This is a genomic window from Sulfitobacter dubius (assembly GCF_900113435.1).
GTDB lineage: Bacteria > Pseudomonadota > Alphaproteobacteria > Rhodobacterales > Rhodobacteraceae > Sulfitobacter > Sulfitobacter dubius.
This window is the reverse complement of sequence record NZ_FOPG01000004.1, coordinates 1-57671: the sequence shown is the minus strand read 5'-3', so window position 1 is coordinate 57671 and position 57671 is coordinate 1. Positions and strand designations below refer to the sequence as shown.

Annotated in this window: 48 protein-coding genes and 1 pseudogene (1 of these 49 running past the window's edge); 16 read left to right on the top strand and 33 right to left on the bottom strand. The window is 59.9% G+C overall.

What is annotated here, in order from left to right; translation table 11 throughout:
- The 6 genes in view from BM229_RS16165 to BM229_RS16140 are tightly spaced (at most 11 nt apart) and all read right to left on the bottom strand, a layout consistent with a single transcriptional unit that may run on beyond the window.
- Positions 1-931, bottom strand: partial view of a glycosyltransferase family protein gene (locus BM229_RS16165; protein WP_093928683.1) — the 5' portion only. 206 nt of this gene lie to the left of the window's left edge; only the first 931 of its 1137 coding nucleotides appear in the window; it begins with the start codon at positions 929-931; its stop codon lies off the left edge, out of view.
- The gene (locus BM229_RS16160) at positions 928-1512 is read right to left on the bottom strand and encodes a histidine phosphatase family protein (RefSeq protein WP_093928682.1); all 585 of its coding nucleotides are present in this window, start codon (positions 1510-1512) and stop codon (positions 928-930) included. Before BM229_RS16160 ends, BM229_RS16165 begins: the two co-directional genes overlap by 4 nt.
- Positions 1512-2588, bottom strand: coding sequence for a glycosyltransferase family 4 protein (locus BM229_RS16155; protein WP_244152242.1), 1077 nt, complete (start codon positions 2586-2588; stop codon positions 1512-1514). Before BM229_RS16155 ends, BM229_RS16160 begins: the two co-directional genes overlap by 1 nt.
- A complete protein-coding gene (locus BM229_RS16150; protein ID WP_093928681.1) occupies positions 2585-3829 on the bottom strand; it encodes a glycosyltransferase family 4 protein in 1245 nt (414 codons plus the stop codon). The genes BM229_RS16155 and BM229_RS16150 overlap by 4 nt, the downstream gene beginning before the upstream one ends.
- Positions 3829-5049 carry a glycosyltransferase family protein gene (locus BM229_RS16145; RefSeq protein WP_093928680.1) on the bottom strand — a complete coding sequence of 407 codons (1221 nt, stop codon included), beginning with the start codon at positions 5047-5049 and terminating at the stop codon, positions 3829-3831. The genes BM229_RS16150 and BM229_RS16145 overlap by 1 nt, the downstream gene beginning before the upstream one ends.
- 11 nt (positions 5050-5060) lie before the next feature.
- The gene (locus tag BM229_RS16140) at positions 5061-6341 is read right to left on the bottom strand and encodes a nucleotide sugar dehydrogenase (RefSeq protein ID WP_093928679.1); all 1281 of its coding nucleotides are present in this window, start codon (positions 6339-6341) and stop codon (positions 5061-5063) included.
- A 164-nt stretch (positions 6342-6505) separates the two neighbouring features.
- Here BM229_RS16140 and BM229_RS16135 point away from each other — a divergent pair, with 164 nt between their 5' ends.
- Positions 6506-8905 (top strand): mechanosensitive ion channel family protein, encoded by a 2400-nt coding sequence (locus BM229_RS16135; protein ID WP_093928678.1) that lies wholly within the window; start codon positions 6506-6508, stop codon positions 8903-8905.
- Between the two features lie 127 nt (positions 8906-9032).
- Here the strand turns inward: BM229_RS16135 and BM229_RS16130 are convergent, their stop codons facing one another.
- The 4 genes from BM229_RS16130 to BM229_RS16115 are packed head-to-tail and all read right to left on the bottom strand — an operon-like array spanning position 9033 to position 14881.
- Positions 9033-10187: an ABC transporter permease gene (locus BM229_RS16130; protein ID WP_093928677.1), complete on the bottom strand. Its 1155-nt coding sequence runs from the start codon at positions 10185-10187 to the stop codon at positions 9033-9035.
- Positions 10184-11212, bottom strand: coding sequence for an ABC transporter permease (locus tag BM229_RS16125; protein WP_093928676.1), 1029 nt, complete (start codon positions 11210-11212; stop codon positions 10184-10186). Before BM229_RS16125 ends, BM229_RS16130 begins: the two co-directional genes overlap by 4 nt.
- Entirely contained in the window at positions 11209-13119 is a 1911-nt protein-coding gene (locus BM229_RS16120; protein ID WP_093928675.1) for an ABC transporter substrate-binding protein, read from the bottom strand. The genes BM229_RS16125 and BM229_RS16120 overlap by 4 nt, the downstream gene beginning before the upstream one ends.
- A complete protein-coding gene (locus BM229_RS16115) occupies positions 13112-14881 on the bottom strand; it encodes an ABC transporter ATP-binding protein (RefSeq protein WP_093928674.1) in 1770 nt (589 codons plus the stop codon). The genes BM229_RS16120 and BM229_RS16115 overlap by 8 nt, the downstream gene beginning before the upstream one ends.
- A gap of 206 nt (positions 14882-15087) precedes the next feature.
- Here BM229_RS16115 and BM229_RS16110 point away from each other — a divergent pair, with 206 nt between their 5' ends.
- The gene (locus BM229_RS16110) at positions 15088-15846 is read left to right on the top strand and encodes a polysaccharide deacetylase family protein (RefSeq protein WP_093928673.1); all 759 of its coding nucleotides are present in this window, start codon (positions 15088-15090) and stop codon (positions 15844-15846) included.
- A gap of 7 nt (positions 15847-15853) precedes the next feature.
- Positions 15854-16708 (top strand): GNAT family N-acetyltransferase, encoded by an 855-nt coding sequence (locus BM229_RS16105; protein WP_093928672.1) that lies wholly within the window; start codon positions 15854-15856, stop codon positions 16706-16708.
- Between the two features lie 25 nt (positions 16709-16733).
- Here the strand turns inward: BM229_RS16105 and BM229_RS16100 are convergent, their stop codons facing one another.
- Entirely contained in the window at positions 16734-17735 is a 1002-nt protein-coding gene (locus tag BM229_RS16100) for an SDR family NAD(P)-dependent oxidoreductase (RefSeq protein ID WP_093928671.1), read from the bottom strand.
- Between the two features lie 289 nt (positions 17736-18024).
- Between BM229_RS16100 and ggt the strand changes: the two genes are divergently transcribed.
- The gene (gene ggt / locus BM229_RS16095; protein WP_208604107.1) at positions 18025-19749 is read left to right on the top strand and encodes a gamma-glutamyltransferase; all 1725 of its coding nucleotides are present in this window, start codon (positions 18025-18027) and stop codon (positions 19747-19749) included.
- Positions 19750-19938: 189 nt separating this feature from the next.
- On the opposite strand, the gene BM229_RS16090 is transcribed toward ggt, so the two are convergent.
- The gene (locus BM229_RS16090) at positions 19939-20940 is read right to left on the bottom strand and encodes an IS30 family transposase (protein WP_093928669.1); all 1002 of its coding nucleotides are present in this window, start codon (positions 20938-20940) and stop codon (positions 19939-19941) included.
- Between the two features lie 256 nt (positions 20941-21196).
- Between BM229_RS16090 and BM229_RS16085 the strand changes: the two genes are divergently transcribed.
- The 3 genes from BM229_RS16085 to BM229_RS16075 are packed head-to-tail and all read left to right on the top strand — an operon-like array spanning position 21197 to position 24872.
- Positions 21197-21703, top strand: a complete 507-nt coding sequence (locus BM229_RS16085; RefSeq protein ID WP_093928668.1) for a 2Fe-2S iron-sulfur cluster-binding protein — start codon at positions 21197-21199, stop codon at positions 21701-21703.
- Entirely contained in the window at positions 21700-22686 is a 987-nt protein-coding gene (locus BM229_RS16080) for an FAD binding domain-containing protein (RefSeq protein ID WP_093928667.1), read from the top strand. Before BM229_RS16085 ends, BM229_RS16080 begins: the two co-directional genes overlap by 4 nt.
- Positions 22683-24872 (top strand): xanthine dehydrogenase family protein molybdopterin-binding subunit, encoded by a 2190-nt coding sequence (locus tag BM229_RS16075; protein ID WP_093928666.1) that lies wholly within the window; start codon positions 22683-22685, stop codon positions 24870-24872. The genes BM229_RS16080 and BM229_RS16075 overlap by 4 nt, the downstream gene beginning before the upstream one ends.
- Before the next feature lie 15 nt (positions 24873-24887).
- Here the strand turns inward: BM229_RS16075 and BM229_RS16070 are convergent, their stop codons facing one another.
- Entirely contained in the window at positions 24888-26285 is a 1398-nt protein-coding gene (locus tag BM229_RS16070) for an amidohydrolase family protein (protein WP_093928665.1), read from the bottom strand.
- On the bottom strand, positions 26285-26980 hold the full coding sequence (locus BM229_RS16065; protein ID WP_244152240.1) for a GntR family transcriptional regulator: 696 nt from the start codon (positions 26978-26980) through the stop codon (positions 26285-26287). Before BM229_RS16065 ends, BM229_RS16070 begins: the two co-directional genes overlap by 1 nt.
- A gap of 200 nt (positions 26981-27180) precedes the next feature.
- On the opposite strand from BM229_RS16065, the gene BM229_RS16060 reads away from it, so the two are divergent.
- The 9 genes from BM229_RS16060 to BM229_RS16020 all read left to right on the top strand — a co-directional run bounded on the left by BM229_RS16060 (position 27181) and on the right by BM229_RS16020 (position 36789).
- Positions 27181-28746, top strand: coding sequence for an ABC transporter substrate-binding protein (locus BM229_RS16060; protein ID WP_093928664.1), 1566 nt, complete (start codon positions 27181-27183; stop codon positions 28744-28746).
- Between the two features lie 61 nt (positions 28747-28807).
- Positions 28808-29794: an ABC transporter permease gene (locus BM229_RS16055; RefSeq protein WP_093928663.1), complete on the top strand. Its 987-nt coding sequence runs from the start codon at positions 28808-28810 to the stop codon at positions 29792-29794.
- 10 nt (positions 29795-29804) lie between these two features.
- A complete protein-coding gene (locus BM229_RS16050) occupies positions 29805-30728 on the top strand; it encodes an ABC transporter permease (protein ID WP_093928662.1) in 924 nt (307 codons plus the stop codon).
- Between the two features lie 9 nt (positions 30729-30737).
- Positions 30738-31703 (top strand): ABC transporter ATP-binding protein, encoded by a 966-nt coding sequence (locus tag BM229_RS16045; protein WP_093928661.1) that lies wholly within the window; start codon positions 30738-30740, stop codon positions 31701-31703.
- Positions 31700-32737, top strand: coding sequence for an ABC transporter ATP-binding protein (locus tag BM229_RS16040; protein ID WP_093928660.1), 1038 nt, complete (start codon positions 31700-31702; stop codon positions 32735-32737). Before BM229_RS16045 ends, BM229_RS16040 begins: the two co-directional genes overlap by 4 nt.
- Positions 32738-32741: 4 nt before the next feature.
- Positions 32742-33377, top strand: coding sequence for a flavin reductase family protein (locus tag BM229_RS16035; protein ID WP_093928659.1), 636 nt, complete (start codon positions 32742-32744; stop codon positions 33375-33377).
- The gene (locus BM229_RS16030; RefSeq protein WP_093928658.1) at positions 33374-34114 is read left to right on the top strand and encodes an aspartate/glutamate racemase family protein; all 741 of its coding nucleotides are present in this window, start codon (positions 33374-33376) and stop codon (positions 34112-34114) included. The genes BM229_RS16035 and BM229_RS16030 overlap by 4 nt, the downstream gene beginning before the upstream one ends.
- Positions 34115-34126: 12 nt before the next feature.
- Entirely contained in the window at positions 34127-35332 is a 1206-nt protein-coding gene (locus BM229_RS16025) for an amidohydrolase family protein (protein WP_093928657.1), read from the top strand.
- Positions 35317-36789, top strand: a complete 1473-nt coding sequence (locus tag BM229_RS16020; RefSeq protein ID WP_093928656.1) for an amidohydrolase family protein — start codon at positions 35317-35319, stop codon at positions 36787-36789. Before BM229_RS16025 ends, BM229_RS16020 begins: the two co-directional genes overlap by 16 nt.
- On the opposite strand, the gene xylB is transcribed toward BM229_RS16020, so the two are convergent.
- The 19 genes and pseudogenes from xylB to BM229_RS15925 all read right to left on the bottom strand — a co-directional run.
- Positions 36781-38223, bottom strand: coding sequence for a xylulokinase (xylB, locus tag BM229_RS16015; protein ID WP_093928655.1), 1443 nt, complete (start codon positions 38221-38223; stop codon positions 36781-36783). The genes BM229_RS16020 and xylB overlap by 9 nt on opposite strands.
- A 60-nt stretch (positions 38224-38283) precedes the next feature.
- Positions 38284-39231 (bottom strand): ABC transporter substrate-binding protein, encoded by a 948-nt coding sequence (locus tag BM229_RS16010; RefSeq protein WP_093928654.1) that lies wholly within the window; start codon positions 39229-39231, stop codon positions 38284-38286.
- A 33-nt stretch (positions 39232-39264) separates the two neighbouring features.
- A complete protein-coding gene (locus BM229_RS16005) occupies positions 39265-40263 on the bottom strand; it encodes an ABC transporter permease (RefSeq protein ID WP_244152239.1) in 999 nt (332 codons plus the stop codon).
- 10 nt (positions 40264-40273) lie between these two features.
- A complete protein-coding gene (locus tag BM229_RS16000) occupies positions 40274-41791 on the bottom strand; it encodes a sugar ABC transporter ATP-binding protein (RefSeq protein WP_093928653.1) in 1518 nt (505 codons plus the stop codon).
- Positions 41788-42924, bottom strand: coding sequence for a Gfo/Idh/MocA family protein (locus BM229_RS15995; protein WP_093928652.1), 1137 nt, complete (start codon positions 42922-42924; stop codon positions 41788-41790). The genes BM229_RS16000 and BM229_RS15995 overlap by 4 nt, the downstream gene beginning before the upstream one ends.
- Complete coding sequence (locus BM229_RS15990; RefSeq protein WP_093928651.1) at positions 42924-43979, bottom strand: sugar phosphate isomerase/epimerase family protein; 1056 nt, start codon at positions 43977-43979, stop codon at positions 42924-42926. The genes BM229_RS15995 and BM229_RS15990 overlap by 1 nt, the downstream gene beginning before the upstream one ends.
- Before the next feature lie 22 nt (positions 43980-44001).
- The gene (xylA, locus tag BM229_RS15985) at positions 44002-45297 is read right to left on the bottom strand and encodes a xylose isomerase (protein WP_093928650.1); all 1296 of its coding nucleotides are present in this window, start codon (positions 45295-45297) and stop codon (positions 44002-44004) included.
- Positions 45294-46352, bottom strand: a complete 1059-nt coding sequence (locus BM229_RS15980) for a LacI family DNA-binding transcriptional regulator (protein ID WP_093928649.1) — start codon at positions 46350-46352, stop codon at positions 45294-45296. The genes xylA and BM229_RS15980 overlap by 4 nt, the downstream gene beginning before the upstream one ends.
- A gap of 186 nt (positions 46353-46538) precedes the next feature.
- A complete protein-coding gene (locus tag BM229_RS15975; protein WP_093928648.1) occupies positions 46539-47546 on the bottom strand; it encodes an oligopeptide/dipeptide ABC transporter ATP-binding protein in 1008 nt (335 codons plus the stop codon).
- A complete protein-coding gene (locus BM229_RS15970; RefSeq protein ID WP_093928647.1) occupies positions 47543-48511 on the bottom strand; it encodes an oligopeptide/dipeptide ABC transporter ATP-binding protein in 969 nt (322 codons plus the stop codon). The genes BM229_RS15975 and BM229_RS15970 overlap by 4 nt, the downstream gene beginning before the upstream one ends.
- Entirely contained in the window at positions 48511-49425 is a 915-nt protein-coding gene (locus tag BM229_RS15965) for an ABC transporter permease subunit (RefSeq protein ID WP_093928646.1), read from the bottom strand. Before BM229_RS15965 ends, BM229_RS15970 begins: the two co-directional genes overlap by 1 nt.
- Position 49426: 1 nt before the next feature.
- A complete protein-coding gene (gene oppB, locus BM229_RS15960; RefSeq protein WP_093928645.1) occupies positions 49427-50344 on the bottom strand; it encodes an oligopeptide ABC transporter permease OppB in 918 nt (305 codons plus the stop codon).
- A gap of 94 nt (positions 50345-50438) precedes the next feature.
- Positions 50439-52055: a peptide ABC transporter substrate-binding protein gene (locus tag BM229_RS15955; RefSeq protein ID WP_093928644.1), complete on the bottom strand. Its 1617-nt coding sequence runs from the start codon at positions 52053-52055 to the stop codon at positions 50439-50441.
- Between the two features lie 159 nt (positions 52056-52214).
- Positions 52215-53006: an ATP-binding cassette domain-containing protein gene (locus tag BM229_RS15950; RefSeq protein WP_093928643.1), complete on the bottom strand. Its 792-nt coding sequence runs from the start codon at positions 53004-53006 to the stop codon at positions 52215-52217.
- Positions 53006-53875, bottom strand: a complete 870-nt coding sequence (locus tag BM229_RS15945; protein ID WP_093928642.1) for an ABC transporter ATP-binding protein — start codon at positions 53873-53875, stop codon at positions 53006-53008. Before BM229_RS15945 ends, BM229_RS15950 begins: the two co-directional genes overlap by 1 nt.
- Positions 53872-54723, bottom strand: coding sequence for an ABC transporter permease (locus BM229_RS15940; protein ID WP_093928641.1), 852 nt, complete (start codon positions 54721-54723; stop codon positions 53872-53874). The genes BM229_RS15945 and BM229_RS15940 overlap by 4 nt, the downstream gene beginning before the upstream one ends.
- The gene (locus BM229_RS15935) at positions 54716-55726 is read right to left on the bottom strand and encodes an ABC transporter permease (protein ID WP_167360280.1); all 1011 of its coding nucleotides are present in this window, start codon (positions 55724-55726) and stop codon (positions 54716-54718) included. Before BM229_RS15935 ends, BM229_RS15940 begins: the two co-directional genes overlap by 8 nt.
- A gap of 61 nt (positions 55727-55787) precedes the next feature.
- Entirely contained in the window at positions 55788-57314 is a 1527-nt protein-coding gene (locus BM229_RS15930) for an ABC transporter substrate-binding protein (RefSeq protein WP_093928639.1), read from the bottom strand.
- A 42-nt stretch (positions 57315-57356) separates the two neighbouring features.
- Positions 57357-57671: pseudogene (locus tag BM229_RS15925) on the bottom strand (NAD(P)/FAD-dependent oxidoreductase); the annotation flags it as partial.

The following is a 57671-nucleotide window of genomic DNA, read 5'->3' as shown; positions in this document are numbered from 1 at the left end:
CTGCCCCTGCATCGAAGGGGATGAAAACCGACTTACACCCGGCCTGCAATACGTCGATCGCAGTGTTATATCCGCACATCGAAACCGAAGCGGCAGCATGAGGGAGCAGCGATCGAAAATCAGGCCGTGCGGCTTCAATGATGATGTTGGCAGGTGCGTCTGCGCGCCACTGCGCGATGCGCCGGTCTGCCTGTGCCCCGCCAATCAACAATCGCCATACCCGCCCATCGCTCAGGGCAGCCCGCAGAGCCATAGAAAAAATATGCGCGCCAACGTCACCGCCCCCCGCGCTGACGATGATCTCATCTTTGCCAACCTGTTCGCTGTGCGACGCCGCGGCGGTTGGGGCGATGAAACCTGTGTAATGCAGCTTTGAACGCAGGCCAGCGGAAACAGGCCAAGAAGCGTCAAGCTGCATGACCTGCGGGTCGGCATGAACCAAAACCGCATCATAAAACCGGTCCACAATGCTATGCGTCTTTTCAGCTTTTCCCAGTGATGAGGGCGGTGCCAAGATGTCGCGCACCGAAGCACAAATAAGCGGGCGGTCGGCCCGCGCATCGGCTGCCTCAAGCAAGGCGGAGAATTCGTGGCGTAGAGTGCGGCGACCGAAGGGGAAGAGCTCGGTAATCAGAACATCGGGGCATAGTTGCTCAAATTCGTCAAGTATCTGGGCCTTGCGGGCATTCAGCAACGCAGGATCCGCCGGAGTGCCATCAGCGTCCAACAGCCGGGAGAAATCCACGCCATCCGACCGCAGTGCGGGAAGTTGTACGAGGGGCACATCGCCGCGATCCAGCAAAGGGACCGGCATGCCGCCCGACACGACAGTAACCGTATGCCCCGCATCCTGAAACGCGCGGGCAAGGTTCAATGCGCGGGCCAGATGGCCCGTTCCTAACAGATGGGTGACAACGATCATAACGTTCATAAGCCACGCTCCACAAGGCGGGTGAAACCGTCTTCAAGCTGCCAGCGGCCCTCTGCAATGTGTATGATATAGAGCCGATTGCGCTTGATCTGAAACGGGGCCGAGCCGTGGAAATCCCAGCCCGTTGCCTGCGCCATCAAGACACGCATCACACCGATATGGCAGACCGCAAGCGCGTCTTCCGTCAGTGTTTCAGCCCAACGGTTCAGGCGGTTTTTTACGTCTGTTAGGCGTTCGCCCCCCGGCGGGGAAAACTGCCAGCCCCAATCCTCAATGTGACGAAAGCCGGACGTGGTGTCTGCAAATAGGTCATGGCTCTTGCGTCCTTCCCAGTCTCCGAAATCCATCTCAATAAGGGCTGGATCAGTCACTGGGTTTCGGTCACTGACAATCTGGGCCGTCTCAAAGGCACGGGCCAGCGGGCTGGACCAGACCTTTGCGGTGTCCCATGGCGCAGGCAGGCAAAACCCTTGCAATTGCGCGCGCGCCGCGTCGTCCAGCGGCACATCTGTCCGGCCTTGTATTCGCCCCTCCCGGTTCCAAGGGGTATGCCCGTGGCGCAAAAGTGCCAACCGGGGCATCAGGTGACCCCCACGCTGGCAAGACCGCGCGTCAAGGTTGCAACGGCTGCGGGCAGCAGGTGATTATCGGCTACGTGTTTTTGCGCGGCACGCCCTGCAATACGGCGGGTTTCAGGGTCATCTAGCAGACGCGCCAGATTGGCGGCGAGGGCAACGGGGCCATCTTCGGTGGATGGGTAATTTCCGCGCGCCAGCACCTCCCGCACGCCGGGACGATCCTGTGCCACAACCGGTAGCCCTGCGGCCTGAGCTTCAAGATAGACAAATCCAAAGGCTTCGTTCACCCCCGGCCAAAAAAGCAGCTCGGCACGGGCATAGGTAGCAGCGAGATCGGCAGCATTTAGGTTGCCAAGGAAGGTGACCTTCTCCCCAAAGGGGGCCATCAGGGCCTTCACCTCATCCCGCGCGGGGCCATCACCAGCAACCTCAAGCCGCCAAGTATCATCCGGCAGCAGCGCCAATGCCTCGGCGATGATGCGGTAAGAGGCGAGCTTGTCGCCATGACGCATCATGCCCACGCTCAGCATCGGGCCATCTGAGGCAAAGGGTGCGGCAGGCAGGGTGTCGTCTGTCAAAAAGGGGGCCAAGTGGATCAATTTTTGCGCGGGCGGCGCACCTTTCAGCAGGGCTTCGGCATCGCGGGCAGTCAGATAAAAGATAGCATCCGCCAGATCGCAGGCGCGCTCGGCGGCCGTTGCATACTGCGCCCACGGCCCGCTAAGCCGCTTGGCCGCGCGGGTGGCTTCGACAAGCACATAAGGGATGCCAAGCGCCTGCGCCACCGGCCCGCCGATCAGGTCGGGGGCTTTGTAATAGGTGTGGTAGGTGATCCACGCGCGCCAACCCTCGGCACGACCGCGTGCGATTAGGGCGGGTAGGGTGGCATCCGCCTCTGCCGTGATCTGCTGTTGTCGCGTCGCATCACCTTTGCCGTCGCGGCTGCGCAGTCGGCTGGCAAGGATGACTGTATGGCCCGCGCTTTCCAGCGCCCGGATCAGCGCGCGTGCCATAGAGCGATCACCAGACGGCACCGGATGGTCCGGTGGCTTCATCGGCGCATAAAAGGCGAGGGTCATTCGGCCGTTTGGCCGAGCATGGCCCGCAGACGGTGATCAAGCTGAGCGATGCCGGGCGCCATGGTGAAGTCTTGGATCAAGCGCCGATGCGCGGCCTCGGCCAGACGCGGCCCGGTGGAAGGGTCGGCGGCAAAGGCGGCGATGGTCTGTGCCAGCACGATCGGGTCGTCGCTGCGCAGTAACCCGTGGGTGCCATCCTCAATGAACTCTGGAATGGCGGAAACCGGCGTGCTTAGAATGGGGAGTTTCTGGCTTGCGGCCTCCATCAGGACATTCGGCAAACCATCCCGGTCACCATCCTCGGCCACCCGAGACGGAAGAACGAACAGGTCATTGGCGCGCATCGCTTCAATCACCTCAAGTTGGTCGCACGCGCCTCGCCAGGTGATACGTTCTGCGACTCCCCGGTCGGCGGCGCGGTCGCGCATCTGCGCATCCAGCGTGCCACCGCCGATATGGGTCCAATGCCAATCAAGGTTGTCCGGCAGCAGCGCAAGCGCATCGATCAGATTATCAAAGCCCTTCTTTTCCACCAGCCGCCCGACTGACATCAACCTGAGTGGGCTGCCATCCCCGCGCATCGCGCGATCTGGCGGGGCAGGAAAACGGGCAAGGTCCAACCCGTGATACACAAGGCTGACGCGGCTCGGGTTGTCGGCCAACCTTTGCAGGTGCTCTGCTCCGAAACCGGTACAGGTCGCGCCGAATGTCGCGCCATGGTGCTCCGGCGACAGTTTCTCGCGCAACTCCCATTCAGGAGAGGTCCAGATGTCTTTGGCATGAGCCGAAAAAGACCACGGCAAGCCACGTAGGATCGACACATAACGCGCCACGGATGCGGGTGTGTGCAGAAAATGAGCATAGAGGCCCCCGACATCCTGCGTCATCTCATGTGCCATGACGCAGGCCTGCCCCCAGCGTCGCCGCCGGTTTGCAGTGTCATCGCGGGAAACGTCGCGGGCATAGGCATCGGCGGCAGCGTCGAAACCGGGCAGGGACGCCGCGGCACCCATGGCCTCTGCCACCCGGCGCGGCTCATCTCGGAGATACTCAGGCAGATAGCGCACTGGCGCCTGCAACCGGGCATGAAGCGCATGGGTCTTCTTGTCAGTCGGGTGGCGCAGCGACCAGATGTCTAGATCAAGGCCCGCCTCCTCCAACGCCACGAGTTCTTGCGCGATGAAAGTTTCCGACAGGCGGGGCCATCCTTTCACGACGACGGCAAGACGGGGATTGATCATCATGTTTCCCTTCTGCTCATCAGCGCGTCGGCGCGTGCGACCACCATTTCAAGTCCGCCCAGCAGATCATTGGCTCCGGCCTCTGACGGTTTTTTCTGCTGCGGCAAATTGCGGATGGCGTCGATCATTGCCTGCGTGGTCATCCCGTCGCGGGTTTCCTCTAGCATGCGAACCAGACCCATCTCTTCGGCGCGGCTGGCGCGCAGCCATTGCTCTAACCGCGGAGTCGTGCGCGGTACGATTACGGCGCGTTTGTCAAAGGAGAGGACCTCGCAAAAGGTGTTGTAGCCGCCCATGCTGATGACGCCCTCCGCGCCGACGAAAAGGGCCTCGATCTGTCTGTCAAACCCAGTTGCCGTGACCCGTCCGCCCAGTTTGGCCACGCGCGCCTCGAAACGATCGCGCAGATCGCCCGACAGGAACGGCCCATAAACCAGCACCGCATTCGGCTTCAACGTCGGATCTTGCTCATAAGCCGAAAGCACAAGCGACACCATCGCCGCACCATCGCCGCCACCGCCCGGTGTGATTAGCACATAAGGGTTGTCGGGCACCTCTGCCTCATCCGCGATTTCGCGGCGCAAATACCCGGTCCAATGCATCCGCGCGCGGGCCTCTTGCGACAGCGGCAAACCTTGGGTCGGATCATACATCTCGCGCATGCCGTAGACCCAGATTTCATCATAAAGCTCTTCGGCGGCACGCAACGCGCCCTTACGCTCCCACTCGGCCGCAAGTGCCGCAGGCTCGTCCAGCACATCGCGTAGGCCAAGAACGGTGCGGGTGCGCCCATGCGTGCGCAGCCCCTGAAGGGTTGGCAGCAGTTCGCCCCGAAACCCTGTCGGTTCTTTGTCCACCACCAGCAGGTCAGGCTCATAGCGTTCGATCGCGGCCTGAATCAAACCGGCGCGCAGAGATGTCGTGTCTTCGATGCCCGTGCCGAGCGACTGGCTGACATAGCTGCCATCGGGCAATTTGGTCACGCCGGGCAGGCGTATGTGATCAACACGTTCGGGAAAGGTGAAACGCCCGGCCACCGGGGAACCTGTCAGAATGATCGCCGAGGCGCGTGGATCACTTTGCGTCAGCGCGGTCGCCAAGGTGCGAGAGCGGCGCAGATGGCCCAGCCCAAAAGTGTCGTGGCTGTAAAACATGATCCGGCGCGGCGGCAAGTCTTCACGGTGATGTTGGGCAGGCTCTTGGTCCGCGCGTTTATCCATCTCAACTGCCTTTAAAGCCGCAAGTCACTACCGGACTTTCCGAAAATACCCTTGATGTCAAACAATACCGCGCCGGGCTTACCTAATTTTCGCAGGGCGTCGCTGCCCAATTCGACAAATTCCGCGTGCCCTACTGCAACGATGACGGCGTCATAAACGCCAACTTCCGGGGCCTCTATCCCGTTTACGCGGTGCTCTGATTGCAGTTTCACTGCCCCGACCCACGGATCATGCACATCAACGCTGACAGAATAGGCCGCAAGTTCTGAGGCGATATCGGCGACCTTTGTGTTGCGGGTGTCGGCGCAGTTTTCCTTGAAGGTGTAGCCCATGATTAAAACCCGGGCGCCGCGCACGCCAATATCGCGGCCCAGCATCGCCTTTACCAGCGTCTGCGCCACATGTGCACCCATCTGGTCGTTTATGCGCCTTCCTGCAAGGATGACCTGCGGGTGATAGCCCATCTGCTCGGCCCGGTATGTCAGGTAATAGGGATCGACCCCAATGCAGTGCCCGCCGACAAGGCCGGGGCGGAACGGCAGAAAATTCCACTTGGTGCCTGCCGCCTCAAGAACCTCTAGCGTATCAAGGCCAAGCCGAGAGAAAATTAGCGAGAATTCGTTTACCAGCGCAATATTCAGATCGCGTTGCGTATTCTCGATCACCTTGGCTGCTTCGGCGGTCGCGATGGAGGGCGCGCGGTGCAGCCCGGCTTTTACCACCGGGGCATAGATCGCCTCGACACGGGTGAGAGTTTCCGCATCCTGCGCGGCGATAATCTTGACGACATTCTCCATGGAATGTTCGGCATCGCCGGGGTTTACCCGTTCTGGGCTATAGGCCAACTTGATCTGGCGTCCCGCTTCCAATCCGCTGCCAGCAGCAAGGGCCGGACCGCAGACTTCTTCGGTCACACCGGGGTAGACGGTGCTTTCCAAGATCACCACCGCACCGTCCGTGAGATAGGGGGCAATGGTGGCACAGGCGTTCAGGATCGGGTTTAGGTCGGGGGCTTTGGCGTCGGTGATCGGTGTCGGGACGGCGATGATGAAAACGCTACATCCTTTTAGATCGGCGGCGTCATATGTGTAGGTCGCAGTGCTTCCGCCAACAGCGTCGTCCGAGACTTCACCGTTCGGGTCACAGCCCTTGCGCAAGGCACCCACCGTTGCGGTGCAGGTATCAAAGCCGACAACGTCAAATTCGTTTCGCGCCAGCGCCAGCGCTAGGGGCAGACCAACGTAGCCAAGGCCCAAAACAGAAATTCGGTTATCAGAAGCAGGGCGTGGCAACGGTGTATCCTTGGGATTGTGTCAGTCCGGGCCGCGCGCAGTATGTCACGGCCAAATGGCAGGTCGCCGCGCGCATCTCAGATAGTTTGGCACCCGCAGAATTGCAATAGGTTGATTGCTGGCATAGCCTGCTAATGGTCAGGGTTGAGTTAACTGGGAACCACATGCGCGCCTTTTTCATTGTCGGCCTATTTTCTTTGATTTTTTCCTCGGTCCTACCAGTTGCTGGGCAATCGCAAGGTGTCGGCTCGTTGTTTACGGGCACGGGCACGGCGGAAGCCGCAGAGACCCCAGATATCGACTTGATCATGCGCAGAGCAGCCGAAAACGGTGTCGGCGTGGTGGTGATCGACAACTCTGGTCAAATTTTAGGCGACCTTCCCGCATCTGAGGCAGAATTGGCCGAGAGCGACGGCCCGTCATCAATGATGCGGATGCAGGACCGCGCCGCCAAATTTCGCGCCGTGCTGGTGGAGCGGCTGCTGACCCTTCCGGTCGCGTTTAATGAAGTCCTCTATATCTTGCGCGCAGCCAGCCCAGACGGAACACTTTGGGCCTTTGGCAAGGCATTGTTGTTGTGTCTGCTGATGTTTGGCGTTGGCGTCATCGTAGAACGGAAAATCTACGGTCAACGCCTGATGAAAAGGATCGTTACAAAACAGGTTCGCGAGAACCCTCAAGGCTATGTCGAGAAAATCCCTTTCCTTGTGCTTCGCTTTGTTGTCGGAGTGGGCGGCGTCCTTGTATCCATGGCGGTTGCCTATGTGATCGGTACCGTGCTCTTTGGCCCACTTACCGATACGGCGATGCAGTTCACTGTAACGCTCATCAATATCGGTTATTTCTCCTGTCGCTTTGTCGCCGGTCTATGGCGCATGATCTTGTCGCCCTTCCTTGGGCAATACCGTATTCCTGCGCTTAACGATCGGGATGCCAAACGGTTGCATCGTTGGCTTTGGATGCTGGCGTCCGCCGAGATCTGCGCAATTCTGTTTGGCATCTGGATCGCAGAGCTGGGCTTGAACTACGACGCCTATGCATTTTTGGCCTCTGTGATGTCTGCCGCGTTGGTGCTGTTGAACATACTGCTGGTGCTGGTCAATCGTAGCGCCATCAGCCGCGCGCTTCGCAACGGCAAACCGCCCGAGGAAACGTCGGTGATCGTGCGCTTTTTGTCGCGGGCATGGGCGCCCATCGTTTGTTTTTATGCAATTTTCGCATGGATTGATCTGACGGTTAACCTTGTTCTCGGCAACGCCAATGCGGCCCCGTTGATTGCGGGCGCCTACGGGATCTTGATCACGATCATCGTCGTCTATGGTCTGATCAATTACGGGATCGAACGCGGCTTTGCCCGGACCCGCGCATTGCGTCGGATGAACGCTGAAAGGGAAACCAAGGGCGCGCGCCAAAGCGAAGCGCTAGAAGAGGAAAGCGGTGCGGATGCGCTGCAACAAGAACCGCAGCATGAAACCGCAGCGGATACCGTCATGCCGCGGCAATCCCTAAGTACTTACGAGGAACTGGCACGCCGAGTGGCGGGCATTCTGTCCTTTGTCGCGGGGACCTATGCGTTTTTCTATATCTGGGACAATAACGGCGCTGAAATGGTCGAAGGCTTTGCCTCCCAACTTTTGGATATCATGGTCGTCATCTTCATCGGCTATGTCATTTATCATGCCTTCCGCATCTGGATCGACAGTAAGATCGAAGAAGAAACACCCGATCTGGACGCGGGCGAGCTGGGCGATGAAGGCGGCGGTTCTAGCGCCAGTCGGCTGGCCACGCTGCTTCCGTTGTTTCGCAATTTCACGCTGATCCTCGTTGTGGTCACGATCTTGCTGATTGTTTTGATGGAGGTCGGAATCAATGTCGGCCCATTGTTCGCCGGTGCCGGGATCATTGGCATCGCCATTGGTTTTGGCAGTCAGGCGCTAGTGCGGGATGTCTTTGCCGGAGCGTTTTTCCTTTTTGATGATGCATTCCGAAAGGGCGAATATCTGGATGTTGGCAACGTCAAAGGCACGGTTGAGAAGATCTCGGTCCGTTCCTTCCAACTGCGTCACCATCTGGGGGCGCTGCACACCATTCCGTTTGGTGAATTGCAGGTGATCACCAATTATTCGCGCGATTGGGTGATGATGAAGCTGCCATTACGGGTGACCTATGACACCGATATCGAAAAGGTCCGTAAGCTGATCAAAAGGTTGGGCCAAGACCTGCTCAGTGATCCAGAAATCGGAGAAGCCTTCATCCTGCCTTTGAAGTCCCAAGGCGTCATTGAGATGCAAGACAGCGCCATGATCATCCGGGTGAAGTTTATGACCAAGCCGGGGGACCAATGGCTCGCCCGAAAGAAGGTCTATCAAGAAATCCGAACCCTGTTTGAACGCGAAGGCATCAAATTCGCACATCGAGAAGTGACAGTGCGGTTGGCCGACGGCAACCCGGACGATCTCTCTGACGCGCAAAAGCGCAAAGTCGCGGCCGCAGCCCACGCTTCGCTTGATGAGGATATGTTGGAACGCGATGATCGCGGTGAAAGCAGCACCGATGATCGCTGAGGTGATGCCTCGGGTTTAATGGGCCTGCATCATCCTGCGTGTGGCGCTGATGATGTCAGTGACGTGCTTTCAGTGATTGCCAGCAGCACAGGGGGCTAGCCAAAACTGCTGTCGGCATTAAGCCGTATCAATTCTTGTAAGGGTCCAGAGAGGCGCGGAGCCCGTCCCCAAGGAAGTTGAACGCCAGTACCACCACGATGATCGGTAGCATCGGTATTGCGGTCCACCAATAGATCTCGATGCTGGCGAGGTTTTGGGCATCATTCAGCATCACCCCCCAACTAACGGCAGGCGCGCGCAGGCCCAACCCAAGGTAGCTGAGCGCTGTTTCTCCAAGGATCATGGCGGGTATCGAAAGGGTCGCACTGGCAATCAGGTGGGACATAAAGTTGGGCAGCAAATGGCGGCGGATGACACGGCCGGGCTTGGCGCCCATCATCTCGGCGGCCTTAACGTATTCCTCCTCGCGTAGAGACAGGAATTTGGCCCGCACGGAGCGCGCCAATCCGGGCCAATCAAGGATGCCTAGAATGATCGAGATCACAAAAAAGACCGCCACCGGCCCCCAATTGGACGGCACTGCCGCCGAAAGCGCAAGCCAAAGCGGCAATTCAGGAAGGCTGCGCAGTATCTCGATCACGCGGTTGAGAAACCAGTCGATCCTGCCACCGAAATAGCCCGCCATCGCGCCGAAGGTGATACCAAGCGCGAAGGACACAGTGATGCCGATAAGTCCTACGGTCAGCGACAGTTGCGCACCGTATAAGATCCTGCTGAAGACATCGCGGCCCAAACGGTCAGACCCCCAAAGGAACAGGCTTGCATCCTCTGGCGCACAGAAAAGATGCGTGTCTGATGGGATCAATCCAAAAAGCTTGTAGCCCTCCCCCTCGCAGAAAAACCGCAGCGGCAGGGGGGTGGTCTCATCGGTGGTGTAAGTCCAACGGTAATTCTCTAGATCGGCCTCGGCTGTGATCGGATAGACGTAGGGGCCGATGAAAGCACCTTCATGCCAAAGGTTGATACTTTGCGGTGGAGCATAGAGATAATCGGCACTGCGTTCGTTCGGCGTGTAAGGCGCGATAAAGCCAGCGATCGGCAAGATCAGGTAAGAGATCAACAAGAAGATGCCGCAGATGAGCGCGAGCTTATGCCGGCGGAAACTGCGCCACATCAGTCGCCACGCGGGTGCATCCATATCCGATCGCTCGGGCACTGAAATATCAGGGGTGTCCACCCAAGGTGTGGTGTCGACAAATCGGTTGGTAGGCTGGGTACTCATGCGCCGCGCCCACCATAGCGAATGCGCGGGTCTAGCAGCACCAGCAGCATGTCGGAAATCATTGTGCCGATCAGCGTGAGCAGAGCCACGAACATCAGGACGAAACCGGCCAGAAATTGATCTTGTGACTTTAGCGCGGTCAGCAGGTAAGGCCCGATTGTCTGCAAACCCAGCACCACGGACACCAGCACCGACCCCGAGACCATCGCGGGCAGCAGGTTGCCGATATCCGCAACGAAAGGATTGAACGCCATGCGCAGCGGATATTTTACCAGCAACCGTGCAGGGGCCATGCCCTTGGCTTTGGCGGTTTCAACATAGGGTTTGCTCAATTCGTCCAGCATATTGGCGCGCAAGCGTTGCATCATGGCGGCTGCCCCTGACGTGCCGATGACAAAGGTCGGGACGATCATATGCACGAGGATTGATTTAACTTTGGGCCATGACATCGGGGCGCCCTCGAATGCCGGATCCATCAGGCCGCCAATTGGCAGGTCAAAGTATTTGTGCCCGTAGTAGAACAAAATGAGCGCCAGCAGGAAATTCGGCGTCGCAAGGCCCAGATATCCAACAAAGCCCGCCGTATAATCGGCCCATGTCTCAGACTTGGCGGCGGCAATCACACCCAAGGGCAAAGCCACCGCATAGACGAACAGCACGGCGGCCAGATTGACCAATACCGTCAACCACAGGGCATCCCCGACGATCTCGCCCACGGGGCGGTCAAATTCGAAGGACCAACCGAAATCGCCTTGTATTAGGCCAGAGAAACCCTGCGGACCCGGGGCAAATCCCACCCAGATTAGATATTGCTCCCAGAGAGGCCGGTCGAGCGCGTATTCGGCGCGCAGAAATTCCGCTTTTGCCATGCCTTCCGCCTGGCCGGTTGCCCGCAATTCGGCGATCTGATTGGAAAGGTAATCGCCCGGCGGGAGGTTGATAATCACAAAGATTAGAACCGAGACGACCAACAAGGTCAGCAACATCGTGAAAAAGCGAAAAACTGCATAGCGGAGGAACATCATTGGACAACCTGCTGAAAAGGTTCCTCGAAATAGAACTCGTCAATCCGATGCACGCCGAAATGCGCACCCGGATCATAGGCCCAAAGTCCCTGTTCAGAGACATTGCGCAACCCTTTTGAGACGACCACGGGCTGCGGCGCTTCGGAAAGAATGCCGATTGCATAGACCTCTTGGGCATGAATCTTAAGCATTTCACGCCACAGGGTCGTTCTGGTTTCCGCATCTGTCGCGTGGTTCCAGCGGTCTGCCATCGCCAGCAATTCGTTCGGCGCAGGGCCTTGAGGTTGCTCGCCCAGTTCGCCCTTGGATTGGTAATATTGCCCCCACATCGGCCAAGCGAAAAATTCCTGATTGGTGGGGGCAAGGTACATCGGCGACGTCTGAGATGTGGGCAGCCCATTGTCCCAACCGAACCACACAGACGCCATGCTGAGCCCCGCATAGACCCGGTTGCGCAGAATGTCGCGATCCAGCGGGCGCATCACCAGCTTGATCCCCAATTCCCGCCAAGTGTCGGTAAGGATGGCCAGCGCATTTTCGACCTCTTGCCGCTCTCCCGCGGTTTCGACCACGAATTCCATCGGGCGGCCATCGGGCAGCTTACGAATGCCTGCTTGGGTTCTCTCTGTCAGGCCAATCTCATCCAGCAGGGCGTTTGCCTTGGCCGGAGAATAATTGGCATAGGCAGAGGCGTTTTGGGGGTCATACAGCGGGCTTTGGGGCAATGCGGTCATGCCGCCTTCTTGGGCTAATCCGAAATAGAGCGCGCGGTTGATCATATGCCGATCAACGCCGTGGCTAAGCGCGCGGCGAAACCGAACATCGCGCATCACCTCCTGCCAGACCGGATCGGCAAAGTTGAGGTTAGGGTAAATCGCGATCTGGCTTGCGGCCCCGTTCTCCCACAACAATGTGCGATAGTTGCCGCCATCCGCTTCGCCCTTCTTGAGGATCGAGATGTCAGGAAAATCGAGCCCACGTGCCTGCAAGTCCGCTTCTCCCGCGTTGACCTTTGCCGCGATAAGCCCGCCGGTCGCAATCGTCATCTCGACGACGTCAATGTAAGGCAGTTGCACGCCGCGCGCGTCGATGCGGTGATAGTAGGGGTTGCGGACAAACAGTTGCCGGGACGTGCCGGTGGTCGTGGCGTTTATCCAAGGTTGCAGTGTCGGTTGTTCTGGGTTGTCGAATTTGCTCATGCTGTCGCGTTTGTTGTGCAACGCCGCCCAGCTTTTCACGCGCGCCTTCGTGATGGCTGCATGAAGCGCGCCGGGGCCGGTGAACTTTTGATGGAACTGCTTGAGGTAATGTGAGGGGCGGTAGATGAACGGCGGACTGGCCTGTGCCAGCAAAGGTAGGAAATTCGGGTTTGCGGTGGGCCATTCGAAAATGACAGTATGCGGATCGGGAAAATTTACCGTACCCAATACACCATCCACAAACATGAAATCCGGCGGGCCAGAGGGCGTGATATCAGGGTCTTGCGCGACGTTTTCCCACCAATAGCGAAAATCTTCTGAGGTGAACGCAGCACCGTCTGACCAGCGATGGCCCGGGCGCAGGTGCAGCGTGAACTTCCGGTTCTCAGTGACTTCAACATCGCGCAGGATATCAGGCGAGAGCGTGTAATCAGAGGTGTATCCAACCAGCCGGGCATAGCCATAGGCCGACATCAGCCGCACATCTTTGGACCGGGTGCCAAAGGTGCGCAATGTGCCGCCTTGGGTGCCGTAACTGCGGCCCTTGGCCTCTAGTTCAACGATAAGGGGGACATCAGGCAGGCGCTCGGCGATCGGTGGAAGATTGCCTTTGTTCACTTCTGCCGCCCAAAAGATTGTTTCCTGCAATGGGGGCGCAGCCCACACCGGTCCCGCCAGACAGAGCAGCAGAGCGAACAGCCTAGACATGACAGCGAACCTTGTGACCGGCACCAACGCCCTGCAATGCCGGTGCGATCCCGCCTTCGATGCGGAACATCTCTGGCCACGTCGAGGGCGCGCCAGCCCCCTTGGCGACCAGTTCGAGGTCAATCGGTCTTGAGATATCGGGTTCAGGTTGGGCTGCGATGAGCGCCTTGGTATAGGGGTGGCGCGGGTCGTAAAACAGCGTTTCGGGGGGGGCCTGTTCCACAATTACGCCCGCTCGCATCACCACGACCTCATCAGCGATACGGGCCACAACAGCCAGATCGTGGCTGATGAACAGATAGCTCAACGCGGCGCGTTCACGGATGTCTTCCAGCAGCGTCAGGATCTGTTCCTGCACGGAAACATCCAATGCGGACGTGGGTTCGTCACAGATCAAAAGTTTGGGGTCCAGCGTCAAGGCGCGGGCGATGGAGAGACGCTGTCGCTGCCCGCCCGAAAACGCATGCGGATAGCGCGTCATCATGTCGGGGTTAAGGCCGACGAGCTCCAGCATCTCGGCGGCCTTGTCGCGCCGATCAGCACGCGACCCGATGCCGTGAATTTCCAGCGGTTCGGTCAATGCCGCGCCGATACGCATTCTTGGCGACAGCGAGGAATAGGGATCTTGGAACACCATCTGCGCTTGGCGTTGAAAGGCGGTACGTTGCGATACGGACATATCGTGTACCGGCATGGGCAAGGCACCCGGTTCAGGGTAAAATGAAACTTCGCCCCCGGGATCGGGCGTCTCGGCCCCAAGGGCCATGCGCGCGCATGTCGTTTTGCCCGAACCACTTTCGCCGACCACGGCCAATGTCTTGCCTCGTACCACCTGCAGATTGACGTCTTTGCAGGCGGTCACTGTGGTCTGCTTGCGCCATCCTCCGGTGCGCAGGGCGAAGGTTTTGCTTACGTTGCGCAGGTTCATGATCAGATCATCATGGGCGACCGCGCGGGCAGGGGCGGCGACCTCGGGGATCATTGTGGCCGCGGCAAAAAGCTTGCGTGTATAGCCGTGTTCCGGGCTGCCCAGTACCTCTGCTGCGGTGCCGCTTTCCATGACGCGGCCCCCGTTCATGACGACGACTTGCTGCGCCATATTCGCCACCACACCAAGATCATGCGTGACAAGGACCACCGCCATTCCGGTTTCCGATTGCAGCGTTTTGATCAGCCCCAGCACCTGTGCCTGTGTCGTCACATCCAGCGCCGTGGTGGGTTCGTCTGCAATCAACAAATCTGGTTTAGCCACCATCGCCATGGCAATCATAGCGCGTTGTCGCATGCCGCCTGACATCTCAAAGGGATAGCTGCGCCAGACCCGCTCCGGTTCGGCAAAGCCTACGCGCTCAAATTTTTCGAGCACAGTCCGCTTTGCCTCTGCGCGGCCCATGGAGCGGTGTAGGCGCAGCACTTCGGCCACTTGGTTGCCCAGTCGGTGCAGGGGCGAGAGAGAGCGCATCGGTTCTTGAAAGATCATCGAGATGCGGTTGCCCCTGATTTGGCGCATCGCTGGCTCGCTTAAGGACAGCATATCAACGGGCGCGTCATCACCCGCGAAAACGATCCGACCGCTACGGATTCTTGCGACGTCAGGCAGGATACGCAGAATGCTTCGGCAAGTCAGGGTTTTGCCAGAGCCGCTTTCGCCGACCAATGCGAGCGTTTCACCGGGTGCGACGGAAAAGCTGACGTCGCGCACCACCGGGTCAGCATTGCCAAACCCGATTGTCAGCCCGTCAACTTTCAACAGAGATGTCATCGGTATCCCATTCCATTTCCGCAAAAGCGCGGTCCGCAAAAGGAGTGAAGCCGATTTGCGGGGGGGCGTCCAGCCTCGCAAGGCCGCTTGGGCCACATATTCGCCATTGGCTGCGCCATCAGGCCCATGCGAGGAAAAGTGAGTGTACATTCAGGCACCCAAATGGTTCAATTAATAGGCAAATAACACCTGAAAGGGGTCCGCACGTGGCGACCTGGGCAGAATTAGACGAAGAGCTTGAAAAATGGGCCTCGCAGGGTGAAACGCCGACTTTCTGGTGGCGTGATGATGACACCGAAGCCTGTACGAATGACTTAGATAGGTTGATCGCGCTTTCGGAACGCTTTGATGCGCCTTTGCATCTGGCGGTCATCCCTGTTGCAATTGCCGACGACCTTGCCGACCGCCTGTCAATGTCGCCGCATGTATTTAGCTTGCAGCACGGGTTTGCACATAAGAACCACGAGCCCAAAGGCACTCGCGCGTCCGAAGTCGGCGTAATGCGCGATTTGACCCTGATCGAAACGGACCTGCGAGAAGGCTGGCGGCGGATGCAAGTGGCGAAGCTGCCGAATATATTGCCGGTGTTCGTGCCGCCGTGGAACCGCATTGGTGAACAGGTTCTACCATACTTGCCCCAATGGGGGTACACAGCACTTTCCAATTTCGACGCCCGGCCCCATCCCGAACCCGTACCGGGCTTGCAGCGGTTTAATGGTCACATTGATCCGATCCGCTGGAAGGAAGGGGCGAAATTTGCGGGGGAGGAGAAGACGTTGGAGCAATGTGTGCGCCACCTGCGAAAGCGTCGATTGGAAGACGCATACCGGGATGAGCCGACCGGCTTTGTCAGCCACCACCTGCAAACCGATGAAGACACTTGGAGCTTTACCGAAGCATTGATGTCACGACTGACACAGGGTGCAAAGACCCAGTGGATATCATTGGATTGCCTAATAAAATGAGCACGAAATGCTAGATATTGCCTATGCTTCCCCCGCCGAGCGGGAAGAGGTCGCCCAATTTATGAACGCCGTATTCGTGCGCGCAAAATGGGGCATTGATAGCTGGCGCAAGCTGCTGGCCGGAAGATGGTGCGGGCCCGAGGGGCGCTATGCCATAACGGTGCGGGATGATGGCAAGTTGATCGGCGTTTTGGGGTTGGTCTATGCCGAACGTCAAACGTCTAACGGCCCAAGAACCACCGCTGACATGACCTCTTGGTACGTGCTTAAGGAATATCGCGGGCAAGGTGTGGGCAAAAAGATGATCGCGCTGGCGACCTTGGACCCGGACGTGACGGTGACAAACTTTTCCAGCGCTAAGGCGGCGGTCAATGTTTTGGAAAAGGCAGGGCTGGCAGAGTTGGATCGGGAGCGTCTGGTCTGGCACCCTTCGAAAAGCGCAGGATTTGAAGTGCACGAAGATCCATTGGGATTGGGGGATCGTTTGCCCGCAAAGGACCGACGGATCATTGGGGATCATCAGGGGCTGCGGCTTAGGCATTTGTCGGTAGAGACGCCCGATGGGCTATGCACGATGGTCATCTACCCTCAGAAAAAGCACGACGATTACGTGACGCATGAAATCATGTATCTCTCGGATCAGCCGCTCTTTGCTGAATACGCAAAACGCATCGCGGCATCGGTCCTGCCTTCCGAGGCGGCGATCCTATCGCTGGACCGTCGCTTTGCACAGAGCGGGATCGCATGTGACGATGTGAGGGAGTTTGCAACACCCAGATATTGCCAGCATGGGCTTCTGAATCCTTCCGAGATCGATATGCTGTATTCTGAGTGTGTTCTGCTCAACATCAAAATACATTGATGCGCCACCGCCGGGGCTGTTCAGATCAAACTTTGTAGAAGTCGCGGTACCAGTCTACGAAATTCTGCAACCCAACGGTGACGGGGGTGGAATGTTGCTGACCGATGAGGTTTTGCAGCAAAGTCGTGTCGGCCCAAGTAGCGGGGACATCGCCGGGCTGGATCGGGTGATAGGTCTTGATCGCCTCCAGCCCGCAGGCGGCCTCGATCGCTGCGATGAAGTCCATCAACGTCACGGGTGACGCATTGCCAATGTTTACGACGCGAAACGGGGCGACAGGCGAAACGCTGTCGTTGGCCACCGGATTGGCGGGGTCGGGGGTGACGTCGATCAAGGCCACAATGGCGCGGACAAGATCGTCGACATAGGTAAAATCGCGCTGCATCTTGCCATGGTTGTAAACGTCTATCGGCTCTCCGTTCAGGATGGCCTTTGTAAACTTGAAATACGCCATGTCAGGGCGCCCCCATGGCCCGTATACGGTAAAGAAACGGAACATGGTCGTCGGCAGATCGTAAAGATGGGCATAGGAATGCGCCATGCTTTCGGTCGCTTTCTTGGTCGCCGCATAAAAGGACATCTGCGTATCGACCTTATCCGCTTCCTTGTATGGCATTTGGCTGTTTGCCCCAAAAATGGAAGAGCTAGAGGCCAGCAACATATGGGCGGGCGGGAATGCGCGCGCAGCTTCGAGCAGTTCAAAGGTGCCGATAATATTAGCATCCACATAGGCGCGGGGCACGTCGATGGAGTGCCGCACACCTGCCTGCGCAGCCAGATGGATCACCACCTCGGGGCGGTGTTCTTTGAAAAGAGACATCAGCGCTTGAGGCGTTTCCAGTTTTTCGTTCACGACAGTGAACTCGGCATACGCGCTAAGCTGCGATTGACGCTGCAGTTTTAGATTGGTGTCATAGTAGTCGGACAGGCTGTCGATGCCGATGACACGCCACCCGGATCTGAGAAGCGTCAGAGAAACAAAATACCCAATGAACCCGGACGACCCGGTGACAATTGCGGTCCTCATTCAAAGCCCCTTTCTGCGGAGAATTTGGAAGCTTTGGATATGTGATAGATGAAGGGCATGACCTGTGAGGACTTCCATGTCACGGGGGGTGGGCAGGGTGAGCAGGATACGGTGTGCACCCGATAGAGTGGTACTTATAGAGCGGCAGAAAGGCAACTGGCTGCGAACCCGTAAAAGCTTAGCCTTGATGTCCCGGCACGCGGGGTAGGTCAGGTCTGCCCTCCCCGTTGCACTTTTGAAGGGAAACAGCCAACCTCAGCTCACGCGAACGCAAATGGGAGGAATTTTGATGAGACAGATTATCACTGGCGCGGTATGCCTGACAATGTCGGCTGCCCCCGCGCTTCATGCCCAAGAAGCAGCGATTTTTTCTGGGAATGACCGTGTTCACCCCGTCTATGCCGAGAACGGGATGGTGTCGGCCCAAGAAGCCGTAGCGGCCCAGATCGGGCTCGATATTCTCAAAGCTGGCGGCAATGCTGTGGACGCGGGAGTCGCCGTGGCATTTGCGCTGGCTGTAACCTTGCCGCGCGCGGGCAATATCGGCGGTGGCGGTTTCATGATTGTCCGTGACGCGGAGAACGGCGAGACTAAGGCGATCGACTACCGCGAAATGGCGCCTGCTTCAGCTGAGAGGGATATGTACCTCGACGCCGAGGGCAATGCCGACAGCGAGCTTTCGCGGTTCACCGGGCTGGCCGTCGGCGTGCCGGGAACGGTGGCGGGCATGCAGATGGCGTTGGAGAATTACGGCAGCATGTCGCTTGCCGAAGTATTAGAGCCAGCCATTGCACTTGCTCGCGACGGTATCGCGGTCACGCCCGGCCTTGCTGACAGTCTGAAAGGCCTTGAGGATCGGTTAAAGAAATGGCCGACCTCTGAAAGCATCTTCTTTAAAGAGGGCGGCGGTTTTTATGAGCCGGGCGAAACTCTCGTTCAGGCGGACTTAGCCAATACACTGCAAAAGATTGCTGACGCAGGGACAGACGGCTTTTACAAAGGAGAAACGGCAACAAAAATTGCGGATGCGGTGCAAGCTGCCGGTGGCCGGATCACAGTCGACGATATGGCCAATTATAAGCCGGTTCTGCGTGATCCGGTGCGCGGTACCTACCGCGGTTATGAGATCGTTTCTATGCCGCCGCCCAGTTCGGGTGGTGCGCATATCATTCAAATCCTCAACGTTCTTGAAGATTACCCGATCTCTTTCCTCGGCCATAACACGGCCGACACGATCCACCTTATGGCCGAAGCGATGAAGCGGGCCTATGCGGATCGTTCGGAATATCTAGGCGATAGTGATTTTGTAGATGTGCCTTTGAGTGAGATTACTTCAAAAGCCTATGCCGAGGATATTCGGGGGGAAATCAGCCTGAACGCGGCAACCCCATCCAGCAGCATCAAGCCGGGGAAACTTGCGCCGTACGAGTCCGATCAGACGACGCATTTTTCGATCGTGGATAAGGATGGCAACGCCGTTTCCAACACCTATACGATCAACTTTTCCTATGGGTCCGGTATGGTTGCCGATGGCACCGGCATTCTTATGAACAATGAAATGGATGATTTCGCCGCTAAGCCCGGTGTCCCCAATGCCTATGGGTTGATTGGCGGCGATGCCAATGCTGTAGAGGGCGGAAAGCGACCGCTTTCTTCCATGTCACCTACAATTGTGATGAAGGACGGAGAGGTCTTCATGGTCACGGGTTCGCCCGGCGGATCGCGCATCATCACCACCACGTTGCAGGTCATCATGAATGTCATTGATCACGGGATGAACATCGCCGAAGCCTCTTTCGCACCGCGTATCCACCACCAGTGGTTGCCTGATGAGATCCGCATCGAAGAGGGGATCAACCTCGATACGGTGGGGTTGCTTGAGCAGCGCGGCCATAAGGTCAGCGAAAAGTCGGTCATGGGCTCTACCCAGTCGATCCTTGTAGACAAAGAAAGCGGCTATCTGTTCGGCGCGTCCGACCCCCGGCGCGTAGATGCGGCAACCTTGGGGCATTAACTTTAAAGAAGTAACTCCGGCGTTGTTGCCGGGGTTACTTTGTTTAAACTCGCTAAAGGCAGCCCAACGTATTACCGATCGACCCTCAGCGCGGGTAGGCCCACGCGTCAAATCTACCGTCAGAGGCGATCACCTGCCCCTGTGAGCGATACGTGAACCGCGACTCTTGTTGGGATCAGGGTAGGGATGTCATCGCATTTCCTCCAATATCTTTTCGCGGAAGACCTCGGCTGGGGTCTTCCATCCAAGACACTTTCGTGGCGTGTTGTTGAGGCGATCACAGATCACCTTCATATCGTGATCTGTGCATTGCCGGATGTCGCGTTTGCGGGGCAGCCACCTTCGAAGGCGTCGGTTAGTGTTCTCGACTGTGCCTTTCTGCCAAGGGCTGGAGGGGTCGCAAAACCACGTTTGGGTTCCGATCTCGGCTTGTAGGTGGGGCCAACTGACAAACTCGGTTCCGCGGTCAAAAGTGATGGACCGGCGGGCGACGAGGGGGAGATCTTTGATGGCGCTCATGATCTTTTCCATGACCGGCTTGGTGCGCTTGTTCGGGTTTTTCAGGATCACGGTGAAGCGGCTGACGCGCTCAACCAATGAGGTAACGTTGGACTGGCCAAGCTTTTGTTTGAACAGCATCAAATCAGCTTCCCAATGACCGAACTGACGGCGATGAGCGACATCATCGGGTCGGAACAGAATGCTGACATCGCGGTGGAATTTAGGTTCTCTGCGCCTTCTGGTGCGACGTGGTCTGCGGGCGACACGGTGGGTCGGTAGATACCACCACAGGTCTTCGCGCTGACCTTCCTTGGAATAGATGTAGCGATAGATGGTTTCTTGGCAGACCCTAAGAGGAGCACCCTCGTGGATCATGCGGTTACTGATCTGCTCGGGTGTCCAACCGTTCTTGATGCGCTCGATCACGCGTTTACACAGCTCAGGATGTTTGATCAGTTTGCGCTCTCGAGCACGACGTTCCGCTTGCATCAGGTGCGCGGCGGCACCGTAATAGCCATCGCATCCCGGCATGCTCTCGTCCGAGAAATGGTTACGCTTTAGCTCGCGAAATATCGTTGATCTGCAGCGCTTCTGAACGCGTGCCATCTCGTCAACTGGGACCTTCGCGTGTCTCCAGCGTTCTATCTTGCGTCGTTCTGTGATACTGAGTTGGTCGTAAACGGCTCCCATACCGATTCCTCTCATTAGATAAACTACTGTTTTCTAACAAGAGTCGCACTTGAGGGTAGCGCGCGTCCCGACAAGACTGTAACACCTATAGGGTTAATTATGTAACTTTATCTCCTTCGACCTTACAAACTTCCGACCTCGCCGCACTGCGCGATCGCACCCTGCGCTTGCCGCCTAAGGCCGCTGACCTAAGTCCGGTTTAGCCAATAGCCGGAGGGCTTCGTCCCCTGGCCCCATTTAGCCAGAGGAATTTGCCGTGGAAACCAATCTGACAATCAATGGCACCGAACAGCGGCTGGACCTTGATCCGCGCACCACGCTTTTGGATGCGCTGCGCCACCATCTTGGGCTGACCGGCAGCAAAAAGGGCTGCGATCATGGGCAATGCGGCGCTTGTACCGTCATGGTGAACGGCCGCCGGATCAATGCTTGTTTGACGCTGGTGTGTATGCATGACGGCGATGAAGTCACCACTATCGAAGGATTGGGCCAGCCCGGCAATCTAAGCCCCCTCCAAGAAGCTTTCGTCAACGAAGACGGTTTTCAATGCGGCTATTGCACCCCCGGTCAGATCTGTTCGGCCACTGCAATGCTCAAAGAGATCTCTGACGGGTGGCCCAGCCATGTGACCGATGATCTGGACGGCAAAGCCAAGCTGACGGCCGAGGAAATTTCAGAACGGATGAGCGGCAATCTCTGCCGTTGCTCGGCCTATCCAAATATCGTCGAAGCGATCCGTAAAGCGGCGGGAGAGAACACATGAGACCATTCGGTTATACCCGTGCCGACACCTCCGAATCCGCAGCGCGGCAGGCCGCCAGCGGAGGGACTTTCATCGCCGGAGGCACCAATCTGCTGGACCTGATGAAACTGGAGGTCATGGCACCCGAGGCGTTGATTGATATCAATCGCCTAGACTTGGGAGCGATTGAAGAGACGGATGATGGCGGGCTGCGTATCGGTGCGCTCGTCAGCAACAGTGATCTGGCAAATGACGCCCGTATTCGCAAAGACTGGCCAGTGCTGAGCCGTGCTTTGCTGGCCGGGGCCAGTGGGCAGCTTCGCAACAAGGCGACCACTGGCGGCAATCTACTACAACGAACGCGCTGCCTGTATTTCTATGATCGTGCCATGCCCTGCAACAAACGCGAGCCGGGCGCAGGGTGTTCGGCGAAAGACGGGTTCAACCGCATTCTGGCGGTGCTCGGCACGTCGGAACATTGTATTGCGGCCCATCCCAGTGACATGGCCGTGGCCATGCGTGCGCTTGGGGCCGAAGTGGAAACGTTAAAAGAAAACGGCAGCACGCGCCGCCTTACGCTTGATAACCTCTATCTGCTGCCGGGCGACCGACCAGATCAAGAGACCGTACTTGAACCGGGCGAGTTAATCACCGCCGTGGTATTGCCTGCGCCCGTTGATGGAAAACAAACCTACCGCAAGGTGCGCGATAGGGCGTCTTATGCCTTTGCTTTGGTGTCTGTCGCCGGGATCGCCAAACTTGAAAATGGGCGGATCGCCCGTGCCAATCTGGCTTTTGGCGGGCTTGCCCCGAAACCGTGGCGCAATGCCGAGGTTGAGGCCTTGTTGACCGGTGAAGCCCCATCCGAAGACCTGTTTAACAAAGCCGCCGATCTGCTGCTTGCCGAAGCCCAAGGCTATGGAGCGAATGATTTCAAAATCCCCCTCGCCCGTCGCACATTGGTGTCGGTGCTGAACGAACTGACACAGGAGGCACAGCAATGACCGAGCAGTTTAAAATGGACGCCCCTGCCACGGCACGCAGGCTTGATGACATGGCCCAGGGTCTTGTCGGTGCGCCGCTTGACCGGCCCGAAGGGCCGCTGAAAGTAACGGGTACCGCGACCTACGCTAATGAATGGCAAGTTAGGGGAATGGTGCATGGTGTCATGGTCCGCGCGCCCGACAACAGTGGGCGGGTGGTTTTGGCAAACTGCGATGCCGTAGAGAAAATGCCCGGCGTGCTGGCCGTGATCCAAGATGACCGCCTGCTGCGCAATCCCGCGCAGGGCACGGCGAACAAGGCACCTATACAGGGGCCTCAGCATGCAGCTTACCTTGGACAACTGATCGCCGTGGTGGTGGCCGAAGGCTTTGAGCAGGCCCGACACGCAGCACAGTCCTTGCAGGTGCAGCTAGAAAACGGCGAGGTCATGCCAGTCGACCCCGCCACCGCAGCGGTGGAGCCTCAAGAGGCGAAAACGCTGGATCAAGGCGATCTGGATGGCGCTATGAAAGACGCGGCATTCTCGGTCGATGTGACTTATACCACGCCGTCGCATTCCAGCTCCCCCATGGAGCCGCATGCCTCTATTGCGTCATGGCAAGGCGATGACCTGACCCTGCGTGGCAGCTATCAGATGTTGAAATACAACCGGAATGAGCTGTCGGACGCGCTTGGCATTCACCCCGACCGGCTGCGCATCCTGTCGCCCTATGTCGGCGGCGGCTTTGGCTCGAAACTCGGGATCGCGCCCGAGGCGGTCGCAGCGGCAATTGCAGCGAAAAAGGTGGGCCGCCCCGTATCGGTCGCTTTGCAGCGTCCGCAGGTCTATGAGGCCACTATGCGCCGTTCTGAAACCACACAGCGGGTACGCCTTGCCGCCGATGCAGAGGGGCGTTTGACTGGGCTCGGCCATGATGCGCGCGTCTCGAACCTGCCGGGAGAGACTTTTGCCGAACCGGTTTTGCAGGCGTCGTATTTTCTCTATGCTGGGGAGAACCGCAAAATGTCGATGGAACTGGCGCGGGTGCACCGCCTCTGCGCAGGGTCTGTCCGCGCGCCAGGCGAAGCGGTCGGCGTCACCGTTTTTGAGGGGGCGATGGACGAATTAGCTGTCCAGATCGGCATGGACCCGGTTGAGCTTCGCCGCCGCAACATTCCTGAAAAAGACCCCGAAAGCGGGAAGGAGTTTTCATCCCGCCGTTTCCTCGAAGCGCTCGACAGCGGTGCCGAAACCTTTGGCTGGGCCAACCGGCCCGGCGTCAAAGAACGGCGCGAGGGGGAATGGTTGATCGGCTATGGCATGGCTTCGGCGGCACGGGTCAACGTGCTGATGGAAAGCCAAGCGCGGGTGACCTTGACCCCAGAAGGCCGTGCGCGGGTTGAGACGGATATGACCGACATCGGCACGGGCACCTATGCGATCCTTGGCCAGATTGCCGGCGACATGCTGGGCCTGCCGCGTGATGCTGTGGACGTGGTGCTGGGCGATACCACCCTGCCCCCGGCCTCCGGTTCGGGCGGATCTTGGGGGGCCGCATCAAGCGGCACCTCCGTTTATCTGGCTTGCGAAGCGATCCGAAAACAGTTGGCAGAGCGGTTGGAGGTGGATGAAAATGACCTGACGCTGAAAGACGGCATGGCCACTTTCGACAATCAGGCCCGGAGCCTGAGCGATATCCTCAACGGGGATCAGATCGCCAAGCTTGGTCATGTGCTACCCGGGGACACTTCCGAGGCGGTGCGCCAAGCGACCTTTGGCGCCTATTTCGCCGAAGTCGCAGTGCATGCCGCCTCGGGCGAGACGCGGGTGCGGCGGATGCATGGCACCTTTGCCGCCGGTCGGATCCTGAATGCAAAGACGGCGCGGTCGCAATGTCTGGGCGGTATGACTTTTGGCATCGGCATCGCGCTGACCGAAGAGATGGCCTTTGACCCGCGCGACGGACATGTGGCCAACCACAACCTTGCCGAATACCACATCCCGGTGAACGCAGACGTACCGCAGCTGACCGTTGATCTGCTGGAAGAGCGCGACGATTGGGCCAATCCGCTTCAGGCGAAGGGGATCGGTGAATTGGGCATCTGCGGGGCCGCCGCAGCGATCACCAACGCGATCTATAATGCAACCGGCGTCCGGGTGCGCGATTATCCTGCCACTTTGGATAAGGTCATCGCGGGCATGTAAGTGGGATGGGGCCGCCTAACCCGCCGCCCCAGTCTCTGCCAGCAGATGTGTAAGATCACAGCGGGCCACGGCCTCCTGCAGCTCCTGCGCTGCTGCATCAAGGATCGCCCCCTCGTCCAGCGCCGTGCGGCGGTTTTGCATGCGGATCTCGCCATTCACGATCACCGTATCCACATCCGCCGCATTGGCAAATTGCGCCACCGTGGTCAGCGGCATCATCGGCGGATAGAGATGCGGCTTGCGTCGGTCCAGCATGACGATATCAGCCTTTTTGCCCACTTCAAGCGAGCCGAGTTCACCCTCCAGCCCAATCGCTTTGGCGGCATCGATCGTACACATTTCCAGCACGTCGAGCAGCATCATCACCTCGGGATCGCGGAAGTGACGGCGGTGATAGTGTAGGCATTGGGCCATGTGGCGGAACATGTCATAGCCCCGATCCGGTGCCGCCGCGTCAGAGCCAAGTGCAACGTTCACGCCCATCTCGCGCAGTTCCGGCGCGGGGCAGCGGCCCAACACCGACATGATAGACGACGGATTGTGCACAATAGACGCGCCACTGCGTTTTGCGGCCTCCATGTCTTCGGCAGTCAGGTCAACCGAATGCGATAGATAGGCCCAGGGACCGAGGATGCCAAAGCTTTCGGCAAGCGCAATCGAACCTTCGCGGTGCCCGTCTTGGGTAAAGCGCAGGCCGTGCTTTTCGCGCAAGGCCATGGCCGCGTCGCACATCTGGCGGATCTCGTCGGGGTCTTGCGTGGCCTCCGCGGGGGAGTAGACGGGCATGATCAGGCAGATGCCGGTCCGGCTGTCCAGAAGATCGTTGTGCTTTTGCGCCAACTCACCGCAAACCGCCATTTGATCCTCGAATGACAGCGTGATGTCACGCGCCAGATCAAGGCTTGTGTAAAGCTTTGGGAAAGGCCGCCGGTTCAGACCGACAGCAAGCATCGTTCTAATGCCAATCTCACGCGTGGCGGCGCAGTGCAGATCGCCCGCTTCGGTCGTATCGGTGCGGTAATGGTCCGCGCCGCCACCGAGCAGCATGGTGCAGGTGGTGATCCCGGCCTTCAACCGTTCCAGCCCCGACAGCCGCGCTTCGGCCTGCCAGAAACCGGGGGTGGAGCCGCGGGTATAAATGTCTTCGCAGGCCTGAAACCACGCATCGCCATCCCCGCCGCCAAGATTACGGGTCAGCCCGTGGCCCGCATGGGCATGACTGTCAATCAGTCCCGGCAGCGTTATCATATTCTCGCCCGCGATCCGTTCAGCCTCGATCGGCACACTGATCTCTGAGGCAGGGCCAACGGCGGTAATCCGGTCCGCCTCCATTAAGATTGTTGCGTTCTCGATGACGCGGCGGGCGGGGTCCATCGTGATTGCAGTGGTGTTAGTTATCGCGCGTGTGGTCATCACAGTTCCTTGCTCAATGCGGCGCCAAGCACATCGTCCTGCGGGCCGGTGCCATCGCCTGAAGCCTCAAGCTCCAGCAGTCGCTCAGCTTCTATTAGATGCGCGTCCATCGCGGTTTTGGCGGTATCAAAATCGCCTGCCGCCAGTGCTGCGACGATTGCAGCGTGTTCATCCGGGCCGCATTGTGCGTCGCATTTGGGTTGGAACACTGCTGTGACCAGCGTGCTTTTTGATACAAGGTCGCGCAGAATATCGGCCAAATGCGGAGAAGCGGCAAGTTCGGCCAAAAGCATGTGAAACGCCCCGGAAAGACGGATGATCCGCGCGGTGTCCCCCTCGGCCAACGCTTCGCGCTCTTCGGCGATATGCGTCTCTAGCGCCGCCAGTTTATCTTGGGCGCCGCGTTTTTGAAGGGCCTCAATCACGCCCCGCTCCACCACCCGGCGGGTAAAGAAAACATCGCGGGCCTCGTCAACCGAAGGTGTCGTGACAAAGGCGCCCCGGTTGGGGATGTGACTGACCAATCCATCATGGGTCAACTGATCCAGCGCCCGACGAATGCGCGGGCGACTGACGCCGAAAATCTCGCACAGGCGCTCTTCTTTCAGTCGCGTGCCGGGCGGCAAGCGGCGCTCGGCGATGGATTTCCAGATTCGTTCGTAAATCTGCTTTTCCGTAAGCTTTGCTTCCTTCACCTGCCGACCCCTTATAAATTGTTCTTTTCTGAATCTGCTGCAATTGTCGTCGAAATGCCCGATATTGTGCAAGCAATTTATGTGTTCAAACATTGTTAACAATAATTGTAGACAGAAAACCGGAATCGTGCCAGCCTGTCTTTAGTTGCTGTATTGCAGGCCCGCTATGCCCGCTTGGCAGCATGAACAGGGAGATAATAATGAAACCGCGCAACCTTCTATTAACCTCGGCACTGGCGCTGGCCTGCGCCGCCACCGTACAGGCCGAAACCTTCCGGCTCGGTACGAATGGTGACCTTTACGGCCTTGACCCGCATTCGATGACCGACAGCTTTACCGTGTCGTTCCTGAACCACGTCTATGAGGCGCTGGTGCGCTATGATGCGGACCTCAAGATTGAGCCGGCCTTGGCCACAAGCTGGGAGCAGATCGACGAGACCACCGTGCGCTACACCCTGCGTGAAGGGATCAAGTTCCACGACGGTCAGGACTTCTCCGCCGAGGATGTGGTGGCTTCGGTGAAACGCGCGTCACATGAAGACTCGCCCATTCGCGGCAATATCGCCGGTCTTGTCGACGCCAAGATGGTCGATGAAATGACGGTCGATCTGATGCTGGACGGGCCAAACCCGCTGCTTAACAACTTCCTGACCAACGTGCTGATCTTTGACAGCGGCTGGCTGGAAGAGCATGACGCGCTCGACCCGATCGACGCGCAGAAGGGCGAAGAGGGTTACACCACGTCGAACGCCAATGGCACCGGACCCTTCCGGTTTGAGTCCCGCACCCCCGACGCGCAGACTGTGCTGACCGTGAACGAAAACTGGTGGGACGAGCCGCAGCACAACCTGACCCGGATCGAGCTGAACCCGATCAACTCCGATGCGACCCGCGTGGCGGCGATGCTGTCTGGCGAACTCGACATGATCTTCCCCTCCCCCCTACAGGACGCCAAGCGGATCGAGTCCACCGACGGCATGCATGTGTTGGAAGCCCCCGGCCTGCGCGCGATCATGATGGGCATCAACATGTCCGACAAATCCAACAACCCCAACCAAGACGGCAACCCGCTGCAAAAGGTCGAGGTCCGTCAGGCGCTGGTCCACGCGATCAGCTATGACCTGCTGCGCGACAAGATCATGCGCGGCAAGTCCCGCAACCTTGGTGGGCTGGTCGCTCCGCAGGTGCCGGGCTTCGACGAAGGTGTCGATGCAATCCCCGCCTATGACCCTGAAAAGGCCAAGCAGATGCTGGCCGATGCGGGCTATCCCGAAGGCTTTAGCTTTAACATGAACTGCCCCAATGACCGCTACGTCAACGACGCGGCGATCTGTCAGGCGCTGGCCGCGATGTTCGCGCGTGTTGGTGTAAAGGCGGATCTCACGGCAGAGACCAAGGCGATCCACTTTGAGCGCGCCCGCGCCAATGAGACCGATATGTTCATGCTGGGCTGGGCGACGCTGCCAATGCTCGACGGCTACTCGGTCCTCTCGGCCATGCTGCACACCCCCGGCGGGCAGATGGGCACATGGAACCCCGGCGGCTATTCCAACGCCGAGGTCGACCGTTTGACCCAAGCTGTGGCCACCGAACTCGACGCCGAGAAACGGCACGAGATGATGGTCGAGGCCTTCCGCATCGCGGATGAGGAAGTGGCTTGGCTGCCCCTGCATGCACAGCCCCTCTCATGGGCCGCGCGGGATGCCGTGAAGATCCCCCAGACCGCGGATGACAAGCCGCGCCTCTGGCTCGCCCGGATCGAGTAACCTCCCCCGGCGGGCGACCTCCCCACGCCCGCCACCCTTTCCTTGCCAGCCGGAGGCCAGCATGTTTGCCTTTCTTATCCGCCGTATCATTCAGGCCGCGCTGGTGATGCTCGTCGTCGCCTCGATCGCCTTTTTGATGTTTCGCTTTCTGGGCGACCCGATTTCCAATCTTCTGCCCGAAGATGCCACCGTTCAGGACCGCGCCGAGATGCGCGAGAAGATGGGGCTGAACGATCCCGTTCTGGTGCAATACGGGCGCTTTATCGTCGATGCCGCCCAAGGTGACTTCGGCCAATCCTACCGCAACAACCGCCCCGTGTCGGACCTTCTGGCCGAACGCTTCCCTGCCACCGCCGAACTGGTGCTGGTCGCGGCAAGCCTCGCGCTGGCGCTTGGCATCCCCTTGGGCATCTATACCGCGCTGAACCCGCGCGGCTGGCTGAGCCAGGGGTTGCAGGTGGTCTCTCTCTTGGGCATCTCGGTGCCGACATTCGTGACCGGCATCCTGCTGATCCTTGTCTTCTCTGTCACCCTCGGCTGGCTGCCCAGCTTCGGGCGCGGCACGGTGGTTGATCTGGGCTGGTGGACGACGGGTTTCCTCACCACTTCGGGCCTCAAAGCGCTAATTCTGCCCGCGATCATGCTCGCCCTCTTCCAGATGACGCTGATCATGCGGCTGGTGCGCGCCGAGATGCTGGAGGTGCTGCGTGCCGATTACATCAAATTCGCCAAGGCGCGGGGCATTCCCAACCGGATGCTGCATTTCAAATACGCGCTGAAGAACACGCTGATCCCCGTGATGACCATCTTCGGTCTGCAACTGGGCGGGCTCATCGCCTTCGCCATCATCACCGAGACGGTCTTCCAATGGCCGGGCATGGGGTTCCTCTTTATCCAAGCGGTGAACTTCACCGACGTCCCCGTCATGGCCGCCTATCTGGTGCTGGTGTCTTTCATCTTTGTCGTCATCAACACGCTGGTTGACCTCTTGTACAATGTCGCCGACCCGCGCCTGCGGGCCGAGAGAACGCCCGCGCGCGGCGTCTGAGGAGCAGAATATGTCAAACTTCATGCCCATGCTGTACGCCTTCTGGGACAGCGATATCACCTACAGTTTCCGCAAATCGCGGGTGGCTGTCATCTCGGCGCTGGTGCTGCTGGCGATGTTCCTCACGGCGATCTTCGCCCCAAGCCTCGCGCCTCAGAACCCTTTCGACATTGCAGAGCTGGACCTTTTCGACAGCGAGTTGCCCCCGTTTTGGGTCGAGGGCGGCAGTACCGCTTACCTCCTCGGCACCGACACGCAGGCCCGTGATGTGCTGTCGTCGATCATGCACGGGATGCGGATTTCCCTGCTGGTGGGTTTCGCCAGTGTGATCCTCGCCGCTGTGATGGGGGTAACCCTCGGACTGCTTGGTGGCTTTCTCGGCGGGATCGTCGACGCGGTGCTGATGCGGATTGCCGACGTCCTGCTCAGCTTCCCGCCGATCCTCGTGGCGCTGCTCATCAACGGTGTGCTGCGCGGCGCTCTGCCCAGTTCGGCGCAGGCCGAGTCGGCGCTCATCGTGCTGATCCTATCGATCGGCCTGACCAACTGGGTGCAATACGCCCGCACCGTGCGCGGCTCGACCATGGTGGAGCGCCGCAAGGAATATATCGAGGCGGCGCGCACGCTCGGCACCGGTAAGGTGGCAATCATGATGAAGCATATCTTGCCCAACGTGCTTGGCCCGGTGCTGGTGATCGCCACCATCAACCTCGGCATGGCGGTGCTGACCGAAGCGACGCTGAGCTTTCTGGGTGTCGGCATGCCGCCCACCCAGCCCTCGCTCGGCACGCTGATCCAGATCGGCAATGAATTCTTGTTTTCGGGCATCTGGTGGGTCGTCGTCTTCCCTGCCGCGGCACTGGCGATCCTCGTGTTGGCGGTGAACCTGCTGGGCGACTGGCTGCGCGATGCGCTTAACCCCAAATTGCGGTGAGGTACCCCAATGTCACTTCTTGAACTGGACAATATCGTTGTCGAATTCCCCACCCGCCGCGGCCCGTTGGAGGCCGTCAAGGGGCTGAGCCTTGATCTCGACGAAGGCGAAATCCTCGGGCTGGTCGGTGAATCCGGCGCAGGCAAGTCGATCACCGGGGCGGCGATTACCGGGCTGATCGAACCGCCCGGCTTGATCCGCTCGGGCGAGGTGCGCCTGCGTGGCGCACGGATCGACAACCTGCCCCCCGAAAAGATGCGCCGCATCCGGGGCAAAGAAATCGGCGCGATCTTTCAGGACCCGCTGACCAGCCTCAACCCAGTCTATACCGTGGGCGAGCAACTCATCGACACGATGCGCGTGCATCTGGGGTTTGATCACAAGGCCGCCCGCCAGCGCGCCATCGACTGGCTGGCCGAAGTCGGCATCCCGGCCCCCGAGGCGCGGCTCGACCAATATCCGCACCAGTTCTCGGGCGGGATGCGGCAGCGTGTAGTGATCGCGCTGGCGCTTTGTGCCGAGCCGAAGCTGATCATCGCGGACGAGCCGACCACGGCGCTTGATGTCAGCGTGCAGGCGCAGATCCTTGCCCTGCTGAAACGGCTTTGCCGCGAGAATGGCACGGCGGTGGTTCTGGTCACCCACGACATGGGCGTGATCGCCGAGACCGCCGACCGCGTCGCGGTGATGTACGCCGGGCGGCTGGTCGAGATCGGCGACGTAAAACAGGTCATCGAAGAGCCGCTGCACCCCTATACGCGGGGCCTCATGGCCTCGATCCCGCAGATCGGCAACCGCGACCGCCGCCTCACGCAAATCGAGGGCGCGATGCCCGGCCTGCGCAACCCCGCCCCCGGCTGCGCCTTTGCCCCGCGCTGCCCGCGTGCGATGGAACACTGCCACAGCTTGCGCCCCGCGCCGCAGGACGCGGGCACCGGCCAAGTCGCCTGCCACCTTTATGGAGAGACAGCATGACCCCTCAAATCGCCCCCGACGACATCCTGAGCGTGCAGAATATCTCCAAGCGCTTCGACGTGTCCGAACCCTTTCTCAACCGGGTGCTGGAGCGCCGCCCGCGCCGCATCCTAACGGCGGTGAACGACATCAGCTTTGACGTGCCGCGTGGCAAAACCTTTGCCGTGGTGGGCGAGTCCGGCTGCGGCAAGTCCACCGTGGCGCGGCTGCTGATGGGGCTGCACACGCCAAGCGCGGGCGCCATCCGCTTTGAGGGGACAGACATCACCCATATGCCCCCCGGCAATCCCCCCGAACTGCGCCGCCGGATGCAGATGATCTTTCAAGACCCCTATGCCTCGCTCAACCCGCGCTGGCGGGTGCGCGACATCATTGGCGAGCCGCTTAAAAACTTCGGCATCTGCAAGACCCGCGCCGAAGTGACCCGCGAAGTGGAAAAACTGCTGAGCCAAGTGGGCCTGATCCCCGCCGACGCCAAGAAGTTTCCGCACGAGTTTTCGGGCGGCCAGCGCCAGCGCCTGTCGATTGCCCGTGCGCTTACCACACGGCCCGAACTGCTGATCTGCGACGAGCCGACCTCGGCGCTGGACGTGAGTGTGCAGAGCCAGATCCTCAACCTGATGAAAGACCTGCAGGATGAGTTCAACATGAGCTACATCTTCATCAGCCACGATCTGGCGGTGGTCTGGTACATGGCCGATGTGCTGGCGGTGATGTATCTGGGCAAGATCGTCGAGGTCGGCCCCAAAGAGCAAATCTTTGAGAACCCGCAGCACCCCTACACACGCCTGCTGATGGAAACCGTGCCCAAGCTCACCGTTGGCGGGACCGAGCGTGCCCCGGTGGCGGGCGAGGTGCCGAACCCGATCTCGCCCCCGCCCGGTTGTTCGTTCCACCCGCGCTGCCCGCTGGCGAATGACACCTGCCGCAGCGTGGCACCGGCGTTGAACCTGCGCGCGGGCGGTCAGAAATCGGCCTGTCACGCGGCGGACGAAGGGCGGCTGCCGGCATGGCTTCGGCTGGCGGCGGAGTAGCGGGATGGAATTTGACTTCACCACCCTGCCCGAGCGCGACCGCTACCGCCTGCTGTCGAGCTTCGTCGCCCCGCGCCCCATCGCGCTGGTCACGACGTTCTGCCCCGATGGGGTGGCCAACGCGGCCCCCATGAGCTTTTTCAACGTCTTCTCGCAGGAACCACCCATCGTGATCCTTGGCATCCAGACCCGGCCAGATGGCACGGTCAAAGACACGGTGAACAACATCAACGCCCGGCAGAGTTTCTGCATCAACATGGTCGACATGGCGCTGGCCGAAGCGATGATCACCTGCGGCATCAGCTATGAGCCGGACGTGGACGAAATCGCCACCGCCGGGCTGACCATGACGCCCGCCAGCCAGATCGAAGGCGGTTGGATCGCGGAAAGCCCCTGCGCCATGGAATGTGTCGTGGTCGAAACCATCAGATACGAGCGGCGCGAGATCATTCTGGGCCGGGTCGTACAGATGCATATCCGCGACAACTGTCTTGATGACGCAGGCCGCTATGTGCGCCCCGAGAACTACCAGCCCATCGCGCGGCTGCATGCCGACAATTACATCACCTCTGACCGACAGTTCGAGCTGAAGGCACCCGCCCAGCCTCCCGCTGGCGTGACACGGAAAGCCGCACCATGAAAATCCATCTGATTAATCCAAACTCGACGCCGGGCATGACCGACGCCGTCGCCCGTACCGCTCGCGCCCATGCCGGGCCGGGCGTCGAGATCATGGCCGCCACAGCACGCGGCACGCCGCCTAGCATCGAAGGCTACGCTGACGAGGCCCGCGCCGTGCCTGCCATGCTCGACGCCATTATCGCCGCCGAAGCACAGGGTGCTGTGGCCCATGTAATCGCCTGTTTCGATGATCCCGGCCTTGATGCCGCACGCGCCGTGGCGATGGGGCCGGTGATCGGCCTGTGCGAAGCCGCGCTGATCGCGGCCGGAAGGATCGCCAAGCGCTTTTCCGTGGTCACAACCCTGCCCTGCGCCGTGCCGATTATCGAAGACCTCGGGGATCGCTATGGCTGTGGCCGGGCGCTCTGCGCGGTCCACGCCGCCGACATTCCGGTGCTCGACCTAGAATTTGCGCCCGTGCAAACTCTGCCCCTTATTGCCCGCAAGATCCGCCAGTCGGTCGAAGAAGACCGCGCCGAAGCGGTCGTGCTGGGCTGCGCAGGCATGAGCGCGCATCTGGAGCAACTGGGGCGCGACGCCGGGGTGCCAGTGATCGATGGCGTGGGCTTTGCCATCCGCATGGCCGCTGGCTTGGCCGCCACAGGCCTGCTGACCAGCAAGGCTGGTGCCTATGCCCTACCCCGCATCAAAGAGATCGCCGCGCCTACCCCTCGCGTCGCGCCTCTTACACGATAGACAGGACCACACATGACCAAGCCACTGCTGCTGAAAAACCTGCGCCTGATGGGTGCCGCGAAAACCGACGTATTGATCGAGGACGGGCGCATTGCCCGCATCGCCCCTGAGGTCACGCCAACTGGCGATGTCACCGTCGAAGACTGCGGCGGTGACATCGTCCTGCCCGGCCTTATCGACGCCCACGCGCATCTCGACAAGACGCTTTGGGGCATGCCATGGCATCCACATCAGCAGGGCAAAAGCCTCCAGCAGATGATCGACACCGAGCGTCGTCTGCGCCACGAGCTGGACATGGACGCGGAGCGCCAATCGTCGCGGCAGGTGGCACTGGCGCTGTCCAAAGGTACGACGGCGATCCGCAGTCATGTCGATATCGACACTGACCACGGGCTGAGCCTGTTTGAGGGGGTCGCGGCAACACGAGCGCGTTACGCCGAGGTGATGCAGATCGAGATCGTCGCCTTCCCGCAATCGGGCATGATGATCCGCCCCGGCACGGTAGAGCTAATGGATCAAGCTCTGCGCGACGGGGCCGAGATTGTCGGCGGATTAGACCCCTGCGGCATCGACCGGGATCCCAAAGGGCAGCTCGATGCGGTCTTTGGACTGGCCGAGAAACACGGCAAGCAGATCGACATTCACCTGCACGAGCCGGGTGAAATGGGCGCATTCAGCTTTGAGATGATCCTCGACCGGACTGAGGCGCTGGCGATGCAGGGTAAGGTGACCGTGAGCCACGCCTTCTGCCTTGGCATGAACGATCAGGCGCGGGTGGCGGGATTGCTTGACCGGATCGCGGCGTTGGACGTGTCGCTGGCCACCACCGCGCCTGCCTCGCGCCCAGTGCCTTCGGTCGCGGCCTGCCGTGAACGGGGCATCGCGATCTGCGCGGGTAATGATGGCATCCGCGATACGTGGACGCCTTACGGCAACGCCTGCATGTTGGAACGCGCAATGCTCGTCGGCCTGCGCAACAATTTCCGCGCCGATGTTGAGGTCGCTTGGGCGCTCGACACCTGCAGCACCGACGGGGCGCGGGTGATGGGGCTTGCGGGCTACGGCCTCACCGAAGGCAGCCGCGCCGATCTGGTGCTGGTGGATGTTGAGGCAGTCTCGGAAGCGATCACTCTGCGCCCGCCGCGCCGGTTGGTCATTTCCGGCGGGCAGATCGTGGCGCGTGATGGCGTGACGGAGGCGGCATGGCAAACGGCATGAAGCGCACGGCTCTGACCGCCGCTTGGGTCGTCGGCCACGCAGACGGTCAGCACTGTCTCTACCGCAACGGTACCGTCGTCGTTGAAGGTGAGAAAGTACTGTACGTCGGCCATGACTTCGACGGCGAGGTGGCAGAAACCATAGACTTTGGAGAGGCAGTGATCGGGCCGGGGTTCATCGACCTAGACGCGCTGGCCGACCTCGACACCACCGTGCTGGGCTATGACAACCATCCGCCAGAGTTGAAGGGCCGGGTCTGGCCAGAAAGCTACATGCGGGCCGGGCCGCGCGAGATGTATTCGCCCGAGGAACTGGCATTTCAAAAACGCTACGCCTTCACCCGCCTTATTCGCAACGGCATCACCACCGCATTGCCAATCGCTTCGCTGTTCTACCGCGCTTGGGGAGAGACTGCGGAAGAGTTTGACGCCGCGGCGGATGCAGCAGCGGACCTCGGGCTGCGGGTTTACCTCGGCCCCGCCTATCGCAGCGGCAATCTGGTGGTGAATGCGGAGCGGCAGATCGGTTTTCACTATGACGAAGCGCGCGGTTTTCAGGGGCTTGCAGATGCCGAAGCCTTCATCACCCGCCATGAGAACACCCACGGCGGGCTGATCCGCACGATGCTGACGCCCGACCGGATCGAGACCTGTACGCCCGACCTACTGGCCCGAAGCGGTGCCGCCGCACGCGCCCATGACGTGCCGATCCGGTTGCATTGCTGCCAGTCCCGGTTGGAATACGATCTGGTGTTGCAACAGCACGGCAAAAGCCCGCTGGAATTGCTGCGGGACACCGCCTTCTTCGCCCCTGCGACGATCCTGCCGCATGGGCTGTTCCTATCGGACGTCAACGGGATCACCCATGACGCGCCGGACCATGACATTCTGTGCCAATCAGGCGCGGCCTTGGTGCATTGCCCGCTGGTAATGGCGCGGGGCGGTAAGGTGATGCAGTCCTTTCCACGCTTCCGCGACCTTGGGGTGACCATTGGCATGGGCACCGATACGCATCCGGCGGATATGATCCAGAATATGGCGCTTGGCGTGATGACGGCCCGGATTGCCGAAGGGAACGCGACCTGTGTGAGCGCCGTCGATTTCTACAATGCCGCCACTTTGGGTGGAGCGGAGGCGTTGAACAGGCCCGATCTGGGGCGGCTCGTCCCCGGTGCGGCAGCGGATCTGAATGTGATCCGGCTTGATAACCCCGACATCGGCCAGCGCATCGACCCGATCCAAACCCTGCTGTTGAACGGCTCGGGCCGTGATGTGTCTGACGTGATGATTGCCGGGCGGTTCGTCATGCGCAATGGCATCATCCCCGGCGTCGATGAGGGGGAGTATCACCGCCGCGCGCAGGCGCAGTTCGATGGCATGGTGGCGCAATATCCTGATCGGACACTGTTTCATCCGCCGGTCGAGGAGATCTTCCCCACAAGCTATCCGCTAGGTTGACGCCCCATTCCAAGCGGCACGGTAGGCTGGGTAGCTTCTTGCATAGGCTGGTTCGAGTGCGGGATTGGGGGCGATACTCTTGCGGATTTTCGGGGGCACAATCACTTCTGGTTGCGTCACATCACCGCTGCCCAGCATCGCCAGCCGCGCCGCCCCAAGCGCTGCCCCCTGGGCGCCACTTTCGGGCACATCGAGGGTCAGGCCAGTGATATCGGCGATCATCTGAAGCCAGGTTTCCGACTGGCTGCCCCCGCCCGCCACGCAGACACGCTCAGGCAGGGAGCCACTTTGCCCAAGCGCACGACAGCAATCGGCAAAGGCGAAGCCGACCCCTTCCATCACCGCTTGCACCATATCGGGTAACCCATGCGCGCGGCGCAGACCGTGGAAGGATCCGGTGGCATCGGGTGCGTTATGCGGGGTCCGTTCGCCTGAAAGATAGGGCAGGAAAGTGATTGGTGAGGGCTGCGTCACGTCCCCTACCATGCTCGCCAGCGCTGCCGGGTTCTGCCCGGTGATCTGCCCCAACCAAGCCAGAGCATCCGTCGCCGATAGGATCACGCCCATCTGATGCCATGTCTCGGGCACCGCATGGCAGAAACTATGCACTGCACTCTCGGTGTTACTGGCAAAACAATCCGTGACCGAGAACAGCACGCCCGAGGTGCCGAGCGACAAAAACCCCTGCCCCGGCTGCACCAGCCCCAGCCCCACGGCGGTGGCCGCGTTGTCGCCTGCACCGCCCGCAACGGCGACGCTGCTGACACCCCAGTCGGCCGCCAGTTCCGCCCGAAGCCCGCCCGCCCGCGCGCTGCCTTCGACCAAGCGCGGCATGTGATCGCGGGTTAGGTCCGTGGCGGCGAGCAATTCATCAGACCAATCGCGCTTTGCCACATCGAGCCACAGCGTGCCTGCCGCGTCAGACATTTCCGAGACATGTTCGCCCGTCAGCCAAAGACCAACGTAGTCCTTGGGCAGCAAAACTTTGCGAACCTGCGTGAAAACCTCAGGCTCATGTTTTTGCACCCATCTCAACTTGGGCGCAGTGAAGCCCGCCATGACGATATTGCCGCCGATACCGCGAAAGTCGGCCAGTTTTTCCAACTCAGCACATTCGGCATGGGCGCGTCCATCGTTCCATAGGATTGCCGGACGCAGGGGCCGGTCATTTGCGTCAAGCAAGGTAGCTCCGTGCATCTGCCCTGAAACAGCAATGCCACGTAGGGCTGCGAATTCGGCGGGGGCGGCGGCGCGGACCTGCGCAATCGCACTCTCGCAGGCGGTGATCCATGAACGGGGGTCTTGCTCGCTCCACATCGGGTGCGGGCGCTGAACCTCCAACGGGGCATGACCCTCGGCCAAGGCCCTTTGGCCTTCGTCGATCAAAAGCGCTTTGACGCCCGAGGTGCCTAGGTCCAAGCCAAGATAGGTCATGCGGTACTCGTTACTTCACAGAAGGAAAGGCCACCGGCAGAGTGCCGGTGGCGGCATTAATCAGAACGGGCTGTCAGGATAGTAGAAATCCATCGCGTTCTCTTGCGTCACCAGCACCGAGCCGATCACGAATGTGCCCGAGACCGGTGCGTTGGAGGTAAGGCCCACGGCGGTCAGCTCAATCGCGGTAGCGATCATCGACGGCGGGTAGGTGACATTGGCCGGGATCATCGCATCGCCATCGGCTGTGCGCTTGATCATTTCTTTCATGCCGGCACCGCCGAGCACGAATTTCACGTCGTCACGCCCTGCGGCTTCGATCGCGGCCAGCACGCCAATCGCCATGTCATCGTCAGACGCCCAAACCGCGTCGATGTTAGGATACTTCGACAGGAAATCCTGCATCACGGTAAAGCTGTCGTCACGGTTCCAGTTGCCATGCTCCATGTCGAGCACATTGATGCCGGAGCCTTCGATGGCTGTGTTGAAGCCCTCGACACGCTCGTTGTCGATGGTGGTGGGGATGCCGCGCAGCACGACGATATCGCCGCCATCGGGCATTTGCTGGGCCATGAATTCACCCGAGACCTTGCCAAAGCCGCTGTTGTCGCCCGCGACATAGAGGTCTTGAATGCCCTCAACGGAAAGGCCACGGTCGACCACCGTCACCCATGCACCGCCTTCGGCCACGGCTTGCACCGGTGGGGTCAGCGGGTCGGATTCAAAGGGCAGGACCACCAGCGCGTCGATGTTGCGCGTCGCGACCATGTCTTCGATATCATTCACCTGCTTGCCGGGGTCCGACGCGGTAGCCAGGACGAAATCGAGGTCGGGATAGACCTCTTCCAAACGTTCGACGGTTTCCTTGGCGTGGTAGTTCATGCCCCCCGCCCATCCGTGGGTCGCCGCCGGGATCGACACGCCGATGACTTTGGTCTCTTGGGCAAAGGCGCCCGTACCGACAGCCGTGGCCAGCGCTGTGGCAATGAATGTTTTGGTAAATGTCATTTTTGCTCCTCCCATGAAGCGTTCAACTACGGCTTAAAGCGCCGTCTTCCTTTCGCGCTGTAGGATCACAGCGAGAATGATGATAATCCCTTGGATCGCACCGTTCAGATAGGGCGACACGAAATCGGTGAGGTTGAGGATATTGCCGATCAGGCTGAGGATCAGCACGCCGATGACGGTGCCCCAAACCCGGCCAAAACCGCCCTTCAATACTGTGCCGCCGATGATCACCGCGGCGATGGCCTCCAACTCCCACAATACCCCGGTCGAGGCCGAAGCCGAGCCGAGGCGCGGCACATACATGATCGTGGCGATGCCCACCAAGATGCCCAAAGCGGCATAGGAGATCAGCCGCGTGCGGTTGACGTTCACATTGGAATAATGCGCGACATGTTCGTTGGAGCCCGTGGCGGCGCAGTGGCGGCCATAGACAGTGCGCGACATGATGATCTCACCAATGACGACCACCAGCGCAAAGACGATGATCGGCCAGCTGACCCCGAGGATCCCGTCAAAGTAAACGGGCCGGTAGAAACTGCGCAGGCCAAAATCGAGCGACAGGGTGCCACCATCGGCCAGCCACGTCACCAGCGAGCGGTAGATGCCCATGGACCCGAGCGTGACGATGAACGCCTCAATGCCAAGTGCGGTGATCAAAAAGCCGTTCAACAGGCCAGCCAGTAGCCCCGCGACGATGGCCGTGAACATCCCCAACAGGATGATCGGCACGCCGACACCAAGGCTCGGCAAGGCGGCGTTCATCACCAAGATCATCAGCCCCGCGATAAAGGCCGCCATCGACCCGACAGAGAGGTCAAGCCCCCCGGCGGTAATGACAAAGGTCATGCCCACCGCGATAATCCCGATAAAGGCCGAGCGGGCGAGGACGTTGGTGATATTCGCCGCACTTAGAAAGTTTGAGTTCATCAGCGCGCCGATGACCAAAAGGACGATCAGCGCGATGATTGGCCCGAGGACGGACATCGACGGCATCCGGAAGCTTTTGGTGTGAGGTGTGGTTACATCTGTCATCTTCGTTTCCTTAGGCCGTCATCGGCATTTGTTCGGCGCGCAGCCCCATCGAGAGGCGGACAATCGCGTCTTCCGTGATCTCACCTGCGTTCAGCGTGCCGCTGACCTCGCCTAACCGCATGACCATCACGCGGTCGGCAAGGCCGATGAGTTCGGGCATTTCAGAGGTGATCACGATAATGGCGTGGCCCTGATCGGCCAGTTTACGCAGAAAGGCATAGATTTGCTGCTTGGTGCCGATGTCGATGCCTCGCGTCGGCTCATCGACGATCAGGATGCGCGGCTCGGAGAGCATGATCTTGGCCAGCAGCAGTTTCTGTTGGTTGCCGCCCGACATATTGCCCACACGCACGTCACGGCTGCCCGCGCGAATGTCGAACTCGCTGATCGCATGGGTCAGCGCCGTTTCCTCGGCGCCTCGGTCGATCAGGAAGCCGCCGAACTTATGGAGGTTCTGCAGCGTCAGGTTCTCGCGCATACCGCGTTCCAGCAGCAGCCCGCGCAGCTTGCGGTCTTCGGTGAGGTAGCACAGCCCGGCCTGCTGCGCGTCGCTGGGTTGTTTGAATTGCAGCGGCTGGCCGAAAAGCGTGACACGATCGGACGTCGCCGGTCGCAGCCCCGCCAGCCCTTCCATCACCTCTGTCCGGCCCGAGCCGATGAGCCCGCCCAGCCCCAAGATCTCGCCCTGTCGCAGCGAAAATGAGACGTTGCTGGCAAAGCCCGGCACGCTGAGGTTTTCAACCGAGAGCACCTCCGGCGCGCCCCGCTCCACGCCGGGTTTGGCGGGGTAGAGGTCGGATACATCGCGGCCCACCATGGCGGTGGCCATTTCGTCTTCGCTGATGTCCGAGCTTGGCCCCGAATGCACAACTGCCCCGTCGCGCATGATGGTGACATGGTCCGAGATCTCGGCCACTTCATCGAGTTTATGCGAGGTGAACAGAACTGCCGTGCCCGCCGCGCGCAGCGCCGCGACCTGTTTGAACAGCACATCGGTTTCGCGTTTGGTCAGTACCGCCGTCGGCTCGTCCATGATCAACACCCGCGCATCGCGCGACAGGGCTTTGGCGATTTCGACCATCTGTTTGTCGGAGTTCGACAGGCTTGACACCAGCGCATCCGGGGACACGTTGCAGGCTACCCGGTCAAGATAGTCCCGCGTGCGCCGCCGCATCTCAGCTTTGTCGAGCAGCGGCCCGCGTTTCAACTCGCGTCCCAGAAAGATATTTTGCTCAACCGTCAACTGCTCGGCCAAATTGAACTCTTGATGGATCATCACGATCCCGGCCATCTCGCCCTCGTGCAGACTGTTGAACCGCACCGGCGCGCCGTCGAGTTGCACATCGCCCTTGCTGGGCAGTTGATAGCCCGCCATGATCTTCATCGTCGTCGATTTGCCCGCCCCGTTCTCACCGATCAGCGCATGAACGGTCCCCGGCTCCAGCGCGAGGGTCACGCCGTGCAGCACTTCGATCGAGCCGAAGCTTTTGCTCACGTCGCGCAGGGCAAGAACGGGGGTGGCACTCATAGCTTGGTCCACGCCGCATCATTGGCCGAGGAGGTGACGCAGGCGTTGATGAAACGCATTCCGTCCATCCCCTCCGCGATGCCCGGGAGCACGCCCATGGCGCTTTCGCGGCTGGCACCGCCCTGCACCGCGCGGATCGCATCGGCGGCTTCGTTATAGATTGTGGCGAACCCTTCGAGGTAACCTTCGGGGTGGCCGCCGGGAATGCGGCTCACGGATTGCGAGGCCTCCGACGCCCCTGCTCCGTTGCGGGTGATCAGACGCTTCGGCTCTCCCAATGGCGTGAACCAGAGATAGTTCGGGTCCTCCTGCGACCACTCCAGACCTCCTTTTTCCCCATAGACCCGCAGCTTCAGCGCGTTTTCGTTGCCGGGGGCGACTTGGCTTGACCACAGCATGCCGCGCGCGCCGCCAGCAAAACGCAGCATCATATGGGCGTTGTCATCCAGCTTGCGCCCCTTGCCCCAGCTTTGCAGATCGGCGGCGATGCTTTCGACCTGCAAGCCGCTTACAAAGCACGCAAGGTTATGCGCATGAGTGCCGATGTCGCCCACAGAGCCGCCCGCGCCGGAGCGTGCGGGATCGGTCCGCCATTCGGCCTGTTTGACGCCTTCGTTCTCCATCGGAGCGGTCAGCCAATCCTGCGGGTACTCTGCCTGAACGATGCGGATATCGCCCAGATCACCCGACGCCACCATGGCCCGCGCTTGGCGGATCATCGGATAGCCGGTGTAATTGTGGGTGAGGATGAAAAGCGCCTCGGCCTCCGCGACGCTGGCCGCCAACGCCTCCGCATCCTCCAATGTGGAGGTCAGGGGCTTGTCGCAGATCACATGGATGCCCTTGGCCAAGAAAGCCTTCGCGGCAGCGGCATGAACGTGGTTGGGCGTGACGATCGAGACCGCATCGATCCCGTCTTCGCGGGCGGCTTCGGCCTCGGCCATCTCTTCGAAACTGCCGTAGGAGCGCGGGATGCCCAAAGCCTCCGCACTCGCGGCGGATTTCTCGGGGGTCGAAGACAGCGCGCCTGCGACCAGTTCAAACCGGTCGTCGATGCGTGAGGCGATGCGGTGCACCCCGCCGATAAAGGCGTCATTGCCGCCGCCCACCATGCCAAGTCGAATACGTGCCATCAGTCGATCCCCAGCATCTTGCGGTTTGCCGCCTCATCGGTGCCGCCATCGGCGAAGTCGTCAAAGGCTTTGTCGGTCACGCGGATGATGTGATCGGAGACGAATTGCGCCCCTTCGCGCGCGCCGTCTTCGGGATGCTTGAGGCAGCATTCCCATTCCACCACGGCCCAGCCATCGAAATCATTGGCGGCCATTTTGGAAAAGACCGCGCCGAAATCAACCTGCCCGTCGCCCAGCGACCGGAACCGCCCGGCGCGGTCTGTCCAGCTTTGATAGCCAGAATAGACCCCCTGACGCCCTGTCGGATTGAACTCAGCATCCTTGACGTGGAACATCTTGATCCGGTCTTTGTAGATGTCGATGTTATCAATATAATCAAGGCATTGCAGGACGTAGTGACTGGGGTCATAGAGCATGTTGGCCCGCGCGTGATTGCCCGTGCGTTCCAAGAACATCTCATAGGTGATGCCGTCATGCAGGTCTTCGCCGGGGTGGATTTCATAACAGACATCGACACCGCAGTCTTCGGCGTGGTTCAAGATCGGCAGCCAACGCGCGGCCAACTCATCAAAGGCCGTCTCGATCAACCCTGCTGGTCGCTGTGGCCATGGGTAGACATAGGGCCAAGCCAGCGCGCCCGAGAAGGTCGCATGTGCGCCGATGCCCATGTTCTTTGACGCCGAAAGCGCCATCTTCACCTGCTCGACCGCCCATTCCTGACGCGCCTTCGGATTGCCGCGCACTTCCTCTGCGGCGAAGCCATCGAATGCGGTGTCATAGGCCGGGTGCACCGCGACCAATTGGCCCTGAAGGTGGGTCGAAAGTTCGGTGACCTCTACGCCGTTCTCGACTGCCTTGCCCTTGAACTCATCGCAGTAATCCTTGCTCGACGCCGCTTTGGCCAAGTCGATCAGCCGCGCGTCCCAACTGGGCACCTGCACGCCTTTGTAGCCACAATCGGCGGCCCATTTGGTGATGCTGTCCCAAGAGTTGAAGGGCGCTTCGTCGCCTGCAAACTGCGCCAGAAACAGCGCTGGTCCCTTGATCGTTTTCATGGTGGTCCTCCCTTTCCCCGGCTCAAACGAACCGGTTCACGATATTCTCTAGAATTTCCTGCCGGCCCGAGCGGGGCTGCGGATTGATGCCGTCTTTGGCAACCTGCGCCGCGATGCTGGCCAGATCACCCTCCAGCATCGCCTTGGCGTCGGGGCTCTCCCACCCCGCGTAGCGTTCATCGCGCATGGCCTCGAGCGTGCCATCCTCCAACATCGCGACGGCGGCTTTGAAGCCCCGCGCGCAGACATCCATCGCGCCTGCATGGGCCGCGACCAGATCGACCGGGTCAAGCGATTGCCGCCGCAGCTTGGCGTCGAAATTGGTGCCGCCGGTAGTGAAACCGCCCGCTTTCAGCACCTCGTAATAGGCCAGCGCGACCTCGGGGACGTTGTTGGGGAACTGGTCGGTGTCCCAGCCCGACTGGTAGTCATTGCGGTTCATGTCGATGGAGCCGAAAATGCCCAGAGAGGACGCCAGCGCCAATTCATGTTCGAACGAATGGCCCGCAAGGATCGCGTGGCCTTGTTCGATATTCATCTGAACCTCGCTCTCAAGCCCGAACTCCTTAAGGAAACCGTAAACGGTGGCGACGTCGAAATCATACTGGTGTTTGGTCGGCTCTTGCGGCTTCGGCTCCACCAGAATGGCGCCTTTGAAGCCGATCTTGTGTTTGTACTCCACCGCCATCTGCAAGAACCGCCCGGCCTGCTGGCGTTCGCGTTTCAGGTCGGTGTTCAGCAGGGTTTCATAGCCCTCGCGCCCGCCCCAAAGCACATAGTTCTGGCCGTCCAGCTTGTGGGTCGCATCCATGCAGGCTTTGACCGTGGCGGCGGACCAAGCGAAAATCTCCGGGTCGGGGTTTGTGGCCGCGCCCGACATGAAGCGGCGGTGACCAAAGAGGTTCGCCGTGCCCCAAAGCAGCTTGGTCTTGGAGCTTTCCATCTTGGTGCCGAGGTAGTCGATGATCTCTTCGAAATTACGCAGGCTCTCGGCGAATGTATCGCCTTCGGGGCGGATATCGGCATCGTGCCAGCAGAAAAAAGGCGCGTTCAAAAGGTCGAACATCTCAAACGCCACATCGGCCTTGAGGCGTGCCATGTCCATCGTCTCGCCAAACCACGGGCGGTCGAATGTCTGGCCGCCGAAGGGATCGCCGCCGGGCCACGCAAAGGAATGCCAATAGGCCACGGCAAAACGCAGGTGGTCTTCCATCCGCTTGCCCATAAACACTTCGTCGGGGTTGTAGTGGCGAAAGCCCAGATCAGACCCGTCTGGATCATAGGAAAGTGGCTTAATATCTTTGAAGAAATCACTCATGTGTCTTGGGCTTTCATCTTATCGGTCAATGTGTCGGCGGGCAGATTGTCCCGCACATAAACTGTCGGAACGAGGTCCGGCATCGGTGGCAAATCTTTCGCGTCAATCAGGGCGCGCAGGACGGTAAAGGCGCGGTTGATTTCAACGTCTGGGCGCTGGTCAATGACCAGGTCAATCTGTCGCGCCATCAGTGCTTGGCGGGAATGGGCGACAAGTTCATGCACCACACAAAAGGGGCGTGTTCCCTGATCGCCATCAAGCGCTGCGATTAGGCCACTGTTACCCGCGCCGACGTTATAAATCGCTGTCAGCCCTTGCTGGCTTAGCACCTTTTGCATCTGCGCTTGAAGGACCTGCGCTTCGTCCTTGGTCATGATCGGATCAAGCACCGTAATCTGCGGGAAATCGGCGCTGAGCACTTCGCGAAAACCAGCAAGGCGCTCTGCGTGGTCGCGCGCGTTGAGCGAACCTGCAAAAGTTTGCACCTTCCCACCCTGCCCGCCGTGGGCAAGGCCTACCATCCGGCCAGCGGTGCGCCCGGCGGCGATGTTGTCGATGCCGATATAGGCCGCGCGGGCGGCGTGTGGCAGGTCGGAGACAAGGCCCACCACGGCCACCCCTTTGGCGCGCAATTCGGCCAAAGGCGCCTCGAGCGCAGCGCTTTGCAGCCCGACGATGGCAACACCGTCGAAATCGCGCTCAAGCAGGGCCAAGATACTGTCTTGCAGCCCTTCTACCGCGAAGGCTGCAACCTCGATCACCTCGGCGGTCACACGCTCGCTGGCCTGATGGGCGGCGGCGTGGTCGATGTGCTGGCGGATACGGTTGAAGAAAGCGTTGGAACCGCGGGGGATCAAAAATGCGAGCCGGTAGATGCGACCCCGCGACAGGTTGGCCGCCGCAACATTGCGCACATAGCCAAGAGAGGTGACCGCTTCGCGCACCTTAGCGATGGACTTCTCAGCCACATTGCCGCGATTATTGATCACCCGGTCTGCGGTGGCATAGCTCACCCCGGCAGCACGTGCGACATCGCTCAGCGTTGGACTTGTCATGATCCCTCCCCCATCGCGCCAACCCTCCCAAGCGGCGCGTCTTGACCCTATCTATGAGGATATTTTGATATACGTCAATCATTTTTGATAGACGTATATCATTTTCTTAGGATGAGAAGTCGCTGCCCGATTGCAAGAGTGTGGGTAGCACGTTGTTATAAAGGGGTTTAAATCAACAGAAGGGCGTTAGTTCCCTGCTGTCATTTCTTTTTCCCGCATCGGGCCGGGATGGATGCAAGCCACCTGATGCTCATCGCTGCCCGCCTCTGGTATCACCTCGGCGCAATCTGCCTGTGCGCGGGGGCAGCGGCCACGAAAGACACAGCCCGAAGGCGGGTTCATCGGTGACGGCATATCGCCAGTCATCGGCACGATCTTTTTGGCGCGTTCAGCCACCGGATCGGGGATCGGCACGGCGGACAGCAAGGCCTGCGTATAGGGGTGCTGCGGATTGTCGTAGAGTTCCGCCTTGGGGGCCTTTTCCATGATTCGTCCGAGATAGAGCACCATGACCTCGTCCGAAATGTTCTTCACCACGCTGAGGTCATGGGCGATAAAGATCATCGCCAGCCCCAGATCGCGCTGCAACTCTTTGAGCAGTTCAATCACCTGCGCCTGAATCGATACATCAAGGGCTGAAACCGGCTCGTCGCAGATCAGGAGTTTTGGCTCAACGATCAGAGCACGGGCGATGCCGATACGCTGACACTGCCCGCCCGAGAATTCATGCGGGTAGCGATTGATCATTTGCGGCAGCAGGCCCACACGCTCCATCATCTGTGCCACGCGGGCGCGGCGCTCCTTCGCCGAAACGTCTGGCCGGTGGGTCCGAAGCGGTTCTGCGATGATCTGCCCCAGCGTCATGCGCGGGTTGAGAGAGGCGAGCGGGTCTTGGAACACCATCTGAATCTCAGAGCGGTAGGGCTTCATCTGCCGTGGGCTCAGCGACAACAAATCGGTCTCTCCGCGCCAGTTCACCTGCCCCGTCGCCGGGACCATTTGGATCAAACCCCGCGCGAGGGTGGATTTACCACAGCCGGATTCACCGACCACGCCAAGCGTCTTGCCGGGCTCCAGATCAAAGCTCACCCCGTTGACCGCGTGCAGATAGCGCGGTTTCGTCCAAGGCATGTCGCCAGCGCGGGTGATGGGGAAACGAACGTGCAGATCGCACACTGAGAGAAGCGGGCTCATGCGGTGACCTCCGCAATCGGGCGGTGGCAGGCACGGGCGCGGCCTGCGGCAAAAGGCGCAAGGGGTGGCATCACGCGGCAATCTTCGCCTGCGTAGGTGCAGCGTGGGCGGAACGGGCAGCCTTGGGGCGGCGCGGCCATGTTCGGCGGGTTGCCGGGGATCGCCTTCATGGTGGCGTCTTCGTCATCGACCCGCGGCACGGCGGCCAGCAGGCCACGAGTGTAGGGATGCGTCGGCTCGGCAAAGAGCGGCTCGGTCGGGCCTTGCTCCATCACGCGACCACCGTACATCACCAGCACCCGCTCGCAGAATCCAGCAACGACGCCAAGGTCATGGGTAATAAGGATCGTGGCCATGCCGAAATCCTGTTGCAAATCGCCCAAAAGGTCCATGATCTGCGCCTGCACAGTCACATCAAGCGCGGTGGTCGGCTCATCCGCGATCAGCAGGTCGGGCTTGCACAGCAGCGACATGGCGATCATTACCCGCTGGCGCATCCCGCCGGAAAACTCATGGGGGAAGAGGCGGATGCGTTCCTTGGCAGCCGGGATCTTCACCGCGTCGAGCATCCGTACCGATTCAGCCAATGCTGCGCGTTTGGACAGGCCGTGGTGCAGGGTAAGCACCTCGGTCATCTGGTCCGCGATGCGCATGTAAGGATTGAGCGAAGTCATCGGATCTTGAAAGATCATCGCAATCCGCTCAGCCCTGATCTTGTTCAAAACTTTCGGCTTCGCGCCCAAAATCTCCTGCCCGTCAAAGCGCACCGACCCGCCCGTGCGCCCATTTGGCGCGAGCAGCCCCATGATCGAGAAGGCGGTCTGGCTCTTGCCCGAGCCGCTTTCGCCGACAATGCCGAGGGTCTCGCCTCGGTTGATCGAGAGCGACAGGTCGTTGACCGCGTGAACGGGGCCGTCGTCGCCCTCGAAAGTGACTTTGAGCTTGTCGATTTCCAGCAGAGACATCAGCGATCCTTGGGGTCGAGGGCGTCACGCAATCCGTCGCCGATGAAGAACAGGCCAAAGAGCGTGAGACAAAAGAACAGCAGCGGAAAACCCAACTGCCAAGTGGTGCCATAGGCGATGGTGCCCGCCCCTTCGGAGATCAGCGCCCCCAGCGAGGTCAACGGTTCCTGAATGCCAAGCCCGAGAAAAGAGATGAAGCTTTCCGTCAGGATCATCAGCGGGACCAGCAGCGTGGCGTAAACCGCGATCACGCCCAAGAGGTTGGGCACGATATGGCGCAGGATGATGACCGGGGCCGAAACGCCGGTGGCGCGGGCAGCTTCGACAAACTCGCGGCCCTTGATGGTCAGGGTCTGGCCCCGCACGATGCGGGCCATCTCCATCCATGAAATCAGCCCGACACCGGCGAAGAGGATGGTGATCGAGCGGCCATACATCACCAAGAGCAGGATCAGCACGAACATATAGGGTACGGCCATGAAGATATCGACAAGCCGCATCATGATGCTGTCGGTGCGCCCGCCGAAATAGCCCGCCACCGCGCCGTAGAGCGTGCCGACGACGCAGGCGATCAACGCGCCGACGAGGCCCACGGCGAGGCTGATCTGGGTGCCCTGCACGGTGCGCGCAAAGAGGTCGCGGCCCAAATCGTCGGTGCCGAAGTAATGGCCACTCTCGAAGGACGGTCCGCCCAGTTCGACGATCTGGCCCATGACGTTGTAGTCGAGTTCCTCGTTCGACCATTGCGCGAGGCTGTTGCCAAAAAGTGCGAAGGCCACGACGAAGCCGAGGATCACCAGACCCATCAGCGCCGCCTTGTTGCGGAAGAACCGCCGCCGCGCGTCGGCCCAAGGGGAACGCCCCTTGCCCGCAAGCTCGCTGGCTTCGACCCGTTGTTCGGATGTCATCACCATGTCAGTACCGGATCTTGGGGTCGATCCATCCGTAGAGGATATCGACCACGAGGTTAAAGAAGATGGTCAGCGCGCCGACGAGGATCGTCACCCCCATCATCACCGCGTAGTCGCGGTTCAGCGCAGAATCGACAAAGGCTTTGCCGATGCCACCTGTCGAAAAATAGATGTCGACCACGACGGAGCCCGTGATCATCGCCACGAAAGCGGGCCCCAGATAGGAAATCACTGGCAGCATCGCGGGTTTCAGCGCATGGCGCAGGATCACCCGGCGCTCGGGCAGGCCCTTGGCGCGGGCGGTGCGGATGTGGTTCGAGGTCAGCACCTCCAACATCGACGAGCGCGTGATCCGCGCGATGGAGGCCATGAAAGACGTCGACAGCGCGATCACCGGCATGATCCAATATTCCGGCCCCTGCCAGCCACCACCGGGCAACCAGCCGAGCCAGAGCGTGAAGACCAGCACGAGGATCGGTGCCATGACGAAGTTCGGCAGCACCTGCGCCCCGATGGAAACCCCAACCGCGACATAATCGAGCAGCGAGTTGTGCCGCACGGCGGCGGCCACGCCAAGGCCAACGCCAACAATCACCGCCACGGCAAAGGACAACAGCCCATAGGTCAGTGTGATCGGGAAACCTTGGGCAATGATCTCATTCACGGAACGGTCTTTGTAGACAAAGCTTGGCCCGAAATCGAAGTCAGAGACGATGCCCCAGACATAACTGCCGATCTGCTTCCACAACGGATCATCCAACCCGTATTTCGCATTGAGGTTCGCCAGCACCTGCGGCGGCAGTTCCCGCTCGGATGTGAACGGCCCGCCGGGGGCGGAATGCATCAGCAGGAAGGAAATCACGATCAACACCAAAAGTGTCGGGATCGCAATCGCAAGGCGCTTGAGAATGTAACTGAGCAAGAGGCGTGCGCTCCGGATACGGGGGGTTGTGGGGGTGTAGAATAGAATCGGGCAGCCCGTGCCTTAACCGCCGGGCTGCCCGAATGTCGAGAGGTTACTCCGCGGTACGATAGAGGTCTTTGCCGTACCACGTGTTGTTTACGTTGTTCTCTGGCAGACCTTCGATGTCTTCCGCGATCATGTCGACGTTGGCGTAGTGGTAGATCGGGATGATCGGCATTTCCTCGGCCAAGATCTTCTCGGCCTCTTGATAAAGCGGCTGCGGATCCTCGGCGGTTTTGCTGTCCTTCATGAGCTTGTCATAGGCATCATTATAGAACTCGCCGTTGTTGTGACCCGAGTAGGAGGTCAGCAGATCAAGGTAAGTCGAGGCCTCGTTGTAGTCCCCGCACCACGCATAGCGCGCCATATCGTAGTCTTGGTTCTGCATCCGGTCGGTGTGGACCTTCCACTCGTAGTTATCCAGCGTGAGGTTCACGCCGATCTGCTTGAGCATCTGCGAGGCCGCGATGGCGATCTTTTTGTGATCTTCCGACGTGTTATATTGCAGCGTCAGATCAAGTGGGTTGTCGGGGCCATAGCCTGCTTCGGCCAGCAATTCCTTAGCCTTTTCCACACGCTGCGCCTGATCCATGTTGTCGGCCCAATCCAACTCGGGACGCTCAAAATCAGCAATCGCCCAGTGGGTCCAGTTGTAGGACGGCTTCTGCCCGCCTTGCAGGATACGTTCCACGATGATGTCGCGGTCGATGGCATAAGCCAAGGCTTTGCGCACATTGACGTTTTTCAACGCCTCCGGTCCCTTCTCACCCACGTTCAGCATGTAGATGTAGGAGCAGTTATAAGGGGTTGAGACCGCCTGTTCGGGGTATTCTTTCTTCAGACGCGGGTACTGCCCGGCGGGGATATCCACGCGGTCCAGCTCACCGGCAAGATAGCGGGTCAGCGCTTGGTTCACGTCATTGATCGTGAGCGCGGTGATCGTTTCCATCACGACGTTGTCGGCATCCCAATAGGTGTCGTTCTTCTCCATCACGACACGTTCGCCCAACTGATGCTCGACCAGTTTATAAGCGCCGTTGCCGACGAGCGTGCCCGCATCGGTCCAGTCATCGCCATGCTCTTCGACAGCACTTTGCAGCACGGGGAAGGTTGAGCCATGCACCAACATTTGCGGGAAATAGGGCAGCGGCGTGGTGATCTTGACCTCAAGAGTGTGATCGTCGACCGCGCGGATCCCCAGCTCTTCGGGGGATGTGTCGCCTGCGATGATCTCAGGCGCGTTTTCGACCTGCATCAGCTCCATGTACCAGGCGTATTCCGACGCGGTCGCCGGGTCAGCCAGACGACGCCAAGAATAGACGAAGTCGTTGGCGGTGACCGGCTCATCGTTCGACCACTTGGCATCCTTGCGCAGGTTGAACGTATAGGTCTTGCCGTCTTCCGAGACCTCATGGTCGAGCGCGACCCCGGGGACCAGCTCCCCGTTGCCGTCTTCGTTGTAGAGCCCCTCAAAGAGGTTGCGCAGCACGTCAGAACCTTCGACGTCGGTGTTGATTTGCGGGTCCATCGACTTGATCGCGTCGAGCAGCCAGAAGGTGTAGTTTTGATCTTCGGCAAGGTTCACGCCCTCAGGCACATCGGCGGCCTGCGCCTGAAAGGCAAGGCCGAGCGCCAGTGCAGAGGATGCAAGTGTGGTGCGAAATTTCATGGTGACTCTCCGTTGTTTGGAAGTTCGTGTTCTGATTGAAAAGTAATCAATCGAAAACAGAGAGTACATGCAAGACGTTGCCTCGCGTAAGCCAAAGACGGCGGCATAGCGCCGAGCAAGAAACTCGGCCCCAGCCTTTTCGTCAATGATTTCTACATGTCAGGCCCAGACTTGATCCGGGTCAGGCAACGGAATCGCATCTAGCAGCGTGCGGGTGTATTCCGCCTGTGGCGCGGCAAAGAGGTCTGCGGTTTGCGCCTGCTCCACAATCTCCCCCTGATAGAGCACGATGATCTGATCACAAAGCCGCCGGATCACCGACATATCATGGCTGATAAAGGCCAAGGTCAGCCCCAATTCGCGCACCAGTTCCTGCAAGAGGTTCAGCACCTGCGCTTGAGAGGACACATCAAGCCCTGAGACGATCTCATCCGCGAGGATAAATTCGGGCCTAAGCGCAATGGCGCGCGCAATGCCGACCCGCTGGCGCTGCCCGCCTGAGAGTTCATGGGGATAGCGATTGGCGAAACTGCGCGGCAGCCCCACCATGTCCAGCGCCTCGGTCACTTTGGCGGGAATGCCGTCATGCCCCTGCACCCGCAGCGGACCGGCGATGATGCCCCCCACCTGCCGACGCGGGTTGAGCGAGGACATCGGGTCTTGAAAGATCATCTGCATCTGCGCACGCATCGGGCGCAAGGCGTCCTCCTCCAAATGGGTAATGTCGCGCCCATTGAAGGTGATGCTGCCGCCCGTCGGCTCCAACAGCCGCAGCATGGTGCGGCCCAATGTGGATTTGCCCGAACCCGAACCACCGACGATGCCGAGCACAGCACCTTTCGACACATCGAAGCTGAGCCCGCGCAGGATTTCGATCCGTGGGGCCGCGCCGAACAGCGGTTTGCGGGTCATGTCTGGGAAAGACAGTCGCAGGTCTCTTACTTGGTACATCAAAGGCCCGCCCTCCGGTCATGGTCCGTCACTTCGCGCTCGACCTGATCGATCACCGATTGCGGCACCGGGGTCAGCGACCCTTCGGGGTCTTTGTAACTTGGTGTCGCCGCCAAGAGTGCCGCCGAATAGGGATGTATAGGATGCATGAAAAACCGCCGCATCTGCGCCTCTTCCACGACCTTGCCCGCATAAAGCACGCTGAGCGTGTCGCAGACCTTGGACACGACGCCAAGGTCGTGGGTCACGAACAAAAGCGCCGTCCCATGGCGCGTCTGCATGTCGGCTATCAGTCGCAGGATCTGCTTTTGCACCGTCACATCGAGCGCCGTCGTCGGTTCATCTGCGATGATAAGTTTCGGCTCGGCAGCAAAGGCGGCAGCAATCAGGATGCGCTGGCGCATACCGCCCGACAGCTCATGCGGGTAGCTGCGCATCACGCGCGCCGGGTCGGGGATCTGGACCTCAGCCAACAGCTCCAGTGCACGGGCTTCAGCATCGGCGCGGGACCAGCCGAGGATATCCACCAGCCGCCGGGTGATCTGCGGCCCGATGCGCCGGGCGGGGTTGAGTGCGGTCAGCGGGTCTTGTGGGATCAGCGCCGCCGATGCGCCGATACGGCGGCGACGTTCAGCCGGGCGCAGGGTTTGCAGATCGACCCCATCAAGCCAGATCTCGCCCCGCGTCACCGCAAGCGCACGCGGCAGAGTGCCCAGCACCGCCTTGCCGATCATCGACTTGCCCGCGCCGCTTTCGCCTACCAGCCCATGCACCTGCCCCGCCGACACGCTGAGCGAGACATTGCGCAGGATCGGCGCGCCGCCTTTCAGCGTAACGCAGAGGTTGCGGATTTCCAGAAAGGCATTCATCGCAGCACCGGATCAAAGCGGTCTTTCAACCCTTCGCCTAGTTGAGAGAAGCTGAGCACCGTCAGAAACAATGTGATCAGCGGAAAGACCAGCACCCACCACGCCTGATGGACCGAGGTGCGCCCTTCAGAGATCATGCCCCCCCACGTGGGGCTATCGGTCGAGATCGACAGGTTCACGAAGCTCAGGATCGCTTCGACGATCACGGCAATCCCCATCTCTAGCGTCAGCAGCGCAATGATCGTGGGCAGCACATTCGGCAAGATCTCGGTTAGCATCGTTCCCATCCGTTTGCGCCCCGCCACTTGGGCAGAGGCGACATAATCCATCGCGCCTTGGGTCATCGCTTCGGCCCGGATCACGCGGGCAAAACGGGTCCAGTCGATCACCACGATGGCGATGATGATAGAAGTAAGGCCGGTGCCCAGAACCGCGATCAGCAGAATGGCAAACAGCACCGGCGGGAAGGCCATCCAGATGTCGACAAAGCGGCTGATGATCCGATCCGGCCAGCCGCGATAGTAGCCCGCGATCAACCCCAACGCCGTGCCGATCACGCAGGTTAGCGTGCCCGCCACCAGCGCCACAATCAGCGCCAGACGCGCGCCGTGGATGATACGGCTCAGCACATCGCGGCCCAGCGAATCCGACCCCAGCCAATAGCCCGGCTCGGCCCCTGCCTCCCAAAATGGCGGCAGGCGTGACGTGAAGAGATCCTGCGCCAGCGGATCCTGCGGGGCGATCCACGGTGCGAGCAAAGCGGCCAGCACCAGCAGGATCAGCCACCCGCCCGACAGCCAAAGCCGCAGCCCGATGGGGCGTTTTACATCACCTCTCGCATCACGCATGGCGCAACCTTGGGTTCAACACCACATAGAGCATATCGACAGCTAGGTTCACGAGGGTGAAAATCAGCGCGAACAAGATCACGATCCCTTGGATCAACGGCAGGTCGCGGTTGATCACAGCGTCGATGGCCATATTGCCCAAACCTTCGTAGCTGAACAGCCGCTCGATGATGACAGTGCCGCCGATCAGAAAGGTGAACTGCACGCCCACCAGCGTGAGCGTTGGCAAGATCGCATTGGGCAACGCGTCCCGGGTAATGACATGGTGTTCGCCATAGCCATGGGTGCGCGACAGGGTAACGTAATCAAGATGCATGGTTTCTTTCAGGCTTTGCTTGAGCAGCTGCGCAATGATCGCCGACAGCGGGATTGCTAGCGCCAGCGCGGGCATGAACATATGGCCGATCAGATCGCCCAACACGTCAAAACGCAGCCGCAGCAGGGCTTCGAAAAGGTAAAAGTTGGTGGTGAAATCAATGTCGAGCGCGGGGGAAATGCGTCCCGAGATATGAAACACCGGCCAAAGCACGCCAAAGAGCAGGATCAACACCAACCCCCAAAGGAAATCCGGGATCGACAGGGCCATGCCAGTTGAGACATCAATGGCACCCTCCTTGCGGGTATTGCGCCAGCGCGTGCCTGTCAGCGCCATGGTGCCGCCGATCACCACCGCAATCAGCAAGGCGACGATGCTTAGCTCCAGCGTTGCGGGCAGACGGTTTAATACTAACGAACTGACCGGCTGGCGCAGCGAGATCGATGTGCCGAAGTCACCCTGAACCACCCCACGCAGCCAGATCATGAACTGTTCAAAGATCGACTTATCAAACCCATATTGCGCCTGAAGCCGGGCGATATCGGCCTCTGTCGCGCCGGGGGGGAGCATCATGGCGATGGGGTTGCCCGGCACGACACGGATCACCACAAAGATGATCACGGCCACACCAAAGAGCGTGATGGCGGTGCTAAGAAGCCGCATCAATATATTACGCAATAGGGTCATTTTACCTCTGAAGGTTGGGGTGACGGGGCGACAAACGCCGCCCCGTCAAATCCGGCTTGCGTTAGGCGCGCGTCATCAGATGCGGCAGCAGCGCGCCTGAACGGTGCGGCACCACATTGACGCCCGAGACATGCAGGATCGGCTGGACATATTGCAGCAGCGGGATCACCTCAGCGTTCTCGGCGATATGACGGTCAACGGCTTTCCAACCTTCGATGCGCTTGGCCTCGTCCTTCTCGCCCCAAAGCGGCAGGATCATGTTGAAGGTTTCTTCCCCGTCCCAGACCGAATGCGGCGAGGGGCCGAACATGGCAAAGCCGGTCGAGGTCGTCGGATCGCCCACCGAATTGCCCCAGTTGTAGAAGGCCGCCGGTGCCAGCGTATCCGCCGCGCGCAACTCGTAGTGTTTGGCGATCTCATAGACCTCGATCTCGGCCTCGATCCCGACCTTGCGCCAAAGCCCGACGATGGCCTGCACCATCTCGTAATCCTTAGGCTTGAAGCCCTTAGTGGTCTGGATTTTGAACTTCACTGGATTATCGACGCTATAGCCCGACTCTGCCAATAGTTCTTTCGCCTTTTCCATGTCATGACCGACGGTGATGGTCTCATCATAGGCGGCATAGTCTGGGGTCTGCATCGTGTCGATTGCCACGCCGTAGCCCGACAGCAGCCGTTCGATGATAAGACCCTTGTCGATCGCCAGCGCTGCGGCTTTACGCACGTTCGGGTCTGTCATCACATCGATGTCGTTAAGAAAGATCATCCCGATGTCGGAAATCGGCTCGGCCACGCCTTCGATACCGTCTTTGGCTTTCAGGCGGTCGAACTCTTCGTATGGCACTTCGAGCGTGACATGGCTGTTGCCCGATTCAATCTCCGCCACGCGAGAGGCCGCGTCGGTCACGAATTTGATCGTCACACTTTTGAATGCGGGTGCGCCGCCCCAGTAATTCTCGTTCGCTTTCAACCGCACGAAAGCGTTGCGTTCAAACTTCTCGACCATATAGGGGCCGGTGCCAATGGGCGCGGCCTCAAACCCGTCTGCGCCGACTTCCTCGTAGTACTTCTTGGGCAGCACATAGCCGGTAAGAAATGACATCCACTTAAAGAACGTCGGCTCATATTCCTTAACATCCGCCGTGACACGGTTGCCCTCGGCGGTGATGTTTTCGACCTTGCCCCAGATAAATTGGATCGGGTTGCCTGTCTCGGCATTCGCGGCACGTTCAAGCGACCATGCAATATCTTCGGCGGTGAAAGGATCGCCGTTGTGCCATGTCACCCCGTCGCGGACCTCCATCCAAATTTTGGTCTGATCGTCATTCCAACCGTAGTCGGTGATCAAGCCTTGGCCGAAGGACAGGTCAGGGTTCTGCGGGATATAGAGATCAAAGATCGACTGATAGAACCCTTGGATTGTTGGGTTCACCGCCGAAGGACCCACTGTCGGATCCCAACTGGGCAGGTTGACGTTATAGGCGATGACCAATTCATCGATTTCTTGGGCAAAGCTGGGCAGGCCGACAGTGGCAAAGGTTGCCGCCGCGGCGCTGGTCTTGAGTAGGCTACGTCTGGATAGTTTCATTATCTTTCTCTCCCTGAGAAATGGTTATTTTGGTTTTTATTGTTATTTTCCGGCGAGTTTTTGGGCGAGCAAGGTGCCGGGCCCTGCCCCTGTGCCACCTCCGGGCCAAACAGCGGCACCGGTGTGGTAAAGCCCTCTGATCGGCGTGCTGCCATCGGCAAAGCCGCGGGCGGGGCGGTTCAGGAAATGCTGGTGCAGGTGGTGGCTGCCGCAGACCTGATCGCCGCCAATGAGGTTGGGGTTGTCGGCTTCCAGCATCGCGGGTGTCACCACATGGCGGTCGAGGATACGGGCGCGGGTGCCGGGGGCGTAGCGTTCTAGCAGATCAAGCGCGCGCTCAGCCATCGGCGTGGCGGC

Bases quoted from the DNA above. Each gene is read 5' to 3' on its own strand.
- BM229_RS16160 (WP_093928682.1), bottom strand. From the start codon at position 1,512: ATGCCCCGGTTGGCACTTTTGCGCCACGGGCATACCCCTTGGAACCGG.
- BM229_RS16155 (WP_244152242.1), bottom strand. From the start codon at position 2,588: ATGACCCTCGCCTTTTATGCGCCGATGAAGCCACCGGACCATCCGGTG.
- BM229_RS16150 (WP_093928681.1), bottom strand. From the start codon at position 3,829: ATGATCAATCCCCGTCTTGCCGTCGTCGTGAAAGGATGGCCCCGCCTG.
- BM229_RS16145 (WP_093928680.1), bottom strand. From the start codon at position 5,049: ATGGATAAACGCGCGGACCAAGAGCCTGCCCAACATCACCGTGAAGAC.
- BM229_RS16135 (WP_093928678.1), top strand. From the start codon at position 6,506: ATGCGCGCCTTTTTCATTGTCGGCCTATTTTCTTTGATTTTTTCCTCG.
- BM229_RS16130 (WP_093928677.1), bottom strand. From the start codon at position 10,187: ATGAGTACCCAGCCTACCAACCGATTTGTCGACACCACACCTTGGGTG.
- BM229_RS16125 (WP_093928676.1), bottom strand. From the start codon at position 11,212: ATGATGTTCCTCCGCTATGCAGTTTTTCGCTTTTTCACGATGTTGCTG.
- BM229_RS16120 (WP_093928675.1), bottom strand. From the start codon at position 13,119: ATGTCTAGGCTGTTCGCTCTGCTGCTCTGTCTGGCGGGACCGGTGTGG.
- BM229_RS16115 (WP_093928674.1), bottom strand. From the start codon at position 14,881: ATGACATCTCTGTTGAAAGTTGACGGGCTGACAATCGGGTTTGGCAAT.
- BM229_RS16105 (WP_093928672.1), top strand. From the start codon at position 15,854: ATGCTAGATATTGCCTATGCTTCCCCCGCCGAGCGGGAAGAGGTCGCC.
- BM229_RS16100 (WP_093928671.1), bottom strand. From the start codon at position 17,735: ATGAGGACCGCAATTGTCACCGGGTCGTCCGGGTTCATTGGGTATTTT.
- ggt (WP_208604107.1), top strand. From the start codon at position 18,025: ATGAGACAGATTATCACTGGCGCGGTATGCCTGACAATGTCGGCTGCC.
- BM229_RS16090 (WP_093928669.1), bottom strand. From the start codon at position 20,940: ATGGGAGCCGTTTACGACCAACTCAGTATCACAGAACGACGCAAGATA.
- BM229_RS16080 (WP_093928667.1), top strand. From the start codon at position 21,700: ATGAGACCATTCGGTTATACCCGTGCCGACACCTCCGAATCCGCAGCG.
- BM229_RS16075 (WP_093928666.1), top strand. From the start codon at position 22,683: ATGACCGAGCAGTTTAAAATGGACGCCCCTGCCACGGCACGCAGGCTT.
- BM229_RS16070 (WP_093928665.1), bottom strand. From the start codon at position 26,285: ATGACCACACGCGCGATAACTAACACCACTGCAATCACGATGGACCCC.
- BM229_RS16060 (WP_093928664.1), top strand. From the start codon at position 27,181: ATGAAACCGCGCAACCTTCTATTAACCTCGGCACTGGCGCTGGCCTGC.
- BM229_RS16055 (WP_093928663.1), top strand. From the start codon at position 28,808: ATGTTTGCCTTTCTTATCCGCCGTATCATTCAGGCCGCGCTGGTGATG.
- BM229_RS16050 (WP_093928662.1), top strand. From the start codon at position 29,805: ATGTCAAACTTCATGCCCATGCTGTACGCCTTCTGGGACAGCGATATC.
- BM229_RS16045 (WP_093928661.1), top strand. From the start codon at position 30,738: ATGTCACTTCTTGAACTGGACAATATCGTTGTCGAATTCCCCACCCGC.
- BM229_RS16040 (WP_093928660.1), top strand. From the start codon at position 31,700: ATGACCCCTCAAATCGCCCCCGACGACATCCTGAGCGTGCAGAATATC.
- BM229_RS16035 (WP_093928659.1), top strand. From the start codon at position 32,742: ATGGAATTTGACTTCACCACCCTGCCCGAGCGCGACCGCTACCGCCTG.
- BM229_RS16030 (WP_093928658.1), top strand. From the start codon at position 33,374: ATGAAAATCCATCTGATTAATCCAAACTCGACGCCGGGCATGACCGAC.
- BM229_RS16025 (WP_093928657.1), top strand. From the start codon at position 34,127: ATGACCAAGCCACTGCTGCTGAAAAACCTGCGCCTGATGGGTGCCGCG.
- BM229_RS16020 (WP_093928656.1), top strand. From the start codon at position 35,317: ATGGCAAACGGCATGAAGCGCACGGCTCTGACCGCCGCTTGGGTCGTC.
- xylB (WP_093928655.1), bottom strand. From the start codon at position 38,223: ATGACCTATCTTGGCTTGGACCTAGGCACCTCGGGCGTCAAAGCGCTT.
- BM229_RS16010 (WP_093928654.1), bottom strand. From the start codon at position 39,231: ATGACATTTACCAAAACATTCATTGCCACAGCGCTGGCCACGGCTGTC.
- BM229_RS16005 (WP_244152239.1), bottom strand. From the start codon at position 40,263: ATGACAGATGTAACCACACCTCACACCAAAAGCTTCCGGATGCCGTCG.
- BM229_RS16000 (WP_093928653.1), bottom strand. From the start codon at position 41,791: ATGAGTGCCACCCCCGTTCTTGCCCTGCGCGACGTGAGCAAAAGCTTC.
- BM229_RS15995 (WP_093928652.1), bottom strand. From the start codon at position 42,924: ATGGCACGTATTCGACTTGGCATGGTGGGCGGCGGCAATGACGCCTTT.
- BM229_RS15990 (WP_093928651.1), bottom strand. From the start codon at position 43,979: ATGAAAACGATCAAGGGACCAGCGCTGTTTCTGGCGCAGTTTGCAGGC.
- xylA (WP_093928650.1), bottom strand. From the start codon at position 45,297: ATGAGTGATTTCTTCAAAGATATTAAGCCACTTTCCTATGATCCAGAC.
- BM229_RS15980 (WP_093928649.1), bottom strand. From the start codon at position 46,352: ATGACAAGTCCAACGCTGAGCGATGTCGCACGTGCTGCCGGGGTGAGC.
- BM229_RS15975 (WP_093928648.1), bottom strand. From the start codon at position 47,546: ATGAGCCCGCTTCTCTCAGTGTGCGATCTGCACGTTCGTTTCCCCATC.
- BM229_RS15970 (WP_093928647.1), bottom strand. From the start codon at position 48,511: ATGTCTCTGCTGGAAATCGACAAGCTCAAAGTCACTTTCGAGGGCGAC.
- BM229_RS15965 (WP_093928646.1), bottom strand. From the start codon at position 49,425: ATGGTGATGACATCCGAACAACGGGTCGAAGCCAGCGAGCTTGCGGGC.
- BM229_RS15955 (WP_093928644.1), bottom strand. From the start codon at position 52,055: ATGAAATTTCGCACCACACTTGCATCCTCTGCACTGGCGCTCGGCCTT.
- BM229_RS15950 (WP_093928643.1), bottom strand. From the start codon at position 53,006: ATGTACCAAGTAAGAGACCTGCGACTGTCTTTCCCAGACATGACCCGC.
- BM229_RS15945 (WP_093928642.1), bottom strand. From the start codon at position 53,875: ATGAATGCCTTTCTGGAAATCCGCAACCTCTGCGTTACGCTGAAAGGC.
- BM229_RS15940 (WP_093928641.1), bottom strand. From the start codon at position 54,723: ATGCGTGATGCGAGAGGTGATGTAAAACGCCCCATCGGGCTGCGGCTT.
- BM229_RS15935 (WP_167360280.1), bottom strand. From the start codon at position 55,726: ATGACCCTATTGCGTAATATATTGATGCGGCTTCTTAGCACCGCCATC.
- BM229_RS15930 (WP_093928639.1), bottom strand. From the start codon at position 57,314: ATGAAACTATCCAGACGTAGCCTACTCAAGACCAGCGCCGCGGCGGCA.